This is a genomic window from Mycobacterium sp. 141 (assembly GCF_000382405.1).
In the GTDB taxonomy this organism is placed as follows: Bacteria; Actinomycetota; Actinomycetes; order Mycobacteriales; family Mycobacteriaceae; genus Mycobacterium.
On the sequence record NZ_KB908256.1, the window covers coordinates 1 to 57,671 of the forward strand.

50 protein-coding genes, 2 tRNA genes, 2 pseudogenes and 1 riboswitch (1 of these 55 running past the window's edge) are annotated in these 57,671 nt (G+C 66.5%); of the genes and pseudogenes, 41 read left to right on the forward strand and 13 right to left on the reverse strand.

Annotated elements, in window-relative coordinates:
- Positions 1-144, reverse strand: a pseudogene (locus H276_RS24445) (IS1380 family transposase); the annotation flags it as partial.
- A 222-nt stretch (positions 145-366) separates the two neighbouring features.
- A complete protein-coding gene (locus H276_RS0102760) occupies positions 367-681 on the reverse strand; it encodes a hypothetical protein (RefSeq protein WP_019969779.1) in 315 nt (104 codons plus the stop codon).
- Positions 682-728: 47 nt separating this feature from the next.
- Positions 729-794: riboswitch (Fluoride riboswitch) on the reverse strand.
- Positions 795-948: 154 nt separating this feature from the next.
- Here H276_RS0102760 and ettA point away from each other — a divergent pair.
- From ettA to H276_RS0102785, 4 genes are all read left to right on the forward strand, one after another.
- Entirely contained in the window at positions 949-2,625 is a 1,677-nt protein-coding gene (ettA, locus tag H276_RS0102765) for an energy-dependent translational throttle protein EttA (RefSeq protein ID WP_026356521.1), read from the forward strand.
- Between the two features lie 17 nt (positions 2,626-2,642).
- The gene (locus H276_RS0102770; protein ID WP_155942930.1) at positions 2,643-2,870 is read left to right on the forward strand and encodes a hypothetical protein; all 228 of its coding nucleotides are present in this window, start codon (positions 2,643-2,645) and stop codon (positions 2,868-2,870) included.
- Between the two features lie 185 nt (positions 2,871-3,055).
- Complete coding sequence (locus H276_RS0102780; RefSeq protein WP_019969783.1) at positions 3,056-3,850, forward strand: Fpg/Nei family DNA glycosylase; 795 nt, start codon at positions 3,056-3,058, stop codon at positions 3,848-3,850.
- 37 nt (positions 3,851-3,887) lie between these two features.
- Positions 3,888-5,579 (forward strand): sodium:proton antiporter, encoded by a 1,692-nt coding sequence (locus H276_RS0102785; protein WP_019969784.1) that lies wholly within the window; start codon positions 3,888-3,890, stop codon positions 5,577-5,579.
- A 4-nt stretch (positions 5,580-5,583) separates the two neighbouring features.
- Here the strand turns inward: H276_RS0102785 and H276_RS0102790 are convergent, their stop codons facing one another.
- The 4 genes from H276_RS0102790 to H276_RS0102805 form a co-directional block, all read right to left on the reverse strand.
- Positions 5,584-6,432 (reverse strand): DUF1542 domain-containing protein, encoded by an 849-nt coding sequence (locus H276_RS0102790; RefSeq protein ID WP_019969785.1) that lies wholly within the window; start codon positions 6,430-6,432, stop codon positions 5,584-5,586.
- 51 nt (positions 6,433-6,483) lie between these two features.
- Complete coding sequence (locus H276_RS0102795; RefSeq protein WP_019969786.1) at positions 6,484-7,671, reverse strand: serine hydrolase domain-containing protein; 1,188 nt, start codon at positions 7,669-7,671, stop codon at positions 6,484-6,486.
- Positions 7,672-8,098: 427 nt separating this feature from the next.
- Positions 8,099-9,445 carry a hypothetical protein gene (locus tag H276_RS0102800; protein WP_019969787.1) on the reverse strand — a complete coding sequence of 449 codons (1,347 nt, stop codon included), beginning with the start codon at positions 9,443-9,445 and terminating at the stop codon, positions 8,099-8,101.
- Between the two features lie 411 nt (positions 9,446-9,856).
- A tRNA-Gly gene (locus H276_RS0102805) sits at positions 9,857-9,927 on the reverse strand.
- A 117-nt stretch (positions 9,928-10,044) separates the two neighbouring features.
- On the opposite strand from H276_RS0102805, the gene H276_RS0102810 reads away from it, so the two are divergent.
- The 5 genes from H276_RS0102810 (at position 10,045) to clpX (ending at position 14,412) form a co-directional block, all read left to right on the forward strand.
- Positions 10,045-10,118, forward strand: a tRNA-Pro gene (locus tag H276_RS0102810).
- Between the two features lie 41 nt (positions 10,119-10,159).
- The gene (gene tig / locus H276_RS0102815) at positions 10,160-11,551 is read left to right on the forward strand and encodes a trigger factor (RefSeq protein WP_019969788.1); all 1,392 of its coding nucleotides are present in this window, start codon (positions 10,160-10,162) and stop codon (positions 11,549-11,551) included.
- A 106-nt stretch (positions 11,552-11,657) separates the two neighbouring features.
- Positions 11,658-12,260, forward strand: a complete 603-nt coding sequence (locus tag H276_RS0102820) for an ATP-dependent Clp protease proteolytic subunit (RefSeq protein ID WP_018599225.1) — start codon at positions 11,658-11,660, stop codon at positions 12,258-12,260.
- The gene (gene clpP2, locus H276_RS0102825) at positions 12,257-12,904 is read left to right on the forward strand and encodes an ATP-dependent CLP protease proteolytic subunit ClpP2 (protein ID WP_019969789.1); all 648 of its coding nucleotides are present in this window, start codon (positions 12,257-12,259) and stop codon (positions 12,902-12,904) included. The genes H276_RS0102820 and clpP2 overlap by 4 nt, the downstream gene beginning before the upstream one ends.
- Before the next feature lie 227 nt (positions 12,905-13,131).
- Positions 13,132-14,412 (forward strand): ATP-dependent Clp protease ATP-binding subunit ClpX, encoded by a 1,281-nt coding sequence (gene clpX, locus H276_RS0102830; RefSeq protein ID WP_019969790.1) that lies wholly within the window; start codon positions 13,132-13,134, stop codon positions 14,410-14,412.
- A 77-nt stretch (positions 14,413-14,489) separates the two neighbouring features.
- Here clpX and fdhD read toward each other — a convergent pair whose 3' ends face one another.
- A complete protein-coding gene (gene fdhD, locus H276_RS0102835; protein WP_026356522.1) occupies positions 14,490-15,314 on the reverse strand; it encodes a formate dehydrogenase accessory sulfurtransferase FdhD in 825 nt (274 codons plus the stop codon).
- Between the two features lie 174 nt (positions 15,315-15,488).
- Here fdhD and H276_RS0102840 point away from each other — a divergent pair, with 174 nt between their 5' ends.
- The 6 genes and pseudogenes from H276_RS0102840 (at position 15,489) to H276_RS0102865 (ending at position 22,371) form a co-directional block, all read left to right on the forward strand.
- The gene (locus tag H276_RS0102840) at positions 15,489-16,307 is read left to right on the forward strand and encodes a PfkB family carbohydrate kinase (RefSeq protein WP_026356523.1); all 819 of its coding nucleotides are present in this window, start codon (positions 15,489-15,491) and stop codon (positions 16,305-16,307) included.
- A gap of 308 nt (positions 16,308-16,615) precedes the next feature.
- Positions 16,616-18,550 (forward strand): 2-oxoacid:acceptor oxidoreductase subunit alpha, encoded by a 1,935-nt coding sequence (locus H276_RS0102845; protein ID WP_019969793.1) that lies wholly within the window; start codon positions 16,616-16,618, stop codon positions 18,548-18,550.
- A complete protein-coding gene (locus H276_RS0102850) occupies positions 18,547-19,698 on the forward strand; it encodes a 2-oxoacid:ferredoxin oxidoreductase subunit beta (protein ID WP_019969794.1) in 1,152 nt (383 codons plus the stop codon). Before H276_RS0102845 ends, H276_RS0102850 begins: the two co-directional genes overlap by 4 nt.
- Positions 19,699-19,805: 107 nt before the next feature.
- Positions 19,806-20,378 (forward strand): molybdenum cofactor guanylyltransferase, encoded by a 573-nt coding sequence (gene mobA / locus H276_RS0102855; protein ID WP_026356524.1) that lies wholly within the window; start codon positions 19,806-19,808, stop codon positions 20,376-20,378.
- 1,037 nt (positions 20,379-21,415) lie between these two features.
- Positions 21,416-21,666, forward strand: a pseudogene (locus H276_RS0102860) (transglycosylase family protein); the annotation flags it as partial.
- A 222-nt stretch (positions 21,667-21,888) separates the two neighbouring features.
- Positions 21,889-22,371: a transglycosylase family protein gene (locus H276_RS0102865; protein ID WP_026356525.1), complete on the forward strand. Its 483-nt coding sequence runs from the start codon at positions 21,889-21,891 to the stop codon at positions 22,369-22,371.
- A 4-nt stretch (positions 22,372-22,375) separates the two neighbouring features.
- Here the strand turns inward: H276_RS0102865 and H276_RS0102870 are convergent, their stop codons facing one another.
- Positions 22,376-23,524, reverse strand: a complete 1,149-nt coding sequence (locus H276_RS0102870) for an FAD-dependent oxidoreductase (RefSeq protein WP_019969798.1) — start codon at positions 23,522-23,524, stop codon at positions 22,376-22,378.
- Between the two features lie 116 nt (positions 23,525-23,640).
- On the opposite strand from H276_RS0102870, the gene H276_RS0102875 reads away from it, so the two are divergent.
- The 13 genes from H276_RS0102875 to proB all read left to right on the forward strand — a co-directional run bounded on the left by H276_RS0102875 (position 23,641) and on the right by proB (position 40,245).
- A complete protein-coding gene (locus H276_RS0102875; protein ID WP_019969799.1) occupies positions 23,641-25,617 on the forward strand; it encodes a S9 family peptidase in 1,977 nt (658 codons plus the stop codon).
- Positions 25,618-25,627: 10 nt separating this feature from the next.
- Positions 25,628-26,914 (forward strand): trans-acting enoyl reductase family protein, encoded by a 1,287-nt coding sequence (locus H276_RS0102880; RefSeq protein ID WP_051111378.1) that lies wholly within the window; start codon positions 25,628-25,630, stop codon positions 26,912-26,914.
- Positions 26,915-26,981: 67 nt separating this feature from the next.
- Positions 26,982-27,599, forward strand: coding sequence for a DUF937 domain-containing protein (locus tag H276_RS0102885; RefSeq protein WP_019969801.1), 618 nt, complete (start codon positions 26,982-26,984; stop codon positions 27,597-27,599).
- A gap of 97 nt (positions 27,600-27,696) precedes the next feature.
- Positions 27,697-30,348 carry a valine--tRNA ligase gene (locus tag H276_RS0102890; RefSeq protein WP_019969802.1) on the forward strand — a complete coding sequence of 884 codons (2,652 nt, stop codon included), beginning with the start codon at positions 27,697-27,699 and terminating at the stop codon, positions 30,346-30,348.
- Entirely contained in the window at positions 30,345-31,778 is a 1,434-nt protein-coding gene (locus H276_RS0102895) for a folylpolyglutamate synthase/dihydrofolate synthase family protein (protein WP_019969803.1), read from the forward strand. The genes H276_RS0102890 and H276_RS0102895 overlap by 4 nt, the downstream gene beginning before the upstream one ends.
- Before the next feature lie 38 nt (positions 31,779-31,816).
- Positions 31,817-32,161 carry a DUF4233 domain-containing protein gene (locus tag H276_RS22485; protein ID WP_019969804.1) on the forward strand — a complete coding sequence of 115 codons (345 nt, stop codon included), beginning with the start codon at positions 31,817-31,819 and terminating at the stop codon, positions 32,159-32,161.
- 55 nt (positions 32,162-32,216) lie between these two features.
- A complete protein-coding gene (locus tag H276_RS0102905) occupies positions 32,217-32,960 on the forward strand; it encodes a carbonic anhydrase (protein WP_019969805.1) in 744 nt (247 codons plus the stop codon).
- A 24-nt stretch (positions 32,961-32,984) separates the two neighbouring features.
- On the forward strand, positions 32,985-33,407 hold the full coding sequence (gene ndk, locus H276_RS0102910; RefSeq protein ID WP_019969806.1) for a nucleoside-diphosphate kinase: 423 nt from the start codon (positions 32,985-32,987) through the stop codon (positions 33,405-33,407).
- Positions 33,408-33,697: 290 nt separating this feature from the next.
- The gene (locus tag H276_RS0102915; RefSeq protein ID WP_026356528.1) at positions 33,698-36,760 is read left to right on the forward strand and encodes an Rne/Rng family ribonuclease; all 3,063 of its coding nucleotides are present in this window, start codon (positions 33,698-33,700) and stop codon (positions 36,758-36,760) included.
- A 163-nt stretch (positions 36,761-36,923) separates the two neighbouring features.
- Entirely contained in the window at positions 36,924-37,235 is a 312-nt protein-coding gene (rplU, locus tag H276_RS0102920) for a 50S ribosomal protein L21 (protein ID WP_003879728.1), read from the forward strand.
- Between the two features lie 47 nt (positions 37,236-37,282).
- Positions 37,283-37,549 (forward strand): 50S ribosomal protein L27, encoded by a 267-nt coding sequence (gene rpmA, locus H276_RS0102925; RefSeq protein ID WP_018599244.1) that lies wholly within the window; start codon positions 37,283-37,285, stop codon positions 37,547-37,549.
- Between the two features lie 90 nt (positions 37,550-37,639).
- Positions 37,640-39,115, forward strand: a complete 1,476-nt coding sequence (gene obgE / locus H276_RS0102930; protein ID WP_019969808.1) for a GTPase ObgE — start codon at positions 37,640-37,642, stop codon at positions 39,113-39,115.
- On the forward strand, positions 39,112-40,245 hold the full coding sequence (gene proB / locus H276_RS0102935) for a glutamate 5-kinase (protein ID WP_019969809.1): 1,134 nt from the start codon (positions 39,112-39,114) through the stop codon (positions 40,243-40,245). Before obgE ends, proB begins: the two co-directional genes overlap by 4 nt.
- A 28-nt stretch (positions 40,246-40,273) precedes the next feature.
- Here proB and H276_RS0102940 read toward each other — a convergent pair whose 3' ends face one another.
- Both H276_RS0102940 and H276_RS0102945 read right to left on the reverse strand, forming a co-directional pair.
- Complete coding sequence (locus H276_RS0102940) at positions 40,274-40,789, reverse strand: nitroreductase family protein (RefSeq protein ID WP_026356529.1); 516 nt, start codon at positions 40,787-40,789, stop codon at positions 40,274-40,276.
- Between the two features lie 117 nt (positions 40,790-40,906).
- Positions 40,907-41,749, reverse strand: coding sequence for an NAD-dependent protein deacetylase (locus H276_RS0102945; RefSeq protein ID WP_019969811.1), 843 nt, complete (start codon positions 41,747-41,749; stop codon positions 40,907-40,909).
- A 101-nt stretch (positions 41,750-41,850) separates the two neighbouring features.
- Here H276_RS0102945 and H276_RS0102950 point away from each other — a divergent pair, with 101 nt between their 5' ends.
- Positions 41,851-43,902, forward strand: a complete 2,052-nt coding sequence (locus H276_RS0102950) for an NAD(+) synthase (protein WP_019969812.1) — start codon at positions 41,851-41,853, stop codon at positions 43,900-43,902.
- Between the two features lie 7 nt (positions 43,903-43,909).
- Here H276_RS0102950 and H276_RS0102955 read toward each other — a convergent pair whose 3' ends face one another.
- A complete protein-coding gene (locus tag H276_RS0102955) occupies positions 43,910-44,770 on the reverse strand; it encodes a PfkB family carbohydrate kinase (RefSeq protein WP_026356530.1) in 861 nt (286 codons plus the stop codon).
- A gap of 72 nt (positions 44,771-44,842) precedes the next feature.
- On the opposite strand from H276_RS0102955, the gene H276_RS0102960 reads away from it, so the two are divergent.
- The 12 genes from H276_RS0102960 to holA all read left to right on the forward strand — a co-directional run bounded on the left by H276_RS0102960 (position 44,843) and on the right by holA (position 56,250).
- The gene (locus H276_RS0102960) at positions 44,843-46,102 is read left to right on the forward strand and encodes a glutamate-5-semialdehyde dehydrogenase (RefSeq protein WP_019969814.1); all 1,260 of its coding nucleotides are present in this window, start codon (positions 44,843-44,845) and stop codon (positions 46,100-46,102) included.
- Positions 46,103-46,120: 18 nt separating this feature from the next.
- Positions 46,121-47,005 carry a MoxR family ATPase gene (locus tag H276_RS0102965; protein ID WP_019969815.1) on the forward strand — a complete coding sequence of 295 codons (885 nt, stop codon included), beginning with the start codon at positions 46,121-46,123 and terminating at the stop codon, positions 47,003-47,005.
- Entirely contained in the window at positions 47,005-48,450 is a 1,446-nt protein-coding gene (locus H276_RS0102970) for a VWA domain-containing protein (protein ID WP_019969816.1), read from the forward strand. Before H276_RS0102965 ends, H276_RS0102970 begins: the two co-directional genes overlap by 1 nt.
- Positions 48,451-48,515: 65 nt before the next feature.
- Entirely contained in the window at positions 48,516-49,166 is a 651-nt protein-coding gene (gene nadD, locus H276_RS0102975) for a nicotinate-nucleotide adenylyltransferase (protein WP_081625394.1), read from the forward strand.
- Positions 49,163-49,540, forward strand: coding sequence for a ribosome silencing factor (gene rsfS, locus H276_RS0102980; protein ID WP_019969818.1), 378 nt, complete (start codon positions 49,163-49,165; stop codon positions 49,538-49,540). Before nadD ends, rsfS begins: the two co-directional genes overlap by 4 nt.
- A gap of 7 nt (positions 49,541-49,547) precedes the next feature.
- Positions 49,548-50,216 carry a glucosyl-3-phosphoglycerate phosphatase gene (gene gpgP / locus H276_RS0102985; RefSeq protein ID WP_019969819.1) on the forward strand — a complete coding sequence of 223 codons (669 nt, stop codon included), beginning with the start codon at positions 49,548-49,550 and terminating at the stop codon, positions 50,214-50,216.
- A complete protein-coding gene (gene octT, locus H276_RS0102990; protein WP_019969820.1) occupies positions 50,206-50,967 on the forward strand; it encodes a diglucosylglycerate octanoyltransferase in 762 nt (253 codons plus the stop codon). Before gpgP ends, octT begins: the two co-directional genes overlap by 11 nt.
- 2 nt (positions 50,968-50,969) lie before the next feature.
- Positions 50,970-51,809: a DegV family protein gene (locus H276_RS0102995; protein ID WP_019969821.1), complete on the forward strand. Its 840-nt coding sequence runs from the start codon at positions 50,970-50,972 to the stop codon at positions 51,807-51,809.
- A 107-nt stretch (positions 51,810-51,916) separates the two neighbouring features.
- Positions 51,917-52,777 (forward strand): SPFH domain-containing protein, encoded by an 861-nt coding sequence (locus H276_RS0103000; RefSeq protein ID WP_036460585.1) that lies wholly within the window; start codon positions 51,917-51,919, stop codon positions 52,775-52,777.
- A 138-nt stretch (positions 52,778-52,915) separates the two neighbouring features.
- Positions 52,916-53,734, forward strand: coding sequence for a ComEA family DNA-binding protein (locus H276_RS0103005; RefSeq protein WP_019969823.1), 819 nt, complete (start codon positions 52,916-52,918; stop codon positions 53,732-53,734).
- The gene (locus H276_RS0103010; protein ID WP_019969824.1) at positions 53,734-55,248 is read left to right on the forward strand and encodes a ComEC/Rec2 family competence protein; all 1,515 of its coding nucleotides are present in this window, start codon (positions 53,734-53,736) and stop codon (positions 55,246-55,248) included. The genes H276_RS0103005 and H276_RS0103010 overlap by 1 nt, the downstream gene beginning before the upstream one ends.
- A gap of 39 nt (positions 55,249-55,287) precedes the next feature.
- Positions 55,288-56,250 carry a DNA polymerase III subunit delta gene (gene holA, locus H276_RS0103015; RefSeq protein ID WP_026356531.1) on the forward strand — a complete coding sequence of 321 codons (963 nt, stop codon included), beginning with the start codon at positions 55,288-55,290 and terminating at the stop codon, positions 56,248-56,250.
- Positions 56,251-56,260: 10 nt separating this feature from the next.
- Here holA and rpsT read toward each other — a convergent pair whose 3' ends face one another.
- Positions 56,261-56,521 carry a 30S ribosomal protein S20 gene (gene rpsT, locus H276_RS0103020; RefSeq protein WP_019969826.1) on the reverse strand — a complete coding sequence of 87 codons (261 nt, stop codon included), beginning with the start codon at positions 56,519-56,521 and terminating at the stop codon, positions 56,261-56,263.
- A gap of 526 nt (positions 56,522-57,047) precedes the next feature.
- A protein-coding gene (locus H276_RS0103025; RefSeq protein ID WP_019969827.1) for a ribonuclease Z crosses the window boundary here: on the reverse strand, positions 57,048-57,671 show its 3' portion. The gene runs 234 nt beyond the window's last position; the window shows 624 of its 858 coding nt (coding positions 235-858); its start codon lies off the right edge, out of view; it ends in the stop codon at positions 57,048-57,050.

Sequence of the window (57,671 nt, forward strand, 5' to 3'; positions counted from 1 at the left end):
CGCGATATGCACCTTGTCAGCCAACAGTTTCGGCAGTCCCGTCTGAGCAGCCAACGTCATCACCGGAACCAGCCCCGCGCACGACACCAGACGCTCATCATCGAAGACTGCCGAGGACGCAGTGAACCTGTGGGACACTTTCACCGGAAGTGCCTTTCTGAACTGGTCTGATTGATGCGTAGAGAACACCAATCCTCCCAGCTCAAGAGGCACTTTCCTCATTCCGACACCCCACGACCAGCCAGTTCATCAGTGGATCGAGGGTTAGCACGAATCCGATACGGATCATGCCCCCGACGGCTACTGATACTTGGCATCGGACACCACGCACCGCATGTGGGGTCGGCAAGCGCGATTCGATGCGGATCACCACGATGACGCTTCGCAGGCCAATGCCACGACGGCGGCGTGGAAGGTGCCGCAATCGGCGACCGGGCCTCGCTGCCCGGTGCCGGTCGCGATCCATCGGCTGCCGTTGCGCCGGACGCGGCCCACCACGACACCGTCAACGGCAACCACCTGGATGACCGCACTTTCCGGGAACAGCCGGGTCCACCGCACCGCCGATGTCTGCGCCAGGCGCGCCGCGGCGCGTTCCTCGCAGACCCGCCACTTTTCCCGGTGCAGCGTGCGTTCGGCGTCCTTGACGACCTCGATATCGGGGGTACTGCGAGTGTCCATGGCTTCTCCCTCGCCTCACGAGACATGGTCTCGCAACGGAACATTCATGCAAGGTAGAAGCCATCAGCGCCGGATGGCGCGAACGGTGGCGGAGCTTCATCGCCGACCACGAAACCGGGGTACCGCGGCTGGTTTTCACACTAGCAGCGCGGCGGCTGGCTGGGCTAGGCTCGATGCAGACATGGCGGTGGGACCCGCCTCCAACCGCGGCCCGACAGTGGGTTTCGCCGATGGTCCCTGCAGACGAACGACAGCTGCAGGGAGGGCATCGTGCAGTGGATTTATCAGCTGAACCGCGCGCGTGTGGTACGTGGCGACAAAGCCATCCTCGATGACGTCACACTGTCGTTCTTGCCGGGCGCCAAGATCGGCGTCCTCGGTCCCAACGGTGCCGGGAAATCGACGCTGCTGCGGGTGATGGCCGGACTGGAACAGCCATCGAACGGTGATGCGCGGTCGGCCCCGGGCGTTTCTGTCGGGCTGTTACCGCAGGAGCCGGTTCTCGATGAGAGCCAGACCGTGCTGGGCAACGTCCGCGCCGGTGTCGCCGACACCGAGGCGTTGCTGACCCGCTACGCCGAGATCACCGCGGGTCTGGCCGATAATTACAGCGACGAGCTGATGGCCGAAATGGGTTCACTGCAGGAGCAATTGGACCATCGCAACGCCTGGGATCTCGACGCGCGGCTGGAGCAGGCCATGGATGCGTTGTGCTGCCCGCCCGCCGATGCCGACGTGCGAGAACTGTCCGGCGGGGAACGCCGCCGGGTCGCGTTGTGCCGGTTGCTGTTAGCGCAGCCGGACTTGCTGCTTCTTGATGAGCCGACCAACCATCTGGATGCCGAAAGTGTGCAATGGCTCGAAGCCCACCTCGCCGGCTATCCGGGCACCGTGGTCGCTGTCACGCACGACCGTTACTTCCTCGACAATGTCGCAGGCTGGATCCTCGAGCTCGACCGCGGCCGCGTCTACCCCTATCAGGGCAACTACGCCACCTACCTGGATACCAAGGCGGCACGTCTTCAGGTGGAAGGCCGCAAGGACGCCAAGCGTCTGCGCCGGCTACAACGCGAACTGGACTGGGTACGGTCGGGAGCCAAAGCACGCCAAGCCAAAAGCAGCGCGCGGCTGCGCCGCTACGACGAAATGGCAGCCGATGCGGCCAACACCCGCCGGCTGGACTTCGACGAGATCCACATACCGCCGGGCCCACGACTGGGTAGCTTGGTTATCGAGGTCGAGCACGTGAGCAAGGCGTTCGCGGAGCGCGAACTATTTAGTGACTTGTCGTTCTCGTTGCCGCGCAACGGAATTGTCGGCATCATAGGCCCCAACGGGGTGGGCAAAACCACCTTGTTTCAGATGCTCACCGGAAACGAGGAACCCGACACCGGCACCATCCGCATCGGCGAAACGGCGCGCATCTCCTATGTTGACCAGAACCGCGCCTATATCGATCCCGACCGCACCGCTTGGGAAGTGGTCTCCGGCGGTGACGATCTGCTGCACATCGGGTCGGTGGAGGTGCCCTCGCGCGCCTACATAGCCGCGTTCGGGTTCAAGGGCCCCGATCAGCAAAAGCCTGCGCGGCTGTTCTCCGGCGGGGAACGCAACCGGCTCAACCTCGCCCTAACCCTCAAGCAGGGCGGCAACGTGCTATTGCTCGACGAGCCCACCAACGATCTGGACACCGAAACCCTTGCCTCCCTGGAGAACGCGATCATCGACTTCCCCGGCTGCGTCGTCGTCACCGCCCACGACCGCTGGTTCCTCGACCGCGTCGCCACCCATATCCTGGCCTGGGAAGGCACCGAAACGGCTCCCTCGCAATGGTATTGGTTCGAAGGGAACTTTGCCGGCTACGAACAGAACAAAATCGCCAGACTCGGCGCCGAAGCCGCCCGCCCCCATCGCATCACCCACCGTCGGCTCACCCGCGACTGACCGAAGGAGCCGCACCGATGTCACATGTAAAACTTCATGAGCAATACCGAGCGATGAACCGTTTGGAAGCGGCAGCCGAGCTGCGCCATTTGGCGGCCCAACTGGAATGGCATGGCTGCCTTTCCTACGGTGATGGAGCCGTCCCCATCCCGTACGAGCTTGAGCGGGAGATCGAAATCGATGAAAGCACCGACGGCACAGCCGTCAGATTCGAATACCGACTTAGGTGGCCGACGCGCGAATAGCACGTGAACCCCCGCTGTACACCGGCCTGGTCAGTTCGCGCGACCGGTTCACTGCGGCTGACTCAGAGCCGGTTAGGGTTACCGGCATGCGCGTGTACCTCGGTGCCGACGACCATCTGGCGTTCTATATCGCCGCGGACAAGGACCACGTCGCGTCGCCGGTCCCGAGCGTTCCCGCCTGAGCCATGCCAGAAGGGCACACCCTGCACCGGCTGGCCCGGCTACATCAGCGTCGCTTCGGCCGGGCGCCCGTCCTCGTGTCCAGCCCACAGGGCCGGTTCGCCGACGGCGCCGCCGACGTCAGTGGACGGGTGCTACGCAGATCCGAGGCGTGGGGCAAGCACTTGTTCCACCATTACGACGGTGGTCGCGTCGTCCATATCCACCTGGGGTTGTACGGAACGTTCACGGAAACACCGGTGCCGTTGCCGCTGCCGGTGGGGCAGGTGCGGATGCGCATGATCGGTGCGGAATACGGCACCGACCTGCGCGGCCCGACCGTGTGTGAGGTGATCGGCGAACCCGAGACCGTTGACGTCGTCGCGAAGCTCGGCCCGGACCCGCTGCGCGCAGATGCCGATCCGGAACTCGCCTGGAAGCGGATCGCCAGGTCGCGCCGACCAATTGGTGCGTTGCTGATGGATCAGTCGGTGATCGCCGGCGTGGGCAACGTGTACCGAAGTGAGCTGCTGTTCCGTCACCGCATCGACCCGTACCGGCTCGGCATTCACCTCGGGCAGGACGAATTCGCCGACATGTGGACCGACCTGGTGGCGCTGATGAAGGTCGGTGTGCGTCGCGGCAAGATCGTCGTGATCCGGCCCGAGGACGACCACGGTGCCCCGGCATACGGACCCGGTCGCCCCCGCACCTACGTCTACCGGCGGGCGGGAGACGCGTGCCGCGTGTGCGGAACGACGGTGCGTACCGCCGAATTGGAGGGTCGCAACCTCTTCTGGTGTCCCTCCTGCCAGAAGTAGCGCCGCGTCAACGCGTCCGCCCCGGGACAATCGACGGGTGGAATTGATCCTCGTCGTCGTCGGAGCCATCGTTGTCACAGCTATCGCTCACCGGCGCGGACTGGAACCTGCCCTGATCATCGTGGTCGTCGGCATCGCGGTGTCCTTTTTCCCGGATTTCGAGCCCCCTGAACTCGATTCACACATCCTGCTGACCGTGGTGCTGCCGCCGCTGCTGTACTCGGCGGCGCTCGGATTCTCGTTTCCGACATTCCTGCGCAATATCCGGCCGATCCTGGGTCTCGGAGTCGGTTTGGTGGTGGTGACAGCGTTCACCGTGGCTGCGGTGTCGTCGTGGTTGGTGTTGGTGCCGCTGACCTTTGGGCTGGCTCTGATCCTCGGGGCGATCGTGGCGCCCCCGGACGCGGTCACCGCGGTTGCGGTGGGCCGCAAGCTGGGCCTGCCGAAACGGGTCATGGCGATCCTGACCGGCGAGAGCCTGATCAACGATGCCGCGGCTCTGACCTTGTTCACCATCGCGGTCGCCCAGGTCGCGGGAACCCACACGTTCATCGAAGACCCGTTCCTGCTGTTCGCCTTCAGCGCAGTGGTGGGTCCGCTGGTGGGTGCCCTGATGGGCTACGTGACGTTGTGGATCCGACGCCGGCTGGCCAACCCGGGCCTGGAGACGGTCCAGGGCCTGGTGGTGCCGTTCGCGGCGTACATCGCGGCCGAGGAACTGCACGCCTCCGGCGTACTGGCGGTTGTCGTGGCCGGATTCGTAGTCGGCCACGGTTCGCTCGGTGCCGGCTATCAGACCCGATTGCAGGAACGGTACGTGTGGAACTCGGTCGACGTGCTGCTGGAGGCGTTCGTCTTCGCCTACATCGGCCTGCACCTGCGATTTGTGCTGGTGCACCTCAACGACGCGCACGAATCACTGGTGGAGGTCGGCATCGCGTCGGCGATCGTGCTGCTGATCGTCCTGGTGATCCGGCCACTGTCGGTGTTCATCATGTTCGGCCGCAACAAGTTGTTTCGGCACGTCGAGAACCGGTTGAGTGGGCCGGTTCTCGAACAGGTCGGGCGCCGCGCACCGGGTACGAGCCCACGGCGCAGCCGGATGGGCAAGTGGCGCTCGCGCGTCGACCGCAGGCCGCTGTCCTGGCGGGAGAGCGTCGTGGTGTCCTGGACCGGCATGCGCGGAGTGGTCACGTTGGCCGCGGCTGCCGCGATCCCCGCGACTACGGCCACCGGCGAACCGTTCCCGGAGCGGGCCACCATTCAGGCCATAGCGTTCGTCGTCAGTGTCGGCACGCTGTTGATCCAGGGGTGGTCATTGCCTCTGCTGATCCAACGGCTGCATCTGTCGCGGTTCTGCGACGACCTCGAGGTCGACCGGGAAGAGGAACTCAAGGCCGAGCTGGTGGTACACGCCGTCGCCGACGACGTGCTCGCGGACTTCCGCGAGAACCCTCCTGTACCCATGGATCCCCGCGTGCTGGACGAGATCGGCAATATCATCGCGCGCCATTCCCAGGACGCCGACGAAATGCCCGGTCCGGAGGCCCACACCCAACAGGCCGAAGTGTTCGCCGCGCTCTACCGCAAACTGCTCGCAGCACAGCGGAGCGCGCTGATCGCCGAGCGGGACGCCGGACGCATCGAGGACGAAGCGGTGCGGGCCATGCTGGAGCGGCTCGACCTGCAGGAGGCCGGGGTTTCAGCGCGGCTGGACAGCCGGTTCTGACAGCTCAGAAGTCGCCGCCCCCAAAATCGAATCCGCCGCTGTCCCAGCCGCCGCCGTCGAACCCGCCGCTATCCCAGCCGCCGGCGTCGGTGCCGCCCCAGTCGCCGGGGTCGGAGCTGCCGTCGTAGCCGCCGGTGTCCTGGCCACCGGCGTCATACCCACCGGTGTCCTGGCCCGCGGCGAATCCGTCGGAGTAGCCGTCCCCGTAGCCGTTCTCAAAGCCCTGCGCACCGTAGTTCACCCCGTGCATGCCGCCGAACAACGAGTCGAACAGCAGGACCGACCCCACGCCCCAAGCGCCGGCCACCAGCGCGGTCTTCCACCACGGCTCGGAATACCACCCGGCAGGCACGGGCCGGCCGGCCACGCGGCCGCCCGGGTAGTAGTTCGGGGTGCGCTGCGAGGGGGTGGGGGAGGCCTCGAGCTGGCGGCCCTCGAAGTTGATCGTGCGGTCCTCGGTGACTGCGCCCGCCGACCGCTGACCGGCCAGGGTCTCCAGCTCGGGGCCCGGATCTATGCCCATCGCGGTTCGCGCGGCGCGCACGTAATAGAGGCCCTCGATCGCGCTCTCCTTGGCAAGCGCGGCTTGCTTGGCCGTGGTTGCCTGGTCGATCTGCGAGGACGCGGCGGTGTAGCGCTCTGACGCATCGGCGAGCGCTTGCTTCGACGCGTCGTCGGTGCCGGTTAGGTTCAGCACCTGGCCGCCGAGCCGCTCGATGAGGCGACGCGCGTCGGCCTTGGCGTCGGCGAGGGATTCCTCGGTGCGCCGTCCTGCCGCTTTCGAGGAGCTGAAGAGGGTGAACGCTATCGCGGCGATGACGAGGACGATGAGTACCAGCAGGACGCTGTTCATGGCGTCCAGGGTACCGACCGGAAACGACGAAAACGGGTGCGCGAAAGTCTGTCAGATTACGCCGAGAGCGGAGTACACCTCGTCGGACAGAGCGACACTGCGGGGGTCGGCGTTGCACTTGGTGGCGTCGAAGTTGTTCATGACGTAGGCATAGCCGATGCGGTGTTCGAGGTCGACGAAGCCGAAGCTGCCGCCGGATCCGCCGTGGCCGAAAGTCTTCTTGTTGGGACCGTTGACGCCGCGTTGGTTGAGCATGTAGCCCAGGCCCCAGCCGTGGTCGGCGACGCGGGGGCCTAAGACGACGTCGGTGTCGAAGCCGCCCTGCGAGATCCGGCATTTCTCCATGTGTTCGAATGTGAGCAGCTTGCCTTGGGCGAGCGCGTTGTAGAAGGTCGCGAGACCGATTGCGGATACGTGCGCGTTGGTGGCGGGGAATTCGGCTGTGCGCCAGGCGATGATGTCGTTGGAGCCGAGTTCGTCGTCGGGGACGAAGCCCATGGCGACGGAGAACGCGGCCATCGGATGTTCGCTGATGCTGGTCGGATGGCCGGGGGCTTGGCCGGCTGCCAGCACATCGCGGATGTGGGGTTTGTTGACCATGACGGCGCAGCGGTGGTGGTGGGCTTTCGGGAGGCCGATGTGGACGTCGATGCCGAGCGGCTCGGCGATCTCGGTACGGAGGTACTGGCCGAGGCTGCGCCCAGTGACGCGGCGGACGAGCTCGCCGAGGATGAAGCCAAAGGTGACCATGTGGTACCCCTGTGCGGTGCCGGGCTCCCACCAGGGTTCGGCCTTGGCGATGTGCGCACAGACGGCGTCCCAGTCGAGCGTCTCTCCGGGTGTGAGGCGGGTGCGCGGGCCAATCACGCCGGCGCGATGGCCCATCACCATGGCGATGGTGATGTCCTGTTTGCCGGCTTGTGCGAACTCTGGCCAGTAGTCGGCAACGGGGTCGTCGAGGTTCAGTTCGCGGCGATCGGCGAGAAGGTGTATGCACGTGCTGGTCAACGCTTTTGAGCCGGAGAAAATGCTGGCGAGGGTGTTGCGGCGCCAGGGGTGTCGGCTGTCGATGTTGGCGGTGCCGCCCCAGAGGTTGACGACGAGATCGCCGTCGACCCAAACGGCGACTGCGGCGCCGATTTCGTTGCGGTCGCGGAAGTTTGCCTCAAAAGCCTCGCGCACCTTGTTGAATTTCGTGGCGCAGAAGCCGTCGGCGGAGATACGCGGGTGGTAGTTCACGAGCCTCCTGACGATGCGGCCGCTGCTGGAGCTTCGATCGTACGGATGCTGCCTGTTGAGACCGAGCGTCAGAGGCTTAGGGTCTGTTGCGGTTGGATTGCGATTCGGGTTCGGCGTTTGTCGAGAGGGTCCGTGCTGACTCGCGATGTGGGTCCAATGCTTTCCCCGAAGTCGACACCTTCGCCGCGCTCGCGGGCCGTGGCGGTTCGACGCTGATGCCAGTCGGCGTGGTCGAAGTTCGCAGTCACCAAGGACGGTTACCGATTGGAGAAACCGGCGGAGCGGTCGACGTTTCAGGTCTTGGGGTTGCCGCCGAGCGTGGTCGATGCGATCCGCAAGGAGCATCTAGCGAAGCAGCGCGGGCGTCCATGGCGAAAAATACGCCACTTCTTTACCGCTGACGCACACTCGCTCGGCGAGGACGGGTTCAACGTGTCTTATCCGAGTCCTTGCCCGGGCCACCGGGAATCCCACCCCGCACCGCGTGGGAGATGTTGTCGGTAACGTCCTTGAGCCGCGCGGTGATCGACGGCGTCTGCGCCCGCGATGACGGGGAGGGGCGGACAACCGAGGGCAGCGACCCCTGACCCAGTGACGGAATTGCCAGGCTTGGTGATCCGACCACGGCCTTGAGCGACGGGCGCACCAGCGGTCGTCGATCGGCCTCGATATCCGGCTCCTTGCTGGCTCCCGCTTTGAGTTCCACTGCCGGTGACTCCTGATCGGGCGAGGACTCGACCGCCGACGGATCCTGATCGGGTGTGGACTCCGGTACCTGTGAACTGACGGCCGGGGTGAAATCGGTGCGACCGGCCGGCTCCTTGCTGGCTCCCGCTTTGAGTTCCACCGCCGGTGACTCCTGATCGGGCGAGGACTCCGCTACCTGCGAACTGACGGCTGGGGTGAAATCGGTGCGACCGGCCGCCTCCTCGATGTTCTTTACCGCGGTGTCGACCGCCATGCCGACGATGTTGCCCGCGTCGCTGAATCCCTGGACGAAGCGTGCGCCGGCGTTGGTCAGCGCTTGGACCGGATCGCCGGTCTGCGCCAGGGTCATGTAGAACTGGTTCGGTGCGTCGATCCAACCGAGCAGGGCGAAGGACGTCGCTTGCAGGATGGTCGCGGAGAAGACGTTGACTGCTTCGACGCCGATGACCTCGGGCAGGGTCAACTCGCTGGTCGGCGGGATCGTGCTGGCCTCATCGCTGCCGGGCGGCACCGGCTCGGCCGGCAAGGGCTGGCTGAGGGCGTTGAAGATGTCGAGTCGCCCGTTTGCCGCCGTGCTGATGATCCCGGAGATGCCGTCGGTCGGGATGACGATTGCCTCCCCGAGCCTGATCCCGGCGAGCACGATGTTGGCCAAAGAGTTCTGCGTCCTCGGCACGATCTGAAACGCGTCGGTGGAGACCAGATTGTTCCACGCGTAACTGACGACACCGGTGACCGACGAACCCGCGATGCCGATGGACTGCAGCGGGGGGGTCCCGTCTGCCAGCGCCTGGGCGAAGGTCAGCGGGGCCAGCACGGCGGCGGTGTTCCCGCCGATGGTGCCGACGAAGATGAATGGCAGCTGCAGCTGAAAGTTTTCGACTTGATTGAGCAGTGTTCGCGAAATGAGTGCGCCGGGCGCTGGTTGGGCGGTCAGGTTGACCTCGTATCGAGCCATATGCCGCTGGTCGACCTCCGGCACTGAGGCGGCGCTGGTGATCGCCAAGGCACTGGCGCCGGCGACGGCGGCAGTGGCCAAGAACTTGGAACCCGCATTCACACGCATGTCACTCCCCACTGGAAATTTTCACCCGCGACCGGCAATAGCATACGGAGAAGTGGCGTGCGAGTGGGCACATTGGTGCGGGATTGCTGCGTCGGCTCTTCGGTGGATCGCGGCCCTACGGCACTTCGACGTGTGCGCTTGCCTGATCTGCGCGAGCTGATCGCCAACGAGGTTGGACTCACTGAGGGTATGACTCGTGCGAACGGTGAAAAGGCTTTGCCCAATCACAAAGGGTTAGCGTGGAGGCTTTGCGGCGATTCGAGCACCGTACGGCTCGGGCGTTATTCGTGCCAACTATATACATAGAAAATCTATATATTTTATATCCGGCCGGGACAGGAGAGTCACACGAGGGGCGCAGGCCTCTGGGAAGAAAAAGGTCAGAGGGCGAAAACGCCCTCTGACCAGGGGAGCGGGCGACGGGAATCGAACCCGCGTAGCTAGTTTGGAAGACTAGGGCTCTACCATTGAGCTACGCCCGCGTGTGCAGCACAGGAGACTGTACCGGTGCGCCCCGAATCAAATCCAATTGAAGGCTTTGTCCGGTGAGCCCGTAGTATCTCGCGTGGTCCGTTCGCGGCTTTTGCCTGCCGAACAGACGGGGTGTAGCGCAGCTTGGTAGCGCATCCGCTTTGGGAGCGGAAGGCCGCAGGTTCAAATCCTGTCACCCCGACTCGCCCGCCAGTACGACAGAACTATCTAGGAGTGACAAGAGTGAAGAGCACGGTCGAGCAGTTGAGCCCCACGCGGGTGCGCATCAATGTGGAGGTGCCCTTCACCGAACTGGAGCCAGACTTCGACCGTGCTTTCAAGGAGCTTGCCAAGCAGGTCCGGCTGCCAGGCTTCCGTCCGGGCAAGGCGCCGCGCAAGCTGCTCGAGGCCCGCATCGGTCGGGGCGCCGTGCTGGAGCAGGTTGTCAACGAAGTGTTGCCGAGCCGCTACAGCGAGGCTGTGACGACGTCTGACGTCAAGCCGCTGGGCCAGCCCGACATCGAGGTCACCAAGCTGGAGGACGGCCACGAGCTGGTGTTCACCGCCGAGGTGGATGTCCGCCCGGAGATCACGCTGCCCGACCTGGAAGCGCTGAAGATCACCGTTGACCCGATCGAGGTCACCGATGAGGAGGTCGACGCCGAGCTGCAGTCGCTGCGGGCCCGGTTCGGCACCCTGACCGGTGTCGATCGCGCGGCGCAGGAGGGCGACTTCGTCTCCATCGACCTGTCGGCCACCGTCGACGGCGAGGACGTGCCGGAGGCCAAGACCGAGGGGATGTCGCACGAGGTCGGCTCCGGCCAACTGATCAACGGTCTCGACGACGCCGTCATTGGCCTCAAGGCAGGCGAGTCCAAAGTGTTCACCACCAAGCTGCTCGCCGGCGAACATGCCGACAAGGACGCCGAGGTGACCGTGACCGTAAAGTCGGTCAAAGAGCGCGAGCTTCCCGAGCCCGATGACGAATTCGCTCAGCTGGCAAGCGAATTCGACACTTTCGAGGAACTCAAGAGCAGCCTCGTCGATCAGGTGAAGCGCGCCAAGAGCATGCAGCAGGCCGAGGAGATCCGCGACAGGGCGCTCGAGGAGCTGCTGGAGCAGACTGAGGTGCCGCTGCCGGAGAAGATCGTGCAGGCCCATATCGACGACACCCTGCACAGCGCGATCCACGGTTTCGAACACGACGAGGACCGCTTCGCCGAGCAGTTGACCGAACAGGGCAGCAGCCGTGAGGAATTCGACGACCACAACCGCACCAACGCGGAAAAGGTCGTCAAGACCCAGTTGCTGATCGATGCGCTGGCCGACAAGCTCGGCATCCAGGTGGGTCAGAACGACCTCACGGAGCGCTTGGTGCTCATGTCGCGTCAGTACGGCATGGAGCCGCAGCAACTGGTCCAGATCCTGCAGCAGAACAACCAGCTGCCGGCGATGTTCGCCGATGTACGCCGCGGGCTGACCATCGCCGCTGTGGTGCATGCCGCCACTGTCACCGACACCGACGGCACTGTTGTCGACACCACGGAGTACTTCGGACCGACTGGTGGCGAGCAGGCCGAGGGTGTCGAGGACAGCAGCGTCGAGGCCGAAAAGGACGCCGACAGCGCCGAGTGACGCTGTGAGCGAACGCGCCCCTGTCAGGGACTGCGTGGCCGCGCGGTTTGGTTAATGTCGTCAGTACCAAGACGTAAGAGAAAGCAGGTATCCAGTCGTGACTGACATGCGTTCGAACGGGAGCGGGTTCAGCCTCGTCGACTCCGTCTATGAGCGCTTGCTCGCCGAGCGGATCATCTTCCTGGGCTCCCAAGTTGACGACGACATTGCCAACAAGCTGTGTGCGCAGATTCTGCTGCTGTCGGCGGAGGATCCGACCAAGGACATCCACCTCTACATCAACTCGCCCGGCGGCTCGATCAGCGCCGGCATGGCGATCTACGACACCATGGTGCTGGCGCCGTGCGACATCGCGACCTACGCCATGGGCATGGCCGCGTCGATGGGTGAATTTCTGCTCGCCGCCGGCACGAAGGGCAAGCGTTACGCGCTGCCGCACGCCCGCATCCTGATGCACCAGCCGCTCGGCGGTGTCACGGGCAGCGCGGCCGACATCGCGATCCAGGCCGAGCAGTTCGCGGTCATCAAGAAGGAGATGTTCCGGCTCAACGCCGAGTTCACCGGGCAGACGATCGAGCGCATTGAGGCCGATTCCGACCGCGACCGCTGGTTCACTGCGCCGGAGGCCCTCGAGTACGGCTTTGTCGACCACATCATCACCAGCGCCAACGTCAACGGCACCGGACCGGGAGCAGGACTAGACAAATGACCGACCACACCGATCCCCGCCTTCAGCCGCAGGCCCGCTACATCCTGCCGTCGTTCATCGAGCACTCCAGCTTCGGCGTCAAGGAGTCCAACCCCTACAACAAGCTGTTCGAGGAGCGCATCATCTTCCTCGGCGTGCAGGTGGACGACGCGTCGGCCAATGACATCATGGCGCAGCTGTTGGTCCTGGAGTCGCTGGATCCCGACCGCGACATCACCATGTACATCAATTCGCCGGGTGGTTCGTTCACGTCGCTGATGGCCATCTACGACACCATGCAGTACGTGCGGGCCGACATCCAGACCGTGTGCCTGGGTCAGGCCGCGTCGGCCGCCGCGGTGCTGCTCGCCGCCGGCACTCCTGGTAAGCGTCTCGCCCTGCCGAACGCCCGCGTGCTCATCCACCAGCCCTCGCTCGGTGGCGTCATCCAGGGCCAGTTCTCCGATCTGGAGATCCAGGCCGCCGAGATCGAGCGCATGCGTACGTTGATGGAGACCACGCTGGCGCGGCACACCGGCAAGGATCCCGAGATCATCCGCAAGGACACCGATCGCGACAAGATTCTCACCGCCGAGCAGGCCAAGGACTACGGCATCATCGACACGGTGCTGGAGTACCGGAAGTTGTCGGCGCAGAAGTCGTAACCCGACCGATCGTCTCGGCAGCGACACGCCCGAGAAACAGTCAGCGCGCTGACGGGTGGTAGGCCGCAGGAGACGATATGTTCTCCTGCACAGGTAAATATCACCGACGCGATTCGGCTTTATCGGTCGCACCGCGGAGGAGCGAACGGGTAGCGTCGGGTTAACGCCCGGGGAAACCCTCGGAATGGCGAAACGACTGACCGTCAACAGGAAGTAGGACCCCCCGAATGGCGCGCATCGGAGACGGCGGTGATCTGCTGAAGTGCTCGTTCTGTGGAAAGAGTCAAAAGCAGGTCAAGAAGCTCATCGCGGGTCCCGGCGTCTACATCTGCGATGAGTGCATCGACCTGTGTAACGAGATCATCGAGGAGGAGCTCGCCGACGCTGACGACGTCAAGCTCGACGAGTTGCCCAAACCCGCGGAAATCCGCGAGTTCCTCGAGGGCTACGTGATCGGTCAGGACACCGCGAAGCGGACTCTGGCGGTGGCTGTCTACAACCACTACAAGCGCATTCAGGCGGGGGAGAAGTCCCGCGACTCGCGCTCCGAGCCCGTAGAGCTGACCAAGTCGAACATCCTGATGCTGGGGCCCACCGGCTGCGGTAAGACGTATCTGGCCCAGACGCTGGCCAAGATGCTCAACGTCCCGTTCGCGATTGCGGATGCGACGGCGCTGACCGAGGCCGGGTATGTCGGCGAGGACGTCGAAAACATCCTGCTCAAGCTGATCCAGGCCGCCGATTACGACGTCAAGCGGGCCGAGACCGGCATCATCTACATCGACGAGGTCGACAAGATCGCCCGCAAGAGCGAGAACCCATCGATCACCCGCGACGTCTCCGGCGAGGGCGTCCAGCAGGCGTTGCTGAAGATCCTCGAAGGCACCCAGGCTTCGGTGCCACCGCAGGGCGGTCGCAAGCATCCGCATCAGGAATTCATCCAGATCGACACCACCAACGTGCTGTTCATTGTCGCGGGCGCGTTCGCCGGGCTGGAGAAGATCGTCTCTGACCGGGTTGGTAAGCGCGGCTTGGGCTTTGGCGCCGAGGTGCGGTCCAAGGCCGAGATCGACACCCAGGATCATTTCGCCGAGGTGATGCCCGAGGACCTGATCAAGTTCGGGCTCATCCCCGAGTTCATCGGCCGCTTGCCGGTCGTGGCCTCGGTGACCAACCTCGACAAGGAGTCGCTGGTCAAGATCCTCTCCGAACCCAAGAACGCGCTGGTCAAGCAGTACGTGCGGCTGTTCGAGATGGACGGCGTCGAGTTGGAGTTCACCGACGAGGCGCTGGAAGCCATCGCCGATCAGGCGATTCACCGCGGCACCGGCGCCCGCGGCCTGCGCGCCATCATGGAAGAGGTGCTGCTGCCGGTCATGTACGACATCCCCAGCCGCGACGACGTCGCCAAGGTTGTCGTCACCAAGGAGACCGTGCAGGACAACGTGCTTCCGACCATCGTGCCGCGCAAGCCGTCGCGGGCAGAGCGCCGCGACAAGACCGCATAGTTTTCTCTCCGCGAGATTGCCCTGAGGGTCGTGATTCCAACCGGATCACGACCCTCAGCGCATTTTCGACGAAGTATTCAGGAGGTCACTCGGTCAGCGCGGGTGTAGACGTTCATCGACTCGCCCCGCAGGAACGCGACCAGGGTCAGGCCCGATTGACTGGCGAGGTCGACAGACAGTGAGGACGGCGCGGACACTGCGGCGAGGATGGGGATACCTGCCATCACGGCCTTCTGCGTCAGTTCGAACGAGGCTCGGCCGCTGACCAGGAGCACGGTGCCTGTCAGTGGTATGCGGTTCTGTTCGAGCGCCCAGCCGATCACCTTGTCGACTGCGTTGTGCCGGCCGATGTCCTCGCGCACCACCAACATGGCGCCATCGGTGGTGAACAGGGCAGCCCCGTGCAGGCCGCCGGTGGTGGCGAAAATCTTCTGGGCTTTCCGCAGCCGGGGTGGCATGGCCGACAGCGCGTCGGCGGAGACCGCGGACGGATCGTCGCCGGGGCAGTATCGGCTGATCAGCCGCACCGCCTCCAGTGATGCTTTGCCGCACACCCCACATGAGGACGTGGTGTAGAAGTTGCGGGTGATGTCGACAGCAGGAGGCGGGACATGCGGAGCCAAGGTCACATCGAGCACGTTGTAGGTGTTGACGCCGTTCTCGGTGGCGCCCCGACAGTACCGCACGGTCAGCACATCATCGCGATTCCCGATAAGTCCCTCGGTGAGCAGAAAGCCTTGGGCCAGTTCGATATCCGAGCCGGGTGTCCGCATGGTGACGGTGATGGGTGTGCCGTCGACCCGGATCTCCAAGGGTTCTTCGACGACGAGCGTCTCGGCCCGCCGCTCCACCCCGGACGCGTTCAAATGAGCGGCGCGGCGGCGTGTGGTTACCCGGCCCACGGCGGCCTGCTCCCAGTCACGTTTCCAACCTAGTCCTACCCGGATACACCACGGGTTCCGTCCGGACGCTGCGCGGTCCCGCTACCATTTCGCCGCATGGCCATGGGCGTGCGCTCAGACCACACCGACCAGCACCGGGAGACTCGTTCGATGCCGAAACAGCTCGTCCCGGGCGTGACAGTGTTGGGCAATCTGGCGATCGACATCATCGACGGTTCGTCACCCAGCCCGGGCGGTTGTGCGTCGTTCGCCGGGGTGGCGCTGGAGTCAGCCGCCGGGATGCGGCGCATCGTGGCGATGGGAGCCGAGGCCGACCATGAGTTGTTCGGTGACGTGCTGGACCGCTTCGGATCGATGGTGCGGTTTCTGCCGGCCGACCGCACGAGCGGTTTCCGCCTCGACTACGACGACACCGATCACCGGCGCATGTCGGTCGATGCGCTCGGGCCCGTGTGGACTCCGGCCGACATCGACACCGCCGACCCGCAGACCACCTGGGTCCACCTGGCCCCGCTGCTGCGCACCGATTTCCCCGCAGCAACCCTGGCTCATCTGGCTGCCCGTGGGCAACGCATCGCCTACGACGGCCAAGGGTTGGTGCGGGCCGACCGGCTGGGCCCGCTGGTCCAGGACCGAAACTTCTCGCCCGAGCTGCTACGTCACCTCGACGTGCTCAAACTGGCCGAGGATGAGGCGGTGATCGTCGCCGACGGTCCGTTCGATGCGGCAATCGCTGAGAGGCTCGGTGTGCCGGAGATCGTGGTGACCTACGGCTCGGAGGGCTGTGACATCTATTCCGAAGGAGCTGTCGTGCGGGTGCCCGCAGCCTGGCGGGTGATGGGGGTGCAGAGCACAGGGGCCGGGGACATGTTCACCGCGTGCTATGTGGCCAACAGGGCCGTGGGTGCATGTGCCTCCCGGGCCGCTGAACTGGCCAGTGAGCTCGTCGCTCAGGAACTCGACAAGCGGGTGCGGATCGCACCCGAACTGTAGGTGTGGTGTCCTGGCCGAGTGCTGGCCCGGAGCTACTCATCGGTAGCCGTTCTTAGAGAATGACATTCTCGCCAAGGTGATGAAAACCACAATGCTGTCTCATCTTGGTCTGCTACACGTCACTGATCAGCGCCTTCGGCGATTTATCGCCCGCGTGTCGGGCAGGGCCGCGGTAAAGGACAACCTAAGAGCAGTGCAATAATCGGTACTGCTAGTGACATCAAAATTTTGGTGGACGTCGAACCAGCGGCGCGTCTGAGAGGGCAGCGACACGGCTAGGCGGCCGAACAGCGTGAAAGGCGGGAGCCGTGGGTGACAACGGAAACGGCAACGGCGCCGCACCGAGGCAAAAACTGGAGAAGGTAGTCATCCGGTTCGCCGGTGACTCCGGCGACGGTATGCAGCTGACCGGTGACCGCTTCACCTCCGAGGCGGCGCTCTTCGGCAATGACCTTGCCACCCAACCGAATTACCCGGCCGAGATCCGCGCACCACAGGGCACGCTGCCCGGTGTGTCGTCGTTCCAGATCCAGATCGCCGATTACGACATCCTCACCGCCGGTGATCGTCCCGACGTGCTAGTCGCGATGAACCCGGCCGCACTCAAGGCCAACGTTTCCGATCTTCCGCACGGCGGCCTGATCATCGCCAACTCTGATGAGTTCACCAAGCGCAACCTGGCCAAGGTCGGCTACGACACCAACCCGCTCGAGACCGACGAGCTCTCCGACTACGTCGTGCAGTCGGTCGCGATGACCACCCTGACGCTGGGAGCGGTCGAGGCGATCGGCGCCACGAAGAAGGACGGCCAGCGCGCCAAGAACATGTTCGCGCTCGGGCTGCTGTCGTGGATGTACGGCCGCGAGCTGGAGCACAGCGAGAACTTCATCCGGGAGAAGTTCTCCGGCAAGCCTGAAATCGCCGACGCCAACGTGCTGGCCCTGAAGGCCGGCTGGAATTACGGCGAGACGACCGAGGCATTCGCGACCACGTACGAGGTCTCGCCGGCCAAGCTCGCTGCCGGCGAGTACCGGCAGATCTCGGGCAACACGGCGCTTGCATACGGCATCGTCGCGGCCGGCCAGCTCGCCGATATCCAGGTGGTGCTTGGCACCTACCCGATCACGCCGGCGTCGGACATCCTCCACGAGCTGTCCAAGCACAAGAACTTCAATGTGCTGACCTTCCAGGCCGAGGACGAGATCGCCGGCATCGGTGCGGCCATCGGGGCCTCGTATGGCGGCGCGCTGGGTGTCACCAGCACATCAGGCCCGGGCGTCTCGCTGAAGTCCGAGGCCATTGGCCTTGCGGTGATGACCGAACTGCCGCTGATCGTCATCGATGTGCAGCGCGGTGGCCCGTCGACAGGCTTGCCGACCAAGACCGAGCAGGCCGATCTGCTGCAGGCGATGTTCGGCCGCAACGGTGAGTCGCCGGTCGCGGTGCTGGCACCCCGGTCCCCGTCTGACTGCTTCGAAATTGCGGTCGAGGCCGCGCGTATCGCGGTGCACTACCACACCCCGGTGATCGTCCTCTCCGACGGCGCAGTCGCCAACGGCTCGGAACCGTGGCGTATCCCCGACGTCACCGCCTACCCACCGATCGAGCACACCTTCGCCGAGGAAGGCAAGCCGTTCCAGCCCTACGCCCGTGACCCGGAGACGTTGGCGCGGCAGTTCGCCGTGCCGGGCACTCCCGGCCTTGAGCACCGCATCGGTGGGCTTGAGGCGGCCAATGGGTCGGGCAACATCTCTTACGAACCGAAGAACCACGATCTGATGGTCCGGTTGCGTCAGGAGAAGGTCGCCGGCATCGCGGTGCCCGATCTCGAGGTTGACGATCCCAGCGGCGACGCGGAACTGCTGATGCTGGGCTGGGGCAGCAGCTACGGACCGATCGGGGAGGCCTGCCGCCGCGCCCGGCGCAAGGGCATCAAGGTCGCTCAGGCGCATCTGCGCTACCTCAACCCGTTCCCGGCCAACCTCGGCGAGGTACTGAAGCGCTACCCGAATGTGGTGCTGCCGGAGATGAACCTCGGTCAGCTTGCGCTGCTGCTGCGAGGCAAATACCTGGTCGACATTCAGTCGGTGACGAAGGTGGAGGGTATGGCTTTCCTCGGTGATGAGGTCGAGGGCATCATCGACGCCGCCCTGGACGGCTCATTGGGTGAAAAGGAAAGTGACAAGGCCAAGTTCGCGCGGTTGGCGGCGGCTACTGTCGAGTCTGTGGGAGCGAGCGCATGACAACAGCGAGAAGCGAAGCGGATCGCGCATCGGCAATAGCGAGAAGCGAAGCGGATCGCGCAGCGGCCCAGATTATCGGTGCGGACCACAGGGATCTCGGCCTGACGGCCCTGAACAAGACGGCCCTGGTGCCTACCACCGACACGCCTCAGAAAGGCAAGGACTTCACCAGCGACCAGGAGGTCCGCTGGTGCCCCGGGTGCGGTGACTACGTCATCCTCAACACCATCCGCAACTTTTTGCCAGAGTTGGGCCTGCGCCGCGAGAACATCGCGTTCATCAGCGGCATCGGCTGCTCCAGCCGGTTCCCGTACTACCTGGAGACCTACGGCTTCCACTCGATCCACGGTCGTGCCCCGACCATCGCGACCGGCCTGGCGCTGGCCCGGCCGGACCTGTCGGTGTGGGTCGTCACCGGGGACGGCGACGCGCTGTCGATCGGCGGCAACCACCTGATCCACGCGCTGCGCCGCAACATGAACATCACGATCCTGCTGTTCAACAACCGGATCTACGGCCTCACCAAGGGTCAGTACTCGCCGACGTCGGAGATCGGCAAAATCACCAAGTCGACGCCGATGGGCTCGCTGGACTACCCGTTCAACCCGGTTTCGCTGGCCCTTGGCGCCGAGGCGACGTTCGTCGGCCGCGCACTGGACTCCGACCGTAAGGGCCTGTCCGAGGTGCTGCGTGCCGCCGCGGCCCACCGCGGTGCGGCGCTGGTCGAGATCATGCAGGACTGCCCGATCTTCAACGACGGCTCGTTCGACGCGCTTCGCAAGGAGGGCGCCGAGGACCGGTTGATCAACCTGCGGCACGGCGAGCCGATCACCTTCGGCGCCGACGGTGAGTACTGCGTGGTCCAGTCTGGCTATGGCCTCGAAGTGGCCAAGACCGCCGATGTGGCCACCGAACAGATCGTGGTGCACGACGCACACGTTGAAGACCCGGCGTATGCGTTCGCGTTGTCGCGGTTGAGTGAGCAGAACCTCGACCACATGGTGACGGGCATCTTCCGGATGGTCAGCAAGCCGACCTATGACGACGCTGCCCGTCAGCAGGTCAGCTCGGCACGCGACGCCAAACCGCATGACGCTGCCGCCTTGCAAGAGCTGCTGCGCGGCAAAGACACGTGGACCGTCGACTGACCAGGGCACGCTGACTTCTGCTCCTCGCGTGCGCTGGCGTGACTTCTGTTCCTCGCGTGCGCGCAGTCTTCCCGCTCCTCACGTGCGCGTGCGCTAACGTCACAGGCGTGACATCACCCGTGCCGCTGGCTGCCGTCGTCCTTGCGGGTGGAGCGTCCCGCCGTATGGGGCGCGACAAGGCCACACTCCCGTTCGAGGGTTCGACGCTCGTAGAGCGAGTGGTCGCCGCGGTGAGCGCGCGGTGTTCGCCGGTGTTCGTCATCGCGGCGCCCGGCCAACCGCTACCCGCGTTGTCCGCGCAGGTGTTACGCGACGAGATCCGGGGCGTGGGCCCGTTGGTCGCTACCGGTCGTGGCTTGCGTGCGGCGGCCGATGCCGGTCGGGAACTGGCCTTCGTCTGTGCGGTGGATATGCCATACATGTCTGCTGACCTCATCGATGAGCTGGTCGGGCCAGCTGTGCGGCTGCACGCCGACATCGTGTTGCCCTGGGACGGCCGCGACCACTACCTCGCCGGTATCTACCGCAGCGCGCTGACCACCCGCATCGCCGAACTGGTGGCCGCGGGTGAGCGGAGTATGCGGGCCCTGGCCGAATCGGTCGACACCCAGCGGGTGGTGCTGGCCGAACAACGCGCGCTGACCAACGTCAACACGCTCGCAGACCTATCAGCAAATTAGAAATTTGTAGCGTCAGCGGGCTGAATTTACCGTTTCGATATTATTTGGAAATTATTCGTCCATATGTGATGGGCGGGTATTTCACATGATGACTGAGGTAGAGGCCGATGCTCATCCCCACTTCAGCCCAAATATGCTGTAGCCGTTGGCCTTTCGCTGATCAACGTGATCATATCTGTTTCACGGCGATCAGTGCGTATCGGTGGGCAAGTTGTGAAAAGTGGTATTGACCACGGCATCTATGCGAATCCGAGAACCGGGCATGCGCGTGGGCGCCGGTTCATCGTCGACATGATCGATGAAAGTAGTTGTACAGTAAGGTATTAACGCACCGTTGCTGGAACTGACTTAGTGGGGTTGAGCAGCGGATGGCATGGTATCTGTTGTGTGACAACATTATTCGTAACCACCGCGATGGCGGTGCTGCCGCGTCGCCAGCGAACAAATTTGCCCGCCAAACTAGTGTGTAGCACTCCTCCATGGCGATGACCAGTCGTTTTATGCCCACTGACGGGCGATCTGGTCGATATCCACGGGCTTTTCGGGTGGTTCAGGTCACAGAATCGCGGTGATATACCTCACTTTGTCCTGGTAGGACGGTTGACGGTAGATCGACGATAAATGCAGAGTTGACCTGCATAAACGATTCTCTCATCGTCTCGTGATCTGACCGTTATCTTTCCGCGATCGGTTCTAGATCGATATGACTTCTCTTCGAGACCTTTGTACGGTCCCTATCGGCTCCACAACGGAGCAAACAATTCCAAAACCAAGAACCTGCGTGTGAGCGGGGCCGCGGCGGCGAGAACGCCCATGCGGAGGCCAGGTGTCATGCCGGCCGGGCGTTTCGGCCCCCCCTTTCGTGCCTGACCGAGACGGTACGAACCAACCCCTCCGGCCTGTCACAGGCCGCCGCGCCCGCATGAGCGGGCGCGGGTGGCGCGCGCTTGGCGAAAGGATCGAAGTGAAGAACATCCGCAAGACGTTCGGCATGGCCGCTATCGCCGGAGCCCTCGCTGTGGCCCCCATGGCGCTGGCCACCGGCACCGCCAATGCGGACAGTGTCAACTGGGACGCCGTGGCAGCCTGCGAGTCGGGTGGCAACTGGTCGACCAACACCGGCAACGGGTACTACGGCGGCCTGCAGTTCACGCTGGGCACGTGGCGCGCCAACGGTGGCGCCGGCTCGCCTCACAACGCGTCGCGCTCGGAGCAGATCCGGGTCGCCGAGAACGTGCTGCACTCGCAGGGCATCGGCGCGTGGCCGGTGTGCGGCCGTCGCGGCTGATCAGGCGCAAGCCAGACGCTTTCACAGGAGCGGTGCCGGGGTTCGTCCGGCACCGCTCCTTTTTGCTCAGCAGGCCCTTGGGTTGCTCCAGCCTCAAAAAAATCTTCAGCCTCCCCTGTAACGCGTGAATTTGGTCACACGATGCAAACAGTGACCGCACAGATGCAAGATCGTGACCTTGTTGGTGTGGGTCCTGGAGTCGAGGGTCGGGGAAGGACCACGATGAGCACCATCCGTAGCGCATTGACCAGGGTTTTGTGGGTCACTGCCGGCACCGTGGGGCTGATGCTCGCCCCGCTGGCGGCGTCGACAGCGACCGCGGCCGCCGACACCGTCAACTGGGACGCCATTGCCGCGTGTGAATCGGGCGGCAACTGGTCCACCGACACCGGTAACGGTGCCTACGGGGGACTGCAGTTCAAACCGGCCACCTGGGCCGCGCACGGCGGCGTGGGTTCACCGGCCACCGCGTCCCGGGAGGAGCAGATCCGGGTTGCCGAAAACGTCCTGGCCACGCAGGGTCTGGGAGCCTGGCCCAAGTGCGGCGCGCAGGGCGGCGCTCCCGTCGGCTGGAGTGCGCCCGCGCCGGTGGCCACGACGGGCTGCGCGGCTGTTCGTCCCGGCGCGGTGCTGGGGATCCTCGACCTGCGTAGGCTCTGCTCGACCCTGCTGAACCCGCTGGCCTCCCTTGGCGCGCCGCGCTGAGCCGTCAGGGCGCGGCGGTGAACGCTGAGTGCGCCGCGATGGTCGCCAGATGTCGGGTGAGTACGGACTCCGGCACCAGCGCGCTGGCTCGCGTGGCGGCCGCGCCGAGGACGGCGGGCCGCAGATTCACGACGCGGCCGATCAGCCGCGATTCGCGCACGATCATCTCTACACGGCGGCGTCGCAGCGTCGTGAACCGCGCGAAGGCAGTCGCCAGATCGGGCGCCCGGGCCGCCAGACCGCCTAGGATCGCCGCGTCCTCAAGGCCCTGACAGCCGCCCTGACCCAGATGTGGGCGCATCGGATGCGCGGCATCTCCGGCCACCACCACAGGACCGCGGGCCCAGCGCCTGGCCGAGTCGCGGTCGTATAAATCGTTGCGCAGCACGTCGGCGGGATCCGTCGCGGCCAGCAGGGTCGGGATCGGCTCGGCCCACGACGCGAACGTGCGCTGCAGATATGCCAGCTCCCCGCCGGAGCTCGTGGCGCCTTCTGGCGCCCGCTCGGTGGCGAACCAGTAGGTGTGCTCGGCGCCCATCGGCACATGACCCACCTCCACCCCGGCGGCCAGTGTCTCGCCGGCCATGTCGGGGTCGATCCGATGTCTGGCCACGCCACGCCACGCGGTATAGCCGACATAGCGTCGGGCGAGCGGTCCGTTCAGATGGCGTGCCACCACCGAATCGACACCGTCGGCGCCGACCACGGCCGCGGCATCGCGCGCGGATCCGTCTGACAGGGTGACGCGCACACCGTCACCGGTGACCGCGAGCCCGCGCACACCGACGCCGTATTCGACCGTGGCAGGGACCAGCGGTCCTGTCAGGATGTCGGTGAGCTCGGCTCGCCTGATGACGACCAGCGGCTCGCCGAGCGCGCGGATGAACCGTTCGGGTTCAGGGCGTCGCAGCCACGTGCCGTCGTGCCAGCGCGCCGCGCCGGCCGTCACGCGTCCGCCCGCGGCCCGGACCGCGTCGCCGAGGCCGAGCTCGTCGAGCGCCGCCAAGGCGTTGGGCCAGATGCTGATACCCGTCCCCGCCGACGTATCGGCACGGGCTTCGAGCACCCTCACCTGGAATCCCTGACGTTGCAACGCGACTGCGGTGGCCAAGCCGGTGATGCCGGCACCGACGACGAGGATGGACTGTGCCATGGCTCGAATCTAGCCAAACGGGCGTTGAGACCAATTGCAGCATCCAGCAGCTTCGTGCCGATGTCACCGCCCGGTTACCCGGGTGGTCGGCCGTCACGCGGCTACGGTGGGTGAGCATGACCCCGTTTCACGATCTCGACGATTACCTTGCGCTGCCCCGAGTGTCGGGCCTTGCCGTGTCGCCGGATGGTTCGCGCCTGGTTACCACGGTCAGCGTGCTGAATGACAAGCGCACTGAATTCGTCACTGCGGTTTGGGAATTGGATGTCAATGGGCAACAGTCCGCACGGCGGCTGACCCACGGTGCGAAAGGGGAGTCCGCGCCGACATTCACCGGTGCGGGTGATCTGTTGTTCCTGGCGGCGCGTCCGGCGCAGGCGAGCAACGAGGACGACAAGGCGCCTGCGGCATTGTGGCGCTTGCCTGCTGCCGGTGGTGAGGCCGTCGAGATGTTCAGCATGCCCGGTGGGGTCAGCGGTGTGGTCAGCGCGCGGGCTGCGGAGGTCACCGTCGTGACCGCTGCGCTGCTGGCCTCGGCCGAAAGCGTCGCCGAGGACAAGGCGTTGCGGGAGCTGCGCAAGGACACCGCGGTGTCGGCCGTGCTGCACACCGGATATCCGGTCCGGTACTGGGACCACGACCTCGGTCCCGACCAACCGCACCTGCTGGATACCGACGGGCCAACCGATCTCACGACCCATCCCGGGGAGGCGTTGCGCGAGACCACCTTCGACCTCAGCTCCGACGGTGAGTTCCTCGTCACCTCCTGGCACGTGCCCGGGCCCGGGGTGGCCAACCGGTCCGCACTGGTCCGCATCGACCGAGGCGGCGGGACGCCCACCACGATCGCCGAGGAACCCGACGCCGAACTGGAACACCCTGCCATCGCGCCCGACGGCAGTGCGGTGGCATTCACCAGGGAAACCCATTCGACACCTACCGAAGCGCCGCGGATCACGCTGTGCTGCGTGCGCTTCGGTGAAGAACCCGCGGAACTCACCACGAACTGGGATCGCTGGCCGGCCACGGTCGCCTGGACAGCGGACTCGTCGGCGTTGATCGTGACCGCCGACGAGCAAGGGCGTCGGCCGATCTTCACCGTGGACCCGAACAGCGGTGCGGTTGCCAAGCTCACCGACGACGATTACGCCTACACCGACGTGTGCCCGGCGCCGGGCGGAGTCATCTACGCACTGCGCAGCTCCTATGCCGTGCCGCCGCACTCGGTGCGGCTCGATCCCGACGGCACCGTCACGGAGTTGCCGTGCATGGCGCTTCCCGAACTTCCCGGCACACTCACCGAACTGGTCGCCACTGCCGACGACGGGACACCCGTGCGATCATGGCTGACGCTGCCGGAGGGTGACGAGCCGGCCGAATTGGTGCTGTGGATCCACGGGGGGCCGCTGGGCAGCTGGAACATGTGGCACTGGCGGTGGAATCCGTGGCTGCTCACCGCGCACGGTTACGCGGTGCTGATGCCCGATCCGGGGCTGTCCACGGGCTACGGTCAGCAGTTCATCCAACGGGGTTGGGGCGCATGGGGCGCCGAGCCGTACACCGACCTGATGGCCGCCGTCGACGCGGCGTGCGAGCATCCGCGGATCGACGATTCCCGGACCGCCGCCATGGGTGGTTCGTTCGGCGGCTACATGGCCAATTGGATCGCAGGGCAGACCGACCGGTTCGACGCGATCGTCACCCACGCCAGCCTATGGGCGCTCGACCAGTTCGGGCCGACCACCGATAGCGCGTTCTGGTGGGCGCGCGAGATGACACCCGAAATGACACAACGCAATTCACCGCACCGGTATGTCGGCCAGATTCACACGCCGATGCTTGTCATCCACGGGGACAAGGACTATCGCGTGCCCATCGGCGAAGCCCTGCGGCTCTGGTACGAGCTGCTGTCCGCCTCTGGGCTGCCCGCCGACGAGAACGGTCAGAGCTCGCATCGCTTCCTCTATTACCCGACGGAGAACCACTGGGTGTTGGCGCCGCAACACGCCAAGATTTGGTACCAGGTGGTGACGGCGTTCCTCGGCCAGCATCTGCGCGGTGAAGACATTCAGCTACCTGATCTGCTCGGGTAGCGTCAAGGTGGTGACGCAGCGTGAGTTCGACCTGGTGCTGTACGGGGCGACCGGGTTTGCCGGCAAGCTCACCGCCGAATACCTGGCCCGAGCCGGCGGAGCGGCGCGTATCGCCCTCGCGGGCCGATCGGAGGACCGGCTGCGGGCGGTCCGCGACACCCTCGGTGCGGGGGCCCGGGATTGGCCGTTGTTGACGGCTGACGCATCGGCACCGTCGACCCTGGCCACGATGGCCGCCCGCACCCAGGTGGTGGTGACGACCGTCGGGCCCTACACGAAATACGGTCTGCCGTTGGTGGCCGCATGCGCCGCGGCCGGAACCGACTACGCCGACCTGACCGGCGAGACCATGTTCGTCCGCGACAGCATCGATCATTACCACAAGCAGGCCGTCGAGACCGGCGCGCGCATCGTGCATTCGTGCGGATTCGACTCCGTCCCATCCGATCTCACCGTCTATGCGCTGTATCGGAGGGCCGCGGACGACGACGCGGGTGAACTCGGCGACACCGATCTGGTGGTACGTACGATCTCCGGAGGCGTTTCGGGCGGCACGGTGGCCTCGTTTGTGGAGATCATGCGTACGTCCTCGCGGGATCCTCAGGCCCGCCGACTGATGAACGATCCGTACACGCTGAGCCCGGATCGCGGCGCCGAACCGGAACTCGGTGCCCAGCCCGACGTGCGGTGGCGCCGGGGTGGCGAGATCGCACCGGAGCTGGCGGGCTACTGGACGGGTGCGTTCGCGATGGCGGGGCCGAACACCCGAATCGTGCGCCGCACCAACGCTCTACTGGACCATGCGTATGGACACCGCTTCGCCTACGCCGAGCAGATGAGCCTGGGCCGATCACTCATCGCCCCGGTGGCAGCCGCGGCGATCACCGGGTCCAACGCGGCGGCCATGGGTTTGGGCGGCCGGTACTTCGACCGGTTGCCCGCCGCGCTTGTCGAACGGCTGGTGCCCAAACCCGGCACCGGTCCCAGCGAACAAACCCGCATGCACGGGCACTACCGCGTCGAGACCTACACCAGGACCACCTCGGGTGCGCGCTACGTGGCGACGATGGCCCAGCAGGGCGACCCCGGATACCAGGCGACCTCGGTGCTGCTCGGAGAGTGCGGGCTGGCCTTGGCGTTGGACCGTGACAGGCTGTCCGACCTGCGTGGCGTGCTGACTCCAGCGGCAGCGATGGGTGACGCGTTGCTGGCCCGATTCCCCGCCGCCGACGTGCAGTTGGAGACCACCGCACTGCCCCGAGCCGAATCGTCCGGGTCAAGCGGAACACCTGTGTAACAAGATCAATTCGACTAGTGTCGTCGAAGAGCACTTCATCAACGCCAGCAACGAAAGTGGGAACAATATGGCCGATCTCGACGACCTCTTCGCACAGATTCCTGTAGCGGAGATTGCGAGCAAGCTGGGCGCCGATGAAGGTGAGGTGAACAACGCCATCAAGACGTTGGTTCCCACGCTCCTCGGCGGTGTGCAGCAGAACGTGCAGTCCGACAACATCGACTCGAGCAACCTGGAATCTGCGGTCACCGCGCAGGCCGCGAGCGGTCTGCTCGACGGCGGCGTGAAGGTAGACGACGTGAACCAGAAGGAGGGCGACCAGATGGTCGCTCACATCTTCGGTGGCAACGACAGTGGGCAGGTGGCCTCGGCCCTTGCCGGTACCGGCGCCGGCGGTGGAGACCTCATCAAGAAGCTGCTGCCGATCCTGGCCCCGATCGTGCTGGCCTACATCGGCAAGCAGTTCGCGCAGAAGAACGCGCCTGCCGAGCCTGCTGCCCAGGCATCCGGCGGCGGGCTCGGCGACATCCTCGGCAGCATCCTGGGCGGGGCCGGCGCGGGCGGTGGCGGCGCCGCGAACAATCCGCTGGGCAGCATCCTCGGTAGTGTCCTCGGCGGTGGTGGCGGCGGCCAGGGCAACGCCATCGGCGAGATCCTCGGCGGTCTGCTGGGCGGGAAGAAGTAGCCGCGGCGATCGTTTCCGCGCAAGCCCCCGTCGCCAGCGAATGCACCGGCGTCGGGGGCTTTCGCGTATCCGGGCCACTCCTTCCTAGAATGGCGCGGTGACCTCCACCCCTGACAATCGCGCCGACGCCCTCCCCAAGTCCTGGGAGCCGGGTGCGGTAGAAGCCGAGCTGTACCAGGGCTGGGTGGACGCCGGTTACTTCACCGCCGACGCCACGAGTGACAAGCCTGCCTACTCGATCGTGCTGCCGCCGCCGAACGTGACCGGCAGCCTGCACATGGGCCACGCCCTGGACCACACCTTGATGGACGTGCTCACCCGGCGGAAGCGGATGCAGGGCTACGAAGTGCTGTGGCTGCCCGGCATGGACCACGCCGGCATCGCCACCCAGACCCTGGTCGAGAAGCAGCTCGCCACCGACGGCAAGACCAAGGAAGACTTCGGCCGCGAACAGTTCGTCGAGAAGGTGTGGGACTGGAAGCGGGAGTCCGGCGGCACCATCGGTGCACAGATGCGCCGCATCGGCGACGGCGTTGACTGGAGTCGCGACCGGTTCACCATGGACGACGGCCTGTCCCGCGCGGTCCGCACGATCTTCAAGCGCCTGTTCGACGCTGGGCTGATCTACCAGGCCGAGCGTCTCGTCAACTGGTCGCCGGTGCTCCAGACCGCGATCAGCGATCTCGAGGTCAAGTACGAGGACGTCGAGGGCGAGCTCGTGTCGTTCCGGTACGGATCGATGAATGACGACGAGCCCCACATCGTGGTGGCCACCACCCGCGTCGAAACCATGCTGGGCGACACCGCGATTGCCGTGCACCCCAACGACGAGCGGTACCGCCACCTGGTCGGCACCACATTGCCGCACCCTTTCACCGATGCTCGCATCATCATTGTGGCCGACACCCATGTCGATCCCGAATTCGGCACGGGCGCAGTCAAAGTCACCCCGGCACACGACCCCAACGACTTCGAGATCGGCTTGCGCCACCAGCTGCCGATGCCGACCATCATGGACACCAAGGGCCGAATCGCCGACACCGGAACACAATTCGATGGGATGGACCGGTTCGAGGCACGCGTCAAGGTGCGCGAGGCGTTGGCCGAGCAGGGCCGGATCGTCGCCGAGAAGCGGCCCTACCTGCACAGCGTCGGGCATTCGGAGCGCAGCGGCGAGCCCATCGAACCGCGGCTCTCGCTGCAGTGGTGGGTCAAGGTGGAGAGCCTGGCCAAGGCCGCCGGCGACGCGGTGCGCGGCGGCGACACCGTGATCCACCCGCCGAGCCTGGAGCCGCGGTGGTTCTCCTGGGTCGACGACATGCACGACTGGTGTATCTCCCGGCAGCTGTGGTGGGGCCACCGCATCCCGATCTGGCACGGCCCGAACGGCGAGACCGTGTGCGTCGGACCCGACGAGACCCCGCCGGAGGGCTGGGAGCAGGACCCCGACGTGCTCGACACCTGGTTCTCGTCGGCGCTGTGGCCGTTCTCCACCATGGGTTGGCCCGACCACACCGCCGAGCTGGCCAAGTTCTATCCCACCAGCGTGCTGGTCACCGGCTACGACATTTTGTTCTTCTGGGTGGCCCGCATGATGATGTTCGGCACGTTCGTCGGCGACGACCCGGCGATCACGCTCGAGGGCAAGCGGGCCCGTCAGGTGCCGTTCGAAAACGTGTTCCTGCACGGCCTGATTCGCGACGAATTCGGCCGCAAGATGAGCAAGTCGCGGGGCAACGGCATCGATCCCCTCGACTGGGTGGAGAAGTTCGGCGCCGACGCCTTGCGGTTCACCCTGGCCCGCGGCGCGAGCCCCGGCGGTGACCTGTCCATCGGCGAGGACCACGCCCGGGCCTCACGTAACTTCGCCACCAAGCTGTTCAACGCCACCCGGTTCGCGTTGATGAACGGCGCCGCGCCCGCGCCGCTGCCGCCGGCGGCCGAGCTGACCGACGCCGACCGCTGGATTCTGGGCCGGTTGGAAGAGGTGCGGGCCGAGGTCGACGAAGCGCTCGACTCGTATCAGTTCAGCCGGGCCTGCGAAGCGCTGTACCACTTCGCGTGGGACGAATTCTGCGACTGGTACGTGGAACTGGCCAAGGTGCAGCTGTTCGGTGGTTTGCCGCACACCACGGCGGTGCTCGCAGCGGTCCTCGACACGCTGCTCAAGCTGCTGCACCCGGTGATGCCGTTCGTCACCGAGACGCTGTGGAAGACCCTCACCGGCGGCGAGTCGGCGGTGATCGCGGGCTGGCCGGAGCCGTCTGGTTTTGTCCCGGACCCTGTTGCGACACAGCGCATTACCGATATGCAAAAGCTCATCACCGAGGTGCGGCGGTTCCGCAGCGATCAGGGGCTGGCCGACCGGCAGAAGGTTCCGGCCCGGTTGTCCGATACCGCCGCGGCGGGCCTCTCCGAGCAGCTGCCTGCCATCACCTCGCTGGCGTGGCTGACCGAGGCCGGTGACGGGTTCACCCCGTCGGCCGCCGTCGAGGTGCGGTTGTCGCAGACCACCGTCGTGGTCGAGGTGGACACGTCGGGCACCGTCGACGTCGCCGCCGAACGCCGGCGGCTGGAAAAGGATCTGACCGCCGCCCAGAAGGAGATGACCACCACCACCGCCAAACTCGGCAATGACGCGTTCCTCGCCAAGGCGCCCGCCGAGGTGGTCGACAAGATCCGTGGTCGCCGGCAGGTGGCCACCGAGGAGGTCGAACGCATCACCGCGCGCCTGGCCGGTCTGGCATGAGCGAGCCGGTGGCTGACCCGATTCCTTCGCCGGACGAGATTGCCGCGTTGCTTCAGGTTGAGCACCTGCTCGACCAGCGCTGGCCGGAGACCAAACTGGAACCCAGCACCACTCGGATCGTCGCGCTGCTGGAGCTGCTGGGTTCACCGCAACGGGCGTACCCGTCCATCCACGTTGCCGGCACCAATGGCAAAACCTCGGTGTGCCGGATCATCGACACCCTGCTGACCGCGCTGCACCGGCGCACCGGGCGCACCACGAGCCCGCACCTGCAGTCGGCGGTGGAGCGGATTTCCATTGATGGCAAACCGATTTCGCCGGCAAGGTATGTCGAGACCTACCGCGAGATCGAGCCATTCGTCGAGCTTGTCGATCGGCAGTCCGAGGCGGCGGGCGGGCCGAGGATGAGTAAGTTCGAGGTGCTGACGGCGATGGCTTTCGTGGCGTTCGCCGACGCCCCCATCGACGTCGCGGTTGTCGAGACCGGCATGGGCGGGCGGTGGGATGCCACCAACGTCGTCAATGCGCCGGTTGCGGTGATCACCCCGATCGGGATCGACCACACCGACTACCTCGGTGACACGATCGTCGCGATCGCGGGGGAGAAGGCCGGGATCATCACCCGCCAGCCCGACGACCTGGTTCCCTTGGAGATGGACATGTCCACCGTGGCAGTCATTGCCCAGCAGCCACCCGAGGCGATGGAGGTGCTGCTGGCCGAGACCGTGCGCGCCGACGCCGCTGTGGCCCGGGAGAACTCCGAGTTCGCGGTGCTAGGACGCCAGGTTGCGATCGGCGGCCAGATGCTGGAACTGCAGGGGCTTGGCGGGGTGTACCCGGACATCTTCTTGCCGCTGCACGGTGAACACCAGGCGCATAACGCGGCGGTCGCGCTGGCGGCGGTGGAGGCGTTCTTCGGTGCCGGTGCAGACCGCCAACTTGACGTCGATGCGGTGCGAGCTGGTTTCGCGGCGGTGCGCAGCCCGGGTCGGCTGGAGCGGATGCGCAGTGCGCCAACTGTTTTCATCGACGCCGCCCACAACCCCGCCGGAGCGGCAGCCTTGGCCGAAGCCTTGCGGGAAGAGTTCGACTTCCGCTACCTGGTGGGTGTGGTGTCGGTGCTGGCCGACAAGGACGTCGACGGCATCCTGACTGCGCTGGAACCGGTGTTCGATCAGATTGTGGTGACCCACAACGGCTCCCCCCGGGCTCTCGACGTCGAGTCGCTGACCCAGTTGGCCGAGGAACGCTTCGGTCAGGACCGCGTAATCACCGCGGCCACGCTGCCCGACGCCATCGAAACCGCCACCGCCCTGGTGGAGGACGCCGGCGCCGAGGGCGAGGGACTGTCCGGGGCAGGCATGGTGATCACCGGTTCGGTGGTAACCGCCGGCGCTGCACGCAGCTTGTTCGGGAAGGACCCACAGTGAGCACGCCACCTGATCCGTGGAAGAGCTTCCGCGGCGTCATGGCCGGAACCCTGATCCTCGAAGCCATCGTGGTCCTGTTGGCCCTTCCCGTCGTCGCGAACGGCGGCAACGGGCTGACCGTGTGGTCGGGCGGCTACCTGGTGGGCCTGGCGGTGGTTCTCATCCTGATGTCGGGCCTGCAGGGCCGGCCGTGGGCGATCTGGATGAACCTGGCACTGCAGTTCGTGCTGATCGCCGGGGTGGTGATCCATGCTGGAATCGGCTTCATGGGCATCGTGTTCCTGCTGGTCTGGCTGTTGATCCTGTACCTGCGCGGCGAGGTCAAACGGCGACAGGCCAGGGGCCTGCTGCCCGGTCAGCAGGATTCGCCGGAAAAAAGATGACGACACCGGCCGCCGAGGATTGTCAATTATTGACGTCGGCGACGAGAGTGGTGCGGTGGACCTTACATTTTCGCGGCGCCGCTGGTTCGGACTCGCGGGCGTCGGTGCGGCGACAGCACTGGCAGCCTGCGGTAAGCCCGCGTCGGAGGGGAGCGCCGGCACGGTGACCGTTCCGCCCGGGGAGGTGTTCGTCACCGAGACCCCGCGGCCGGTGATCACCAGCCCCGACGTCGCGCTGCAGCAATTGCGCGACGGTAACCGCAGGTTCGTCGACGCCCAGATGCGCAACCCGAACCAGGATCCGGCCAGTCGGCTCTCGTTGTCGAAGTCTCAGCAGCCGTTTGCGGTGGTGCTGAGCTGCTCGGACTCCCGGCTGCCGCCGGAGGTGATCTTCGACCAGGGCCTGGGTGACCTGTTCGTCGCGCGCGTCGCCGGCAACGTCGTCGACGCCTCGTTGCTGGACAGCATCGAGTACGGCGTGGCGCATCTGGGCGCACCTCTGGTGGTCGTCATGGGCCATCAGGACTGCGGTGCGGTGTCGGCCACGCTCAAGACGGTTCAGGACCACAAGGCGCCGGAAGAAGACATGAACGCGTTGGCCGCGGCGATCACGCCGGCCATCACCGTCGCTGAGCAGCGGCAGGGCGATCTTCTGGACAACACTGTGCGGGCGAACGCCGAGCTGTCCAAGGACGCGATCGTGGCGACGTCGGTGATACGTGACCGGCTGAATTCCGGCGCGGTGAAGGTCGTCACCGCCTACTACAGCCTTGATACGGGAGTGGCGACGATCGCGTAATCGGCGGACGGTACGCTATGCGCCGTGACTGAGCGGACCCTCGTGTTGATCAAGCCCGACGGCGTAGAGCGCCACCTGGTCGGGGAGATCATCGGCCGGATCGAACGCAAGGGCCTGACCCTGGCGGCCCTGGAGCTGAAGAACGTCAGCGATGAGCTGGCGCGGCAGCACTACGCCGAGCATGCGGACAAGCCGTTCTTCGGTTCGCTGCTCGAATTCATCACGTCCGGCCCCGTGGTGGCCGCGATCGTCGAGGGCCCCCGCGCGGTGGCCGCATTCCGGCAGCTCGCCGGTGGCACCGACCCGGTGGAAAAGGCCGTGCCGGGCACGATCCGTGGCGACCTGGCCCTGGTGACCCAGGACAACCTGGTGCACGGCTCGGATTCGCCGGAGTCGGCGGCGCGCGAGATCGCCCTCTGGTTCCCCGGAGAATCTGCCGGAGAGTAACTCCGCACGCGGTCTTGGTCGGTATGGCCGCGGTGATGTGGGATACTGGTCGCGGGTGTCCAGCCTCAACCGAGGCTGAATACCCGAATGAAGACTTCGACGAGCGCGACCACCGCAATCCGGTGCGGCGCCGACCGTCCAGCCATCATTCAGCCAGGCACCGGGTGGGTTCACCATTGAGCCGCCCGGAGCGAGACCACAACAAGTCCGGGTGAAGTATCCCGGGCCAATAGCGGAAGCCCTCGCGTGGCCGCGTCACTACGACGCGCCCGGGGGCTTGAGGAGAATACGTGGCCGAAGATGCCCATACCGAAGACCTATCCACCCAGACTCCGCAGCAGGACGGGCTCCCAGAACGCCTGAGGGTCCATTCGCTCGCCCGAGTGCTCGGTACCACGAGCCGGCGGGTGCTCGATGCGCTTGCCGAGTTCGACGGACGCCACCGCAGTGCGCACTCGACCGTCAACAAAGCTGACGCCGAGCGGGTCCGTGCGGCTTTGGCCCCGACTGAATCCGTCGTTCAACCTAGCGTGGTCGACGCCGTTGTGGTCGAGTCCGGGCAGCCGGTGGCGGTGACCGAGTCCGTCGCGGTGTTCGAGATGTCCCCGACAGTCGTCGCGCCGGAACCCGAACCGCCCGCCGAATCTCAGCCCGTGGCGGCCGAACCGGAACCCGAGCCGTCGGAACCTGAGCCGCAGCCCGCGGCAGCCGAGTCTGAACTAGAACCGGAGTCTGAACCCGCGCAGGTCGAGGCTGTCGTGGTGGGTGACGAACCCGAGTCCCGGCTGATCCTGGAGACCGCGAATATCCCCCCGGCTCGTGAAGCGCACACCGAACGTGCGGACTACCTGCCGCTGTTCGTCGCACCCCAGCCGATCGTTTTCGAGCCCGTCGACGTCGACGATGATGATGACGACGACTTCGATGCGTCCTCCGACAGTGAAGCGGATGGCGATTCCGACGAGGATCAGGCTGACCGGCCTGCCGCGCGTCGGCGTCGCCGCGGACGTCGGGGCCGGGGTCGCGGCCGTGGCGAACAGAGCGACGACAACGGTCCGGATACCGACGCCGACACCGATGACGATCAGGCCGAGGGTGACCAGGACTCGGGCGAGGAGTCCGATGACTCGGACGAGGACGGCGACGAGGACAGCACCGGCACCGACGGCGGCACCCGGCGCAGGCGCCGACGCAGGCGTCGCAAGACCGGCTCCGGAGATTCCGACGACGCCGGATCGCCTGACGATCCACCGAACACTGTCGTGCACGAGCGCGCGCCGCGATCCGATCGGTCGGACAAGACTGCCGGGGACGACTCGGAGATCCAGGGCATATCCGGATCGACCCGCTTGGAGGCCAAGCGCCAGCGCCGCCGCGACGGCCGCGACGCGGGGCGCCGCCGCCCACCGATCCTGAGCGAGGCCGAGTTCCTGGCCCGTCGCGAAGCCGTCGAACGCACCATGATCGTGCGTGACAAGGTGCGCACCGAGCCGCCGCACGAGGGCGCCCGATACACCCAGATCGCGGTGCTCGAAGACGGTGTGGTGGTCGAGCATTTCGTGACCTCGGCCGCCTCAGCCTCACTGGTCGGCAACGTCTACCTGGGCATCGTGCAGAACGTGCTGCCTTCGATGGAGGCGGCATTCGTCGATATCGGCCGTGGCCGCAACGGTGTGCTTTACGCCGGTGAGGTGAACTGGGAGGCCGCCGGCCTCGGTGGCGCCAACCGCAAGATCGAGCAGGCCCTCAAGCCCGGCGATTACGTCGTCGTCCAGGTCAGCAAGGATCCGGTCGGGCACAAGGGCGCGAGACTCACCACACAGGTGTCGTTGGCCGGCCGGTATCTGGTGTACGTCCCCGGGGCGTCGTCAACCGGCATCAGCCGCAAGCTGCCCGACACCGAGCGGCAACGCCTCAAAGAGATCCTCCGCGAGGTGGTCCCTTCCGATGCCGGCGTGATCATCCGCACCGCGTCGGAAGGCGTCAAGGAAGACGACATCCGCTCCGATGTGAACCGACTGCAGGAGCGCTGGACGGGGATCGAGGCCAAGGCCACCGAGATCGCCGGCAAGAAGGCCGGCGCGGCCGTCGCCCTCTACGAGGAACCCGACGTGCTGGTGAAGGTCATCCGTGACCTGTTCAACGAGGACTTCTCCGGGCTCATCGTGTCCGGCGACGACGCCTGGGACACCATCAACTCTTACGTGAACACCGTGGCTCCCGACCTGGTGAGCAGGTTGACCAAGTATGAGGCGGCAGGTTCTGACGGAGCGGCCGGGCCCGACGTGTTCGCCGTGCACCGCATCGACGAGCAGTTGGCCAAGGCGATGGACCGCAAAGTCTGGCTGCCCTCGGGCGGCACCCTGGTCATCGACCGCACCGAGGCGATGACCGTCGTCGATGTCAACACCGGCAAGTTCACGGGCTCCGGCGGCAATCTGGAGCAGACGGTCACCCGAAACAATCTGGAAGCCGCGGAGGAGATCGTCCGACAGCTGCGGCTGCGCGACATCGGCGGCATCGTCGTCATCGACTTCATCGACATGGTGCTGGAATCCAATCGCGATCTGGTGCTGCGCCGATTGACCGAGGCGCTGGCCCGGGACCGCACGCGTCATCAGGTCTCCGAGGTGACATCGCTGGGCTTGGTGCAGCTGACCCGAAAGCGGTTGGGAACCGGGCTGGTCGAAGCATTCTCCACGTCGTGCCCGCACTGTGGTGGCCGTGGGATCGTGCTGCACGGTGATCCCGTCGACTCCGCGTCGTCGGGTGGCGGGCGCCAATCCGAGCCCAGCAGTGGTGGTGGACGGCGCAGCAAGCGTGGCAAGAAGGGTGTCAAGCCTGAGGAGGTGCCGGTCGTCAAGGTGCCCGACCACCCGGCCGGAGAACACCCGATGTTCAAGGCCATGGCCGCGGCCAACGGTCGCCTTCACGACGACGAGGCGCAAGACGAGAGCTCCAAGGAGTACGAAGAGCTCGACGACCTCGAGACCACCGAGGACGACAGCGTCGTTACCGAGCCCGGCGACGACACCGCCGAGCAGGTGGCCCGCGAGACCGCCGAGGAAGATCTCGACGACGTCGACGAGAACGACGAGGACTCGGATGAGGATGATGACGACTCGGATGAGGACGAGATCGACCTGGACTCTGATGATGAGGATGTCGACATCGACGATGACATCGACGTCATCGACAATGACTCGACCGACGAGGATTCGGCAGACGACGACTCGGACGATGACGACGGGGATGATGACGAAGAGGTCGAACTTCCGCAGGTGATCACCGTCGCCAGGCGTCCGCGTCGTCGGGCAGCTGCCCGGCCTGCCGGCCCGCCTACCCACGAGTAGCAGCGGTGTACGGGCGGTTTGACCCTCTACCCGCTGGTCACGTACCCTTGACCAGTTGTCGCCAGTGTCTGCAGTCGCAGGCCGGTGACGGCGGGGTACCCCCGCCACCCAAGACCCGCGCACGCACCGACCGGTCGCGCGCGCCCGCAGAGCAGAGGACACGATGGCGACATACGCAATCGTCAAGACCGGTGGCAAGCAGTACAAGGTTGCGGCCGGTGACGTGGTGAAGGTTGAGAAGCTCGACGCCGAGCCGGGCGCATCCGTGTCGCTGCCGGTCGCCCTGGTGGTCGACGGCGCCAACGTCACGAGCAAGGCCGATGACCTGGCCAAGGTCGCCGTGACCGGCGAGGTCCTGGAGCACACCAAGGGTCCGAAGATCCGCATCCACAAGTTCAAGAACAAGACCGGCTACCACAAGCGCCAGGGGCACCGTCAGCAGCTGACCGTGCTCAAGGTCACCGGGATCAAGTGATGAGCCGTCAGGCGAAGAACAGACAATACAGCGCAAGGGGCATCTAGATGGCACATAAGAAGGGCGCTTCCAGCTCACGTAACGGTCGCGACTCCGCGGCACAGCGGCTCGGCGTCAAGCGGTTCGGCGGCCAGGTCGTCAAGGCTGGCGAGATCCTCGTTCGCCAGCGGGGTACTCATTTCCACCCCGGCGTCAACGTCGGTCGCGGCGGCGACGACACGCTGTTCGCGCTGGCCCCCGGCGCCGTGGAGTTCGGCTCCAAGCGTGGCCGCAAGAACGTGAACATCGTTCCCGTTCCGCGCCCGGAGGCCTGAGACATCGAGGATTCTCCGCGAATGTGAAGCAGCTGCGAGTTCTCGACTGAGATTTCGCGATAGCTTCACATTCGACGGAGAGGATGTCCGATGTCCCGGTTTGTCGACCGCGTCGTCATCCACGCGCGGGCCGGTAACGGCGGCAATGGGTGTGCCTCGGTGCACCGCGAAAAGTTCAAACCCCTTGGTGGCCCTGACGGCGGCAACGGTGGTCGCGGCGGCAGCGTCGTCCTCGTTGTAGACCCTCAGGTGCACACCCTGCTGGACTTCCACTTTCATCCGCATGTCGCGGCGCCCTCCGGTAAGCAGGGCGCCGGCAGCAACCGGGACGGCGCATCAGGTACCGATCTCGAAGTCCGCGTACCCGACGGTACCGTCGTGCTCGACGAGGACGGGCGGATGCTCGCCGACCTCGTCGGAGCGGGCAGCCGTTTCGAAGCCGCAGCGGGCGGACGCGGCGGCCTGGGCAATGCCGCGCTGGCGTCCCGGGCCCGCAAGGCCCCCGGCTTCGCGCTGCTCGGTGAGAAGGGCCAGGCCCGCGATCTCACCCTGGAGCTCAAGACCGTTGCCGATGTCGGTCTGATCGGTTTTCCCTCAGCAGGCAAATCCTCACTGGTGTCGGCGATCTCGGCGGCCAAACCGAAGATCGCCGACTATCCGTTCACTACACTGGCGCCCAATCTGGGTGTGGTGTCGGCCGGCGACAACACCTATACCGTGGCCGACGTCCCCGGTCTCATCCCCGGCGCCTCCGAAGGGCGCGGACTTGGCCTGGAGTTCCTGCGGCATCTCGAACGCTGCGCGGTACTCGTGCACGTTGTGGACTGCGCCACAATGGAACCAGGCCGCGACCCGATCTCCGACATCGAGGCGCTCGAGGCCGAACTGGCCGCGTATACCCCGACGCTGCAAGGCGATTCGGCTCTGGGTGACCTGGCCTCGCGGCCGCGGGCGGTGGTGCTCAACAAGATCGACGTTCCGGACGCGCACGAGCTCGCCGACTTCGTCCGCGACGAGGTGGCCCGGCGGTTCGGCTGGCCGGTGTTCGAGGTGTCGACTGTGAGCCGCGCTGGCTTGCGCCCCTTGACCTTTGCGTTGTGGGACATGGTGAAGGCCTACCGCGACGCTCAACCTGAGATCGCAGCGCGACGCCCGGTGATCCGACCCATCGCCATCGATGAGAGCGGGTTTACCGTGGAGTCCGACGGGCAGGGTGGCTTCATCGTTCGCGGGGTGCGCCCCGAACGCTGGATTGCACAGACGAATTTCGACAACGACGAGGCTGTCGGCTATCTCGGTGACCGCCTGGCCCGGCTGGGTGTCGAGGACGAACTGTTCAAGCGTGGTGCGCGGCCGGGTTGTGCCGTGACCATCGGCGATATGACCTTCGACTGGGAACCGCAGACCCCCGCCGGTGTCGACGTGCCGCTGACCGGTCGCGGCACCGACATCCGGCTGGAGCAGACAGACCGCGTCGGAGCGGCCGAGCGCAAGGCTGCCCGCCGCGAGCGGCGCAGTCCGGGCGCGCACGCGAGGAGCAGCAACGAACGAAGCGAAGACGAGTGACGGGCGCACACTCGGCATCCTCTGCTCACCGGGAGGCGATCCGCACCGCGCGCAGCGTCGTCGTCAAGATCGGAACCACCGCGCTCACCACCGCCACCGGGGTGTTCGACGCGGCTCGGTTGGCGTATCTCGTCGAGGCCATCGAGGGCCGGATGAAGGCCGGCTCGGATGTGGTGATCGTGTCCTCGGGTGCCATCGCCGCCGGGATCGAACCGTTGCGGCTGACCAAGCGGCCCACGGACCTGGCCACCAAACAAGCCGCGGCCAGCGTCGGTCAGGTGGCGCTGATCAACGCGTGGAACACTGCCTTCGCCGCCTACAACCGGACTGTCGGTCAGGTGTTGCTGACCGCGCATGACGTTTCGATGCGGGTGCAGCACAACAACGCGCAACGGACCCTGGACCGGCTGCGGGCGCTGCATGCGGTCGCGATCGTCAACGAGAACGACACCGTCGCCACCAACGAGATCCGGTTCGGTGACAACGACCGGCTCTCGGCCCTCGTGGCGCAACTGGTCGGCGCCGACGCCCTGGTGCTGCTGTCCGACATCGACGGCCTCTACGACTCGGATCCCCGAAAAGGCAACGCGCGCTTCATACCTGAGGTCGCTGCGCAGGGTGATCTGGACGGCGTCGTTGCCGGCCGGGGCAGCCACCTGGGAACCGGCGGTATGGCGTCCAAGCTGTCGTCAGCCTTGTTGGCCGCCGATGCCGGCGTGCCCGTGTTGTTGGCGGCGGCGGCCGATGCCGCTGCGGCACTGCGCGATGCATCGGTTGGCACGGTGTTCGCGCCCCGTTCCGAACGGATGTCGGCGCGGCGGTTCTGGGTGCGGTATGCCGCCGAGTCCGCGGGGGCGCTCACTCTCGACGACGGCGCGGTGCGGGCCGTGATCCACCAGCGACGATCGCTGTTGCCGGCCGGGATCACCCAGGTGGCAGGCCGGTTCCACGGCGGGGATGTGGTCGATCTCCGTGCGCCTGACGGGCAGACGGTAGCCCGCGGTGTCGTCGCCTACGAGGCGTCGGAGTTGGCGACCATGATGGGCCGGTCCACCCCGGATCTGCCGGTCGAGATGCGCCGGCCCGCGGTACACGCCGACGATCTGGTCGCCCTCAAGAGAACTCGGTGAGCGCGCTTCGCGAAGCCGGCGGTGGCGGTCACCAGTGGCCCCGGTGCACGACCTCGTCGAACGGACGGCGATTGGGTTTCAGGATGGGCCGGAACGGGCGATCCGCCGGGTACCCGACACCGAGCAGAAACGACACGAGGTGATCGTCGGGCACGCCGAGAATGGCGCGCGCTTTGGGTTGATCACCCACCGATGAATGGCCGGTTCCGATACCGAGATCGGTCGCGGCGATGGTCATCGCCAGCGTCGCCTGGCCCAGGTCGTACTGGTCGATGAGTTTGGTGTGCTCATCGGCAGCTTCCGGGACGACCAGCGCGATCGCGGCCGGCGCCGACGCGATGTGACCGGCGCCGCGCCATACCGTCGAGAGTTCTTGCAGCTGGCCCCGGTCGGTGACGATCACGAAATCCCAGTGCTGCCGGTTCGCCGCGGATGGCGCGCGCCAGCCGGCTTCAGCTATGCGGTTCAGGTCTTGCTCCGAGACCGGATCGGGTAGATAACTCCGCACGTTTCGGCGTGCGCGGATCGCATCCCAGGTTTCCAACTCGAACTCCTTTGCATCGAATGTCAGACAGAACCCACCACCTGACAAAACCACACTGCGGCACCGAGTATTTCGTGCGCCGGCACCGCCGTCACGCGGTGTGCTGTTCCAGCCGGCCTATCCGGGCGATGCCGTCGGGGTAATGGCCAGTTCACCGGCCAGCAGGGTCAGCAGCTCCGAGCAGCCGGCGTCGACCTTCACGGTGGCCAGATCGTCTCCGCGGGTGCGTCCCCGGTTGATGATCGCCACCGGTATCCCCTGTGCAGTGGCGTGGCGGACGAATCGGTAGCCCGAGTACACCGTCAGCGAGGAACCCGCCACCAACAGTGCGTCGCCGGAATCGACCAGTGAATAGGCCTGTTCCACACGGCTTTTGGGGACATTCTCACCGAAATAGACGATGTCGGGTTTGAGCATGCCACCACAGACCGGGCAGTCGACGATGGTGAATGACGACGTGTCGGCCACCACCGCATCGGCGTCGGGGGCCACCGCGATCCCACCGACTGCTTCGTCTCGCTCGAGAAACCCCGGATTGGCGGCCTCCAGCAGCTCGGCCAGCGCGGCACGCGACATGGTGTGACCGCACTCGAGGCACACCACGCGGGCGTAGCTGCCGTGCAGGTCGACCACCGTGCGACTGCCCGCCTTGGTGTGCAGGAGATCCACGTTCTGCGTGACCAGGCCGACGACCACACCGGCGGACTCAAGAGCGGCCAATGCCCGATGCCCGGCGTTGGGCATCGTCTCGTCCATGTGCCGCCAGCCGATGTGGTTGCGGGCCCAGTACCGCTGCCGGAACGCCGGATCGGAGGTGAATTGCCCGATGGTCATCGGGTTGCTCGGCGGCGAGTTCGGACCGCGGTAGTCGGGGATGCCGGAATCGGTGGACATACCCGCGCCGGTCAGCACGGCGACGCGACGGCCCTCCAGCAGGGCGACGAGTTCGGGGGCATCCACCCCCACGAGAATAGGCGCTGGCCCATTCCGGGGACGGTTTGCGACCGCCCGATTGAGCCCGCCGCCCCGCTCCAGGCGCCTCGCGGGTGACAATGAAGGCAATGGACTTCTACTCCGCCTACCGACATGGCTTTGCCCGGGTTGCTGCGTGCACGCTTCACACGGCGTTGGCGGATCCAGCCGCCAACGCCGAATCGGTGCTGAGACTGGCGCAGGCCTGCCACGACGATGGCGTGGCCGTCGCGGTGTTTCCCGAGCTGACGCTGTCCGGCTATTCGATCGAGGACATCCTGCTGCAGGACACGCTGCTGGAATCGGTCGAGGAAGCGCTCGTAGAGATCGTCGCCGCGTCGGCGGTCCTGGCGCCCGTGCTCGTGGTCGGCGCCCCGCTGCGGCACCGGCACCGGATCTACAACACCGCGGTCGTCATCCACCGCGGCGCCGTGCTCGGGGTGGCCCCCAAGTCGTATCTGCCCACCTACCGCGAGTTCTATGAGCGGCGGCAGGTCGCCGCGGGCGACGAGGTGCGCGGCACCGTCCACGTCGCCGGCGCCGACGTACCGTTCGGCGCCGACCTGCTGTTCGTGGCATCGGACCTGCCGGGGTTGGTGCTGCACGTCGAGATCTGCGAAGACATGTTCGTCCCCGTCCCGCCGAGTGCAGAGGCTGCGCTGGCCGGTGCGACGGTGTTGGCCAACCTCTCCGGCAGCCCGATCACCGTCGGCCGGGCCGAGGATCGCTGCCTGCTGGCCCGCTCGGCATCGGCACGCTGCCTGGCCGCATATGTCTACGCCGCCGCGGGCGAGGGTGAGTCCACCACCGATCTGGCCTGGGACGGCCAGACCATGATCTGGGAGAACGGACGCCTGCTCGCCGAGAGCGAGCGATTCCCGCGCGGCGAGCGCCGCTCGGTGGCCGACGTGGATCTGGAGTTGCTGCGTGCCGAACGGCGGCGCATGGGCACCTTCGACGACAATGCTCGCCACCACGGGGTGGTCGTCGACGCCTTCCGGCGTATCGAGTTTCAGCTCGACCCGCCGACAGGCGACATCGGATTGTTGCGCGAGGTCGAGCGATTCCCGTTCGTGCCCTCGGATCCCGAACGGCTGCAACGGGATTGCTACGAGGCCTACAACATCCAGGTGTCCGGTCTGGAGCAGCGGCTCCGCGCGCTGAACTACCCCAAAGTCGTCATCGGCGTGTCCGGCGGGCTCGACTCGACGCACGCGTTGATCGTCGCAGCCCGGGCGATGGACCGGGAAAACCGGCCGCGCAGCGACATTCTCGCATTCACGCTGCCGGGTTTCGCCACCGGCGACCGGACCAAGAACAACGCCATCCGGTTGAGCCGCGCGTTGGGCGTGACATTCGAAGAGATCGACATCAAGCCAACCGCCCAGTTGATGCTCGCCGAGATGGACCATCCGTTCGGGCGTGGCGAGAAGGTCTACGACGTCACGTTCGAGAACGTGCAGGCCGGCCTGCGCACCGATTACCTGTTCCGGCTGGCCAATCAGCGAGGCGGGATCGTGCTCGGCACCGGCGACCTGTCCGAGTTGGCGCTGGGCTGGTCGACCTACGGTGTCGGCGACCAGATGTCGCATTACAACGTCAACGGTGGGGTACCGAAAACGCTGATCCAGCACCTGATCCGGTGGGTGATCTCGTCACGGCAATTCGGAGCCGAGGACTCGGACGTTAACGAGATCCTCCAGTCGGTGCTCGACACCGAGATCACCCCGGAGCTGGTACCCACCGGCGAGGACGAGGAAATCCAGAGTAGCGAGGCCAAGGTCGGGCCCTATGTGCTGCAGGACTTTTCGCTGTACCAGGTGCTGCGCTACGGGTTCCGGCCGTCGAAGGTGGCGTTCCTGTCCTGGCACGCCTGGCATGACGCCGGCCTGGGGGACTGGCCGGCCGGTTTCCCCGAGGACAAGCGACCGGTCTACTCGCTCAAGGAGATCCGGCACTGGCTGCAGGTGTTCGCGCAGCGGTTTTATTCGTTCTCCCAGTTCAAACGATCGGCACTGCCCAACGGGCCCAAGGTGTCGGCCGGCGGCGCACTGTCGCCGCGCGGAGACTGGCGGGCGCCGTCGGACATGTCGGCACGGATCTGGCTCGACGAGATCGAGCGCGACATCCCCGAGGCTTGACGACCCCTCAACGGGCGAGCATCGCGTCGATGTCGGCCACGGTGGGTGCGCAATCACCCGCGCCGCGCACCATCGTCGCGAGCGCACCGGCCGCACATGCCCGGCGCAGCGCCCCGTCGAATCCCGAGCACCAGTCGGCGGCCAGCACGCCGGCGAACACATCGCCGGCCCCGGTGGTGTCCACCGCCTTGACGGACGGCGACCGCACGTCGAACCGCTCCTCGACGCCCACGTAGCTCGCGCCCCGCGAACCCCGCGTGATGACGAGATGGGTCACCGGCCAATGCCATTCGCCGGCTTCGGTCTCGTTGACCACCACCACGTCGACCAGTTCGGACAGTGCCAGCAACTCATGAGCGTGGGTGCCGGGCGGTGACGCGTTGAGCATGACTACCGCGCCGGCCGTTCGCGCGAGGCGGGCCGCCGCGATCGCCGTCGCCGGCGGGATCTCCAGTTGCATCAACACCACATCGGCGGAGGTGATGGCGGTGCGCGCGGCGGCGGAGTCCACCGTGAGATGTGCGTTGGCGCCGGGCGCCACCACGATGCTGTTCTCCCCGTCGGCGTCGACGACGATGGCAGCCGATCCGCTGGGGCCGGGCACGGTCGCGACCGCGTCGAGGGCGACCCCGTTGGCGTCGAGGTGGGCGCGAAGCGAGCCTGCGGCAGCGTCGTCGCCGAGTGCGGCGACGAGGCTCACCGAGGCCCCGGCCCGCGCCGCGGCGACCGCCTGATTACCACCCTTGCCGCCCGACGCCGACGACAGCGACGATGCCAGCACCGTCTGCCCGGGTCTGGGTAGTGCCGGCACGGCGAACGTGAGATCGGCGTTGACGCTTCCAACCACGCACACTCGTGAGGACGCCATAGTCGACAACGCTAAACCAGCTGCGTGCTGACGCGCGTCGAGCCGGACGAACACCTCCGATACCCTGGGACGATGAGTGTGCAGACACCGCCCGTGAGTGCGTCGACGCAGGACTTGCGGGAACAGGTGCACGAGTCCGCCCGCCGCGCCCGAGTCGCGGCGCGCACGTTGGCCACCCTCAACACGGCCACCAAGAACCGAGCCCTTCATGCCGCCGCCGACAGTGTGCTGGCCTGCGTCGACACGGTGCTGGCGGCCAACGCCGGAGACCTCGACGCGGCTCGTGCCGCCGGCACGCCGGAGGCCATGCTGGACCGGCTGGCGCTCAACCCGCAGCGGATCGACGGCATCGCCGCGGGCCTGCGCCAGGTCGCCGGACTGCCCGATCCGATCGGTGAGGTGCTGCGGGGGCGCACGCTCCCCAACGGCCTGCAGCTGCGGCAGCAGCGTGTCCCCCTCGGCGTGGTGGGCATGGTCTACGAGGGTCGGCCCAACGTCACGGTCGACGCTTTCGGGTTGACCCTCAAATCCGGCAATGCGGCACTACTGCGCGGCAGTTCCTCGGCGGTGCGCTCCAACGAGGCGCTGGTGGCGGCCCTGCGGGCCGCGCTGCTGGCCGAGGGCCTGCCCGCCGACGCCGTGCAGCTGCTGCCCAGTCACGACCGCGCCAGCGTGACGCACCTGATCCAGGCCCGCGGCCTGGTCGACGTCGTGATCCCGCGTGGTGGGGCCGGCCTGATCGACGCCGTCGTACGCGATGCGCAGGTGCCGACGATCGAGACCGGCGTCGGCAATTGCCATGTCTACGTTCATGAATCGGCCGACCTGGACCTGGCCGAGAAGATCCTGCTGAACTCCAAGACCCGTCGGCCCAGCGTGTGCAATTCGGCCGAGACGCTGCTGGTCGATGCGTCCATCGCCGACGTCGCGGTGCCGCGACTCGTCGCGGCGCTGCAGGACGCCGGCGTCACCGTGCACGCCGACCCGTCCGAGGACGAGCTGCGCGCGGAGTTCCTGTCGATGGACATCGCGCTGGCTGTAGTAGATGGAGTGGATGCCGCCATCGCCCACGTCGACGAGTACGGCACCGGGCACACCGAGGCCATCGTGACAACCGATCTGGCTGCGGCACAGCGGTTCACCGAGCGCGTGGATGCCGCCGCCGTGATGGTCAACGCGTCCACCGCCTTCACCGACGGAGAGCAGTTCGGCTTCGGCGCCGAGATCGGCATCTCCACCCAGAAGCTGCATGCCCGCGGCCCGATGGGATTGCCCGAGCTGACCTCGACGAAATGGATTGTGTGGGGCGAGGGCCAGACCCGCCAGGCCTAGACGACAAGGGAGAAACACGTGTGCGTGCCCGCGCGCCAGGCACCGCTGTTCGCCGATATCGACGATGTGGCACGACGACTGGCCGAAACCGGATACCTGCCCGATACCGCCACTGCCACCGCGGTTTTCCTCGCAGACCGGCTCGGCAAGCCGTTGCTGGTGGAGGGACCCGCGGGTGTGGGCAAGACCGAACTGGCCCGCGCGATCGCCCGGAGCACCGGGAGCGAACTGGTGCGGCTGCAGTGCTACGAAGGCGTCGATGAGGCCCGCGCGCTCTACGAATGGAACCACGCCAAGCAGATCCTGCGGATCCAGGCGGGTCAGGGGCAGGGAGCGGACTGGGACCGCACGAAGGACGACGTGTTCAGCGAGGAATTCCTGCTGAGCCGCCCGCTGCTGACCGCGATCCGACGCACCGACCCGACCGTGTTGCTGATCGACGAGACCGACAAGGCCGACATCGAGATCGAGGGCCTGCTGTTGGAGGTGCTGTCCGACTTCGCGGTCACGGTGCCGGAACTGGGCACCATCACCGCCGAGCGGCCACCGTTCGTGCTGCTGACGTCGAACGCCACCCGCGAGCTGTCCGAGGCGCTCAAGCGGCGTTGCCTGTTCCTGCACATCAACTTTCCCGATGCCGACCTGGAGCGGCGCATCCTGCTGTCGCGGGTTCCGGAACTGCCCGAGCACATCGCCGCCGAGCTCGTGCGGATCATCGGGGTGCTGCGGGGCATGCAGCTCAAGAAGCTTCCGTCGGTCGCCGAGACGATCGACTGGGGCCGCACCGTGCTGGCGCTCGGTCTGGACACCATCGACGATGCCATGATCGCCGCCACGCTCGGGGTGGTGCTCAAGCACCTGTCCGACCAGCAGCGAGCCGCCGGGGAGCTGAGGCTCAACTGATGGCCTCCCGTCGAACCCGACCGCCCCAACCACTGGCCCCGCACGGCCTGCCGGGGCATCTCGTCGAGTTCGTCGAAGCCCTTCGCGCACAAGGCATCTCGGTGGGATCGTCGGAGACGGTGGACGCCGGTCGGGTGATCATGGTGCTGGGGTTGGGGGACCGCGAGGCGCTGCGTGAGGGCATCGCGTGCGCGGTGCTGCGCCGCGCCGATCACCGCGACACCTATGACGCGATGTTCGACCTGTTCTTCCCGCCGGCGCTGGGCGCGCGCACCATGCCGTCCGACGACGAAGCGCTCGGCGACCAAGCGCAGCAGCTGCCCTCGGCGGATGTCGATGCCATGCGGGCCGCGCTGGTGCAGATGCTCTCCGACAACGAAGATCTGGCCGGCCTCGATGACCGGTTGGCGGTGATGATCGCCCAGATCGTCGGGACCTACGGCCTTTACAAGTCGAGCCGCGGACCGTCGTACTCGACGTATCAGGCGCTCAAGGCGATGAACCTGGACGATCTGGAGAGTCGGCTGCTCGCGGGGTTGCTGGCCGCGTACGGCGACCGGCCCACGCCCACCCAGCAAGAGATCGCCAAAGCGGTGGCTGCGCAGCGTATCTCGCAGTTGCGCAAGATGGTGGAGGCCGAGACCAAGCGCCGAACCGCCGAGCAGTTGGGCCGCGAGCACGTGCAGGTTTACGGTGTGCCACAACTGGCCGAGAACGTGGAATTCCTGCGCGCCTCAGGCGAACAGCTGCGCCAGATGCGCAAGACCGTTGCACCGTTGGCCCGCACCCTGGCGACCCGGCTGGCCGCGCGTCGTCGGCGCTCCCGCGCCGGCGAGATCGACCTGCGCAAGACGTTGCGCAAGTCCATGTCGACCGGCGGGGTGCCGATCGACATGGTGCTTCGCAAGCCGCACCCGGCCCGGCCCGAGCTGGTTGTGCTGTGCGATGTGTCCGGCTCGGTGGCCGGTTTCAGCCACTTCACGCTGATGCTGGTGGCGGCCCTGCGTCAGCAGTTCTCGCGGGTCCGCGTCTTCGCCTTCATCGACACCACCGACGAGGTCACCGAGTTGTTCGGCCCGCAATCCGATCTCGCCGTCGCGGTGCAGCGCATCACCCGAGAGGCGGGTGTCTACACCCGGGACGGACACTCCGACTACGGGCACGCCTTCGTGTCGTTCTTGGAGAAGTTCCCGAGTGTGCTCTCGCCACGCAGTTCGCTGCTGGTGCTCGGGGACGCACGCAACAACTACCGCAACCCGCAGTCCGACCTGCTGGCGCACCTGGTGTCGACGAGCCGGCATGCGCATTGGCTCAACCCCGAACCGAGGCACCTGTGGGGCAGCGGGGACTCCGCGGCCCCGAAATACGGCGAGGTGATCACCATGCACGAGTGCCGCTCGGCCAAGCAGCTGGCTTCTGTGATCGACGGGCTGTTGCCGGTCTGAAGCGGGTCGCGGCCGGTTACGCGCCGGGTCAGCCGCCCGTCGACGCTGCCGTAAGCTGGCTGTTCGTGGCAACGCGGCGCAGGCTCGGTGTGATGGGTGGGACGTTTGATCCCATCCACAATGGGCACCTCGTCGCCGCCAGCGAGGTGGCCGATCTGTTCGAGCTGGACGAAGTGGTGTTCGTGCCGACCGGCGAGCCCTGGCAGAAGCACGACCGGCCGGTCAGCGCTGCCGAGGACCGGTATCTCATGACGGTCATCGCCACGGCGTCCAACCCGCGGTTCTCGGTGAGCCGCGTCGACATCGACCGGGGTGGCCCCACCTACACCGCCGACACGTTGCGTGACCTGCGCAAACTCAACGTCGACAGCGATCTGTTCTTCATCACCGGCGCCGATGCCCTGGCGTCGATCCTGTCCTGGCAGAACTGGGAGGAATTGTTTTCGATGGCGAAGTTCGTCGGTGTGAGCCGACCGGGCTACGAGCTCGACGGTAAGCACATCCTGGCGGTGCGCCAGGAGCTGCCGTCCGATGCGTTACAACTGGTCGAGGTGCCTGCGCTGGCGATCTCGTCGAGCGATTGCCGGCAGCGTGCGGAGGCGTTGCGGCCCATCTGGTACCTGGTGCCCGACGGGGTGGTGCAGTACGTGGCGAAGCGCGGCCTCTATACCGCGGACGTGAAGAGTGACCACAACGGTGGGAAGGGTGTCTCATGACCGCCACGGCTGAGGCCATCGCGATGGCCGAGGTGGCCGCCCACGCGGCGGCCGGCAAGCTCGCCGACGACGTCGTGGTGATCGACGTGTCCGGGCAGCTGGTCATCACCGACTGCTTCGTGATCGCCTCGGCATCCAACGAACGGCAGGTCAACGCCATCGTCGACGAGGTCGAGGACAAGATGCGCCTGGCGGGCTACAAACCGGCCCGTCGGGAGGGCGCCCGTGAAGGGCGCTGGACGCTGCTGGACTACGTCGACATCGTGGTGCACATCCAGCACCAGGACGAGCGCAACTTCTACGCACTGGACCGCTTGTGGCGGGACTGCCCGCTGATCTCCGTGGAGCTGGATCACGACGGCTCCGCCGAATGAGGGCGCGATGAAGGTTCGGCGGCTCGTGCTACTCCGGCACGGCCAGACCGAGTACAACGCCGGCAGCCGGATGCAGGGCCAGCTCGACACCGACTTGTCCGATCTGGGTCGGGATCAGGCTGCGGCGGCCGCCGAGGTGCTGGCGAAACGACAACCGCTGCTGATCGTCTCGTCGGATCTCAAACGTGCACTGGACACCGCCATGACGCTCGGGGACCGTGCCGGACTGCCGGTGCGGGTCGACGAGCGGCTCCGCGAGACGCATCTGGGGGACTGGCAGGGCCTGACACACCTGGAGGTCGACGCCCTGGCACCCGGGGCAAGGGCGGTGTGGCGCGAAGACGCCCGGTGGGCGCCGCACGGTGGTGAGAGCCGTGTCGACGTTGCCTCGCGCAGTATTCCTCTGGTGGCTGAAATCGTTGCCGGGCAACATGAGTGGGGGCTCGACGCACCTGAACGGCCGGTGGTGCTGGTGGCCCACGGTGGTTTGATCGCAGCGCTCACGGCGGGGTTGTTGGCTCTGCCGGTCGAGAACTGGCCGGCGCTGGGCGGTATGGGTAACGCCAGCTGGGTACAGCTGACAGGCCATTCCGACGACGATGCGCCCTTCGGCGACATCCGGTGGCGGCTGGACGTGTGGAACGCCTCGGCGCAGGTGGCCAACGATGTCCTCTGACCCCACGGTCGAGTCGTACCGCGGGGGCTCGGCGACGCTGTTGGTATTCGCCGATTCGCTGTCCTACTTCGGCCCGACCGGCGGCCTGCCGTCGGATGATCCCCGGATCTGGCCCAATATCGTTGCTGAACAACTGGGCTGGGACCTGGAACTCATCGGGCGCATCGGCTGGACCTGTCGGGATGTGTGGTGGGCGGCTACTCAAGATCCGCGGGCTTGGGCGGCATTGCCGCGGGCGGGCGCAGTCATCTTCGCGACCGGCGGTATGGATTCGCTGCCGTCACCGCTACCGACGGCGCTGCGGGAACTGATCCGCTATGTGCGGCCACCGCGGTTACGGCGATGGGCGCGCGACGGCTACGGGTGGGCACAGCCGCGGTTGTCGCCGATAGCCCGCTCGGCGCTGCCGCCGCACGTCACCGTCGAATATCTCGAAATGACCCGAAGCGCCATTGATTTCAACCGCCCGGGCATCCCGGTGGTGGCATCGCTGCCTTCGGTCCACGTCGCCGAGACCTACGGCAAGGCTCACCACGGTCGGGAGCCGACGGTGCAGGCCATCACGGTGTGGGCCGAGCAGCACGATGTTCCGCTGGTGGACCTGAAAGCGGCCGTCGCCGACGAAGTGCTCAGCGGGCGGGGCAATCCCGACGGTATCCATTGGAGCTTCGAGGCGCACCGGGCGGTGGCCGAGTCGATGATCAAGGCCTTGATGGCAGCAGGCGTCCCGCAACAGAATTCCGCCGACTGACGATGGCTGTCGTGGTGGTGACAGACTCGTCGTCGAGGCTGGGGGTCGAACAGCGCGATGGCTGGGCGATCCGGCAGGTGCCGCTGCACATACTCGTCGACGGCATCGATGTGCGTGACGGCGTCGACCCGCTGCCGTGCGACATTCACGATCGGGCCCGGGTGACCACGGCCGGTGCCTCCCCGAGCGAGCTCGCGGCCGCCTACCGGCAGGCGCTGGCCGACAGTGACGGTGACGGCGTTGTCGCCGTGCATATCTCGGCGGCACTGTCGAGCACCTACAGTTCGGCCGCACTGGCGGCCCGGGAATTCGGCCAGGCGGTGCGGGTGGTCAACTCGCGATCGGCTGCGATGGGGGTGGGGTTCGTGGCGCTCGCCGCCGCGCGCTCGGCCCGCACCGGGGCAGGCCTCGACGAGGTCGAGGCGGCAGCCCGCGCGACGGTGCCGCGCGGGCACGCGTTCATCGTGGTGCACCGGCTGGACAATCTGCGCCGCAGCGGTCGCATCGGCACCGCCGCGTCCTGGCTGGGTACCGCGCTGTCGCTCAATCCGTTGCTGACCCTGGACGTCGACGGCCGGCTGGTGCTCTCGCAGCGAATTCGCACGGTGTCGAAAGCCCGTGCGGCACTTGTCGATCAGGTTGCCGGAGTGATCGGTGAACGGTCGGCCTGCGTTGCGGTGCACCACGTTGACAACGTTGCCGGCGCCGATGCGGTCGGCACCGCGCTCACCGCCCGACTGCCGCAGTTGGAAGCGCTGACGGTGACCGAGATGGGGCCGATGCTCGGCGTGCACGTCGGTGCGGGCGCGATCGGGGTGTGCGTATCGCTCGACAGCGGGTGACGGTGCCTAGCCCGCGAACCGCCCGGTAATCTGCCTGCGCTGGCGGGCGCGGCGCCCAAGTCGCACAATCGGACTATGGATCCACAATGACGGATCGAGGTCTGATCATGGACATGCTCTATTCACTCGGGGCGACCGCCCTCGGCGCGCTGATTCTGCTCTGGATCGGCGCCAGCAACATCCGCGTGATCAAACAGTACGAGCGGGGCGTGGTGTTCCGGTTCGGCCGCGTGCAGGACCAGGTCCGCGCACCGGGGTTGACCATGCTGATCCCGATCGCCGACAGACTGCAGAAGGTCAACACTCAGATCATCACCATGCCGGTCCCCGGACAGGACGGCATCACCCGCGACAACGTGACGGTGCGGGTCGATGCAGTGATCTACTTCAACGTGGTCGACCCCGTGCGGGCAGTGGTCGATGTGCAGGACTACATGTCGGCGATCGGTCAGGTCGCGCAGACCTCACTGCGCTCGATCATCGGCAAGAGCAATCTGGACGATCTGCTGTCCAACCGCGAACGGCTCAATCAAGGATTGGAGCTGCTCATCGACAATCCCGCGCTGGGCTGGGGCATCCACATCGACCGGGTCGAGATCAAGGATGTGGTGTTGCCGGACACGATGAAGCGCTCGATCGCCCGCCAGGCCGAGGCTGAGCGCGAGCGGCGGGCCCGCGTGATCACGGCCGACGGAGAACTCCAGGCCTCCGAGAAGCTCGCTGCAGCAGCCGATGTGATGGCTGCCGAGCCTGCCGCTCTGCAACTGCGACTGCTGGAGACCGTCGTCGAAGTGGCCGCGGAGAAGAATTCCACCGTGGTCCTGCCATTCCCGGTCGAACTGCTGCGATTCCTGGAGCGGGCCACACCGGAGCGGGCGCGGCCCGGCGTTCCCGACGACGCCCGCGCGATCACACTCGGCGAGCCGCTGCCCAGCCACACCGACCGAATGGCCGCTCCCGGTGCGTGAATGAACCATTTCCGTCGGCGCCCAGGAGCGGCCCAGACCGGTAGGTAGTTCATCCACAAAGCCGAGTTCATCCACAGTTGCCCGTCGACCGGGCGCTTCGCGGGCCGGCTCGTCCGAGCGTGTGCCTACGGTCGTGGCATGTCCACCGAACTGCCCGAGCAGCGGCTGCGCCGTCGGCTGGCGCCCGCCGACACGATCCCCGATGATCTTGATTCCGAACGTGAGTCTGGTGCTCCACCACCGGACAGTGCGCTGACGCGCTGGCTGCCCGACACCACATCCGACGGATCATCGGGCTGGCTCGCGGCCGCGCGCGCCGACCCGGGACGGGCCGGCGTGGTGGCACTGGCCGTCGTCGGCGTGCTGGCCGTCCTGGTCACGGTGTTCACCCTGATCCGCGATAAGCCGCCGCCGGTGGCAGCCGCCAATCTTCCTCCGGTGCAGATGGTTTCGTCGGCAAGTGCCACACCGAGCGTCACCGCCGGGCCCGTGGTGATCAGCGTCGTGGGACTGGTTCACAAACCCGGCCTGGTCACCGTGGACGCCGGAGCCCGCATAGCCGATGCGCTCGCCGCAGCCGGGGGCCCGCTGGACGGAGCCGATCTGGTCGGGCTGAACATGGCACGGCGTGTCACCGACGGTGAACAGATCGTCGTCGGAATCGCTGCGCCGCCGGGAAAACCGGCCACCATGGGTAGTTCGGTGACGGGCGGGAGCGCTACGACATCGGCCGGGCCGGCGGCACCAGGTATCGCTGGTGCGCCGGGACCAGTGGATCTCAACACCGCGACGGTGGAACAACTCGACGCGTTGCCCGGGGTCGGTCCGGTGACCGCGGCCGCAATCGTGGCCTGGCGCGACACCCATGGCCGGTTCGGCAGCGTGGATCAGCTCGGCGAGGTCGACGGAATCGGCCCGGCGCGCCTGGAGAAACTGCGGCCGTTGGTCCGGGTGTGATGGCAACCGAGCCCGAGGCCGAAATCGACCGGTTGGATCTACGGCTGGCGCCCGCGGCCCTGACAGCATGGATGGTGACGGCCACGGGAATCGTGTGGGGCATCGGGGGTTCGGCGCTCACGGTTGCGGCTGCTGTCGGGTTGATCGCAGGGCTGGCCCGGTTCAGCGGGATCCGGTTCGGCGTCGCCGCGGTCCTGGCGGTGGCAGCCGCCGGTGCGGGGTTCGCCGTGGCCATCGGCTTGCGGGTGCACCAACAGCAACACCATCCCATCACGGTTCGCTACGGCGGGGGCGCGACGGTGGTTGTCACCCCGACCGAGACGCCGCGGATCATCACAGGCGGCCGGCTGATGTTCCGCGGTTCCCTGAGCGAACTGGACGGCAGCGCGGTGGCGGGACGGGTGCTGGTGTTCGCGCCGGCCGGCGGCTACACCGAGATGGCCACCGGACGTCCCGCGCGATTCCGGGCCGCGGTCGGCCGGCCCACGCGTCGCGATCTCACCGTGGCCGTTCTCACGGCGAGTGGGCGACCGTCGCTCGGGGCGGCCTCGGTGCTACAGCGGGCGGCTCAGCGGATCCGCGCTGGGTTCGCCGAGTCGGCGCGGGCCGCGTTGCCGGCAGACCAGGCAGCTATGTTGCCGGCGTTGGCGCTGGGGGACACCTCGACCGTCGACGGGCAGACCACCGCCCGGTTCCGTACGGCCGGATTGACCCATCTGACCGCCGTGTCCGGCGCCAACGTCACCATCGTCTGCGGCGCACTGCTGCTGACCGCAGGAATCGTCGGGCCGCGGGTTGCGGTCGGGTTCGCGGCGCTCGGACTGATCGGATTCGTCATTGTCGTGCAGCCGTCGGCCAGCGTGCTGCGCGCCGCAGTAATGGGCGCGGTGACCCTTTTCGCGGTGCTGATCCATCGTCGACGGCGGGCCATCCCCGCCCTGGCGGCCAGCATCATCGTGCTCATGGTCGCCGCACCCGAACTCGCCGTCGACGCCGGGTTCGCCCTATCGGTCGCGGCGACGGCCGGCATCGTCGTGCTCGCGCCGGTGTGGACACGTCGGCTCGTGGCTCGTGGCTGGCCGCGACCGTTGGCGGCCGCCGTCAGCGTCGCCGCGGTTGCCCAGCTGGTCACCGCGCCGCTCGTGGCCGGGATATCAGGCACGTTCAGTGTGGTCGCGGTGGCCGCGAATCTTGCGGTCGCCGCGGTGATCCCTCCTATCACGGTGCTGGGAACCTCGGCCGCGGTGATCGCCACGGTGTGGCCCGCGGCGGCGCAACTGCTGATCCGGTTCACCGGTCCTGAGCTGTGGTGGTTGTTGTCGGTGGCGAACTGGGCCTCGGCGGTACCGGGCGCAGCGGTGCCGACGCCGTCGGGGTGGGCTGGCGTGGCGCTGGTGGCTGTCGGTGTAGTGGCCCTTGTGACCACGTGGCGGTGGCGGTGGATACGTCAGACGACGGCCGGGCTGGCCGTGTGCCTGTTGGCCTGGATGATCGCGGATGTACTCCAGAGCTGAATGTCGGCATTGTCGTGCCGGCGTGACACCATCATCGGCGTGAGTCAACAGGCCGAAGGGCTGCACCTGGTGCTGGGTGATGAGGAACTGCTGGTCGAGCGCGCCGTCGCGACGGTGTTGCGTGCCGTGCGCGCGGAGGCGGGAGCCGATGACGTGCCGGTGGACCGGATGCGCGCCGGTGAGGTGAGCACGAGCGAACTGGCCGAGTTGCTCAGTCCATCCCTGTTCGCCGAACAGCGTCTGGTGGTGCTCGATTCGGCTGCCGAGGCCGGCAAGGACGCAGTCTCGCTCATTGCCGGAGCAGCCGCCGATCTACCGCCGGGCACCTCACTGGTGGTCGTTCACTCCGGCGGGGGCCGAGCCAAGGCATTGGCCGATCAGTTGAAAAAGCTTGGCGCGCAGGTATATCCATGCGCACGGATCGCCAAGCCGGCTGAGCGGGCCGATTTCGTGCGGCGCGAGTTCCGGGCATTGCGGGCCAAGGTGTCCGACGACACCGTCAACGCGGTGCTCGACGCGGTCGGGTCGAACATCCGCGAGTTGGCCGCGGTGTGCTCACAGCTGGTGGCCGACACCGATGGGCAGGTCGACGCTGCCGCGGTCCGTCGGTATCACAGCGGTAAGGCCGAGGTGAAGGGCTTCGATATCGCCGACAAGGCGGTCGTCGGCGACGTGTCCGCCGCCGCCGAAGCGCTCCGTTGGGCGATGCTGGCCGGTGAGCCACAGGTGGTGTTGGCTGATGCGCTGGCCGAGGCAGTGCACACCATCGCCCGGGTGGGTCCGCTGTCGGGAGATCCGTACAAACTGGCCGGCGAGCTCGGTATGCCGCCGTGGCGGATACAGAAGGCACAGAAGCAGGCGCGGCGATGGTCGCGGGATTCCGTCGCCGAGGCGATACGGGTGGTAGCCACGCTCAATGCAGACGTGAAGGGCGCAGCGGCGGATGCCGACTACGCCCTTGAGGCGGCGGTGCGCCGAGTGGCGCAGCTCGCCGCCGGGTAAAGCGTGAAGCTCAGAGCTTGTTCAGCGCGAGAGCCAGCGCGGACTTCTTGTTCGCGGCCTGGTTGGCGTGGATCACGCCCTTGCTGGCGGCCTTGTCGAGCTGACGGCTGGTCGACACCAGCAGCTCGGCGGCCTTGTCCTTCTCGCCCGCCTCGACGGCCTCGCGGAAGCCGCGAACGGCGGTGCGCAAAGACGACTTCACCGACTGGTTGCGCAGCCGGCGACGCTCGTTGGTGAGGATGCGCTTTTCCTGCGACTTGATGTTGGCCACGTAGCAGTTCCTTCGTAATTTTCTAGCTGGGATTACCTAAGTCTCGTGCGGTGCCCGCACAGCGGGCAGCGACTGCTCAGGGTACCAGCGCGGCACCCCAACTCCCAAAGCGGCGGCCGCCGAGCCCTGACCTGTTGCCATTCTTTTACCACGTCAACCTGCTCTTTGTCCTGCTGAAACGGGCTACGTCGTTGGAAGGTGAAACGTGACCGGTGGTGCCCCACGCTGGGGATGGGCCTTAGCGCGACCCGGACGTGAGAAGTAGATGCGGCCTGGTGGAGATCACCCGGCTGGTTTGAAAGGACTCGCGCCCGCCCGGCCCAGGTTGCGGAAGCCCTGGTGCACGTGCGGTGTTAGCTCGTGCTGGCCGGGCTGATCTGCTGGACCATGTCGCCGAACTCGCGACGCTGGTACTCATCTGGCCCTAAGCAGCGGTGGTATTGCCGATCGCCCGGTTCACCGGATTCATCTGGCTTATCGTGGTCGGCGCACTTCTGCCGGAGCGCCGGACTGATCGGCGGCGCTATCAGCTACGCGACCGAGCGCACACTCCCGGATGAACTTCAACGCGGTGCAGGTCGTTGCCCAGCTCGATCTGCCGGTCGAATTCCGTTGCGGCTCTGGCGCGCCACTCGTCTTCCTGGCCCGGAGCAATGGCCGGTACGTAGTGGGTGAGGATGAGAATGCCGACCCCGGCGCGCGCGGCGGTGGCCGCAGCCTCCTCGACGGAGGAGTGGTAGTCGCAGATGTCCCGGATGCGCTGCATGGGTAGCTGCTCCACCAGGTCCTTGCGGATCACGGTATGCACCAAGGCGCCCGCACCGGCGGCCAGTGCGTCCAGGCTCGCGCACGGTACCGTGTCGCCCGCGACCACGACCGAGGCGCCATGGTGTTCGAACCGGAACCCGATGGTCGGCGTCACGGGCCGGTGGTCGGTGGGGCCCACCAGGATTCGCACGCCGTCGCGATCCCACGCCACCCCTTCGGTGTATTCGTGTACCTCCACCGGAGGTGGCGTGGTCAGATCGGCGTGATGAGCGATGCGGTACCCGATATCGGGCCCGAACGCCTCGAGCGTCGCCTCGACCACCCGTGCCGTTCCCGGCGGCCCGATGATCTGCAGCGGGGTCTGCGCGGCGAAGGTGGTCAC

Coding starts and splice junctions, on each gene's coding strand:
- H276_RS0102760 (WP_019969779.1), bottom strand. CDS start 681: ATGGACACTCGCAGTACCCCCGATATCGAGGTCGTCAAGGACGCCGAA.
- H276_RS0102770 (WP_155942930.1), top strand. CDS start 2,643: ATGTCACATGTAAAACTTCATGAGCAATACCGAGCGATGAACCGTTTG.
- H276_RS0102780 (WP_019969783.1), top strand. CDS start 3,056: ATGCCAGAAGGGCACACCCTGCACCGGCTGGCCCGGCTACATCAGCGT.
- H276_RS0102790 (WP_019969785.1), bottom strand. CDS start 6,432: ATGAACAGCGTCCTGCTGGTACTCATCGTCCTCGTCATCGCCGCGATA.
- H276_RS0102800 (WP_019969787.1), bottom strand. CDS start 9,445: ATGCGTGTGAATGCGGGTTCCAAGTTCTTGGCCACTGCCGCCGTCGCC.
- H276_RS0102820 (WP_018599225.1), top strand. CDS start 11,658: ATGCGTTCGAACGGGAGCGGGTTCAGCCTCGTCGACTCCGTCTATGAG.
- clpP2 (WP_019969789.1), top strand. CDS start 12,257: ATGACCGACCACACCGATCCCCGCCTTCAGCCGCAGGCCCGCTACATC.
- clpX (WP_019969790.1), top strand. CDS start 13,132: ATGGCGCGCATCGGAGACGGCGGTGATCTGCTGAAGTGCTCGTTCTGT.
- H276_RS0102850 (WP_019969794.1), top strand. CDS start 18,547: ATGACAACAGCGAGAAGCGAAGCGGATCGCGCATCGGCAATAGCGAGA.
- H276_RS0102865 (WP_026356525.1), top strand. CDS start 21,889: ATGAGCACCATCCGTAGCGCATTGACCAGGGTTTTGTGGGTCACTGCC.
- H276_RS0102870 (WP_019969798.1), bottom strand. CDS start 23,524: ATGGCACAGTCCATCCTCGTCGTCGGTGCCGGCATCACCGGCTTGGCC.
- H276_RS0102875 (WP_019969799.1), top strand. CDS start 23,641: ATGACCCCGTTTCACGATCTCGACGATTACCTTGCGCTGCCCCGAGTG.
- H276_RS0102885 (WP_019969801.1), top strand. CDS start 26,982: ATGGCCGATCTCGACGACCTCTTCGCACAGATTCCTGTAGCGGAGATT.
- H276_RS0102895 (WP_019969803.1), top strand. CDS start 30,345: ATGAGCGAGCCGGTGGCTGACCCGATTCCTTCGCCGGACGAGATTGCC.
- H276_RS22485 (WP_019969804.1), top strand. CDS start 31,817: ATGGCCGGAACCCTGATCCTCGAAGCCATCGTGGTCCTGTTGGCCCTT.
- rplU (WP_003879728.1), top strand. CDS start 36,924: ATGGCGACATACGCAATCGTCAAGACCGGTGGCAAGCAGTACAAGGTT.
- rpmA (WP_018599244.1), top strand. CDS start 37,283: ATGGCACATAAGAAGGGCGCTTCCAGCTCACGTAACGGTCGCGACTCC.
- obgE (WP_019969808.1), top strand. CDS start 37,640: ATGTCCCGGTTTGTCGACCGCGTCGTCATCCACGCGCGGGCCGGTAAC.
- H276_RS0102950 (WP_019969812.1), top strand. CDS start 41,851: ATGGACTTCTACTCCGCCTACCGACATGGCTTTGCCCGGGTTGCTGCG.
- H276_RS0102955 (WP_026356530.1), bottom strand. CDS start 44,770: ATGGCGTCCTCACGAGTGTGCGTGGTTGGAAGCGTCAACGCCGATCTC.
- H276_RS0102960 (WP_019969814.1), top strand. CDS start 44,843: ATGAGTGTGCAGACACCGCCCGTGAGTGCGTCGACGCAGGACTTGCGG.
- H276_RS0102970 (WP_019969816.1), top strand. CDS start 47,005: ATGGCCTCCCGTCGAACCCGACCGCCCCAACCACTGGCCCCGCACGGC.
- rsfS (WP_019969818.1), top strand. CDS start 49,163: ATGACCGCCACGGCTGAGGCCATCGCGATGGCCGAGGTGGCCGCCCAC.
- gpgP (WP_019969819.1), top strand. CDS start 49,548: ATGAAGGTTCGGCGGCTCGTGCTACTCCGGCACGGCCAGACCGAGTAC.
- octT (WP_019969820.1), top strand. CDS start 50,206: ATGTCCTCTGACCCCACGGTCGAGTCGTACCGCGGGGGCTCGGCGACG.
- H276_RS0102995 (WP_019969821.1), top strand. CDS start 50,970: ATGGCTGTCGTGGTGGTGACAGACTCGTCGTCGAGGCTGGGGGTCGAA.
- H276_RS0103000 (WP_036460585.1), top strand. CDS start 51,917: ATGGACATGCTCTATTCACTCGGGGCGACCGCCCTCGGCGCGCTGATT.
- H276_RS0103005 (WP_019969823.1), top strand. CDS start 52,916: ATGTCCACCGAACTGCCCGAGCAGCGGCTGCGCCGTCGGCTGGCGCCC.
- H276_RS0103010 (WP_019969824.1), top strand. CDS start 53,734: ATGGCAACCGAGCCCGAGGCCGAAATCGACCGGTTGGATCTACGGCTG.